This is a genomic window from Streptomyces sp. SX-6 (assembly GCF_059089585.1).
On record NZ_JBTHHU010000003.1, the window covers coordinates 255363 to 310944 of the forward strand.

Below are 55582 nucleotides of genomic sequence, written 5' to 3' on the forward strand. Positions count from 1 at the left end.
GCCTGCGCGGATCGCGTCGAGGAGGGCGGGGCGCGAGAGGTCGTCGGCGAGGGCGACGGTCTGCGGGAGGCCGACGACCTGGGGTTCGCGGTGGGCGTCGCTGTTGCCCATGGCGGGGAGCCAGCGGCGGTCGCCGCGTACCGCCGCGACGAGGGCGTTGTCCCACTCCGAGATCGATATCTCGTCGTCGGGGGTGTAGGGGCCGTTCCAGACCTCGACGGCGTCGGCCTCGTGGAAGCCGAACTTCCAGTTGCAGCCGACGCAGGTGGCGTGCGGGTGGGCGGGGACGACGAGACCGCCCGCGCGGTGGATGCCGCGGGCGAAGCGGGCGAAGACGTGGTCGCGGGCGCGGTAGCGCCAGTCGACGAAGACGCCGGGGTCGGTGCCGAGGGCGAGGACGTGGCCGTTGCGGGTGGTGACCTCCTCGCCGGTGAGGATCAGCAGGTCGTCTCCCCACAGGCCCTGCCAGGCGCCGTGCGAGGAGGTGGTGTTGTGCTCGGTGGTGACGATCCAGTCGAGTCCGGCCGCGCGGGCCGCCGCGGCGATGTCGGCGGGGGTGCGCTTGCCGTCGGAGTAGACGCTGTGGAGGTGGCTGTCGCCGCGGTACCAGGATCTGCCTCGCCCGCGGGCCCGCTGGGGCGGGTGGACCGGGCGGGGCGTGGTGCCCTGGCGGCCGTGGCGCAGGGTGACCGTCACCTCGTACGCCAGGCCCTGCGGGGCCACCGTGTACGGGCCGAGGACGATGTGCCAGGTGCCGGGGCGGACGGGGCCCGCGAGGTAGCCGGGGGTGGCCTGCTCGGCGCTGATCGAGAACTCGGAGCGGGCGCCGCCCGACCAGCCCCGGAAGCCGGCGCCGCCCAGTGCGGTGCCGCGCTCGTCGAAGATGCCGATGTCGCAGGCGTTGCCCTGGGTGCCCGCCGGCACGGCCGGTCTGTCGTAGGTGTACGAGACGCTGATCTCGCGCACGCCGCGCGGCACTTCCACGGGGAGGTAGACGTAGTCGGGGGCACCGGCGGGGAGCCTGCCGGTGACCTTGCGGGTCGCGTCGCCGGAACCGTCGGCACGGGCGAACGTCACGCCTTCGAGCGTAAGCACACTCGCCGCCCCTGCGACAGCCGTGAGTTTCAGGACATGTCGTCGGTCCATGGGTTTGTTGTACGCCCGGGAGGGGGCCAGGGGAACGGTACGGATGTTGACTGTTGTGTGTCGGCTGTTCGACATCCGGGCTCCGACAGCCCATCAGGGCATACCGTGGGTCACACGCGACGGACGGAGGGTGCCCCGCATGCGGATCGCGACCACGGTCTTCCTCACCGAAGACACGATCAGCCCGGTGCGGCTCGCGCGCGAGCTCGAGCAGCGCGGTTTCGCCGGGCTCTACCTGCCCCAGCACACACACATCCCGGTCAGCCGGAGGACCCCGGCGCCGATGGGCGACCCGCTGCCGACGGAGTACGGCCGGGCGTACGACCCGTTCATCGCGCTCGCGCAGGCCGCGGCCGTCACGCACCGGATCACCGTCGGCACCGGGGTCGCGCTCGTCGCCCAGCACGACCCGGTGGTCCTGGCCAAGCAAGTGGCCTCGCTGGACCAGCTCAGCGGCGGCAGGTTCACACTGGGCATCGGCTACGGCTGGAACGTGGAGGAGGCCGCCGACCACGGCGTGGAGTGGGCCACGCGGCGGCAGCTGGTGCGCGACCGGATGGCGCTGATGCGGGCGCTGTGGGCCGAGGAACCCACGGCGTACGACGGCGAGTTCGGGTCGGTGCAGAAGAGCTGGGCGCACCCCAAGCCGATGTATCCGCCGCGCAGGCGCGAGGGCGCCGAGCCGCTGACGGGCCCGCGCACCCTGATCGGCGGGGCGGCCGGGCCCACGCTGTTCGCGCACATCGCCGAGTTCGCGGACGGCTGGATGCCCGTCGGGGGCAGCGGCGTGCGGGAGGCGCTGCCGCAGCTGCGGCAGGCGTGGAAGGACGCGGGGCGGCAGGGGGAGCCGGAGGTCGTGCCGTACGCGGTGCACCCCTCCCAGGGCAAGCTCGCGTACTTCGCCGAGATCGGGATCTCGGAGATCGCCGTGGGGTTGCCGTCGCAGGGTGAGGCCGAGGTGCTGCGGGCGCTGGATGCGCTGGCTGACTTCTTGTGAGGTCCAGGATGCCCCTGGTTTCACTGTCGGTCCTCGCTCGTATGCTCGGGTAATGACTTCGAGCGCGCAGCGACCCGAATCGGCGGCCCCGACGGCGAATTCCATGCGTCGTGCCCTCAAACGGGCCCGCGACGGTGTGGCGCTGGATGTCGGCGAGGCGGCGGTGCTGCTCCAGGCGCGCGGCGACGACCTCGCCGACCTGTGCGCGTCCGCCGCCCGGGTCCGGGATGCCGGCCTGGAGGCCGCCGGGCGGCCCGGCGTCATCACGTACTCCAAGAGCGTCTTCATCCCGCTCACCCGTCTCTGCCGCGATCGGTGCCACTACTGCACCTTCGCCACCGTCCCCGGCAAGCTGCGCCGTGCGGGCCACGGGATGTTCATGTCCCCGGACGAGGTCCTTGCCATCGCCCGCCGCGGAGCCGAACTCGGCTGCAAGGAAGCCCTGATCACCCTCGGCGACAAGCCGGAGGACCGCTGGCCCGAGGCCCGGGAGTGGCTGGAGGCCGAGGGGTACGACGACACCATCGCGTACGTCCGCGCCATCTCCATCCGCATCCTGGAGGAGACCGGCCTGCTGCCCCACCTCAACCCGGGCCTCATGTCCTGGACGGACTTCCAGCGGCTCAAGCCCGTCTCCCCGTCCATGGGCCTGATGCTGGAGACCACGGCCACACGCCTGTGGAGCGAGCCCGGCGGCCCGCACCACGGCTCGCCCGACAAGGAGCCCGCCCTCCGGCTGCGGCACCTGGAGGACGCGGGCCGCAGCTCCGTCCCCCTCACCAGCGGACTGCTGCTCGGCATCGGGGAGACGTACGAGGAGCGGGCGGAGTCGCTGTTCGCGCTGCGCCGCATCTCCCGTGCGTACCACGGCATCCAGGAGCTCATCCTGCAGAACTTCCGCGCCAAGCCGGACACGGCGATGCGCGGCATGCCGGATGCGGAGCTGGACGAGCTGGTGGCCACGGTGGCCGTCGCCCGGCACATCATGGGCCCCTCCGCCTGTCTCCAGGCGCCGCCGAACCTGGTGGACGACGAGTACACGCGGCTCATCGGCGCCGGGATCGACGACTGGGGCGGCGTCTCGCCCGTCACGCCCGACCACGTCAACCCCGAGCGCCCCTGGCCGCAGATCGAGGAGCTGGCCGCGCGCTCGGCCGCCGCGGGCTTCGAGCTGCGCGAACGGCTCTGTGTCTACCCGGAGTTCATCCTGCGCGGCGAGCCCTGGCTCGACCCGCGCCTGCTCCCGCACGTGCAGGCGCTCGCCGACCCGGAGACGGGTCTGGCGAAGGAGGACGCCGCGGTCGTGGGGCGCCCCTGGCAGGAGCCCGAGGAGGTGTTCACGGCCACGGGGCGTACGGATCTGCACCGCTCGATCGACACCGACGGCCGCACCTCCGACCGGCGCGACGACTTCGACGAGGTGTACGGCGACTGGGAGGCGCTGCGCGAGGCCGCGGCGCCCGGCATGGTGCCGGAGCGGATCGACGGCGATGTGCGGAAGGCGCTGGGGCAGGCCGCCGACGACCCGACCCGGCTCACGGACTCCGAGGCGCTCGCCCTGCTGCACGCCGACGGCCCCGCGCTCGACGCGTTGTGCGGGATCGCGGACGACCTGCGGCGGGCGGCAGTCGGCGACGATGTCACCTACATCGTCACGCGGAACATCAACTTCACGAACGTCTGCTACACCGGCTGCCGGTTCTGCGCGTTCGCGCAGCGGCGTACGGACGCCGACGCGTTCACCCTGTCGCTGAACCAGGTCGCCGACCGCGCGCAGCAGGCGTGGGACGTCGGCGCGGTGGAGGTGTGCATGCAGGGCGGCATCCACCCCGACCTGCCGGGCACGGCCTACTTCGACATCGCGCGCGCGGTGAAGGAGCGCGTGCCGGGCATGCACGTGCACGCCTTCTCGCCGATGGAGGTCGTCAACGGCGCGACCCGCACCGGGCTTTCGATCCGGGAGTGGCTCACGGCGGCCAAGGAGGCCGGGCTCGACTCCATCCCGGGCACGGCCGCCGAGATCCTGGACGACGAGGTCCGCTGGGTGCTCACCAAGGGCAAGCTGCCGACGGCGACGTGGGTCGAGGTCATCAAGACCGCGCACGAGCTGGGCATCCGCTCGTCGTCGACGATGATGTACGGCCACGTGGACCAACCGCGGCACTGGCTGGGGCACTTCAGGCAGCTTGCGGAGATTCAGAAGGAGACGGGCGGTTTCACGGAGTTCGTCACTCTTCCATTCATCCACACCAATGCTCCTGTTTATCTCGCCGGGATCGCCCGGCCCGGGCCGACGATGCGCGACAACCGGGCGGTCACGGCGATGGCGCGTGTGCTGCTCCACCCGCATATCACCAACATCCAGACGAGCTGGGTGAAACTGGGTACGGAGGGCGCGGCGGAGATGCTCCGCTCCGGTGCGAACGACCTGGGCGGCACGCTGATGGAGGAGACCATCTCCCGTATGGCGGGCTCCTCTTACGGCTCGTACCGCTCGATCCGCGATCTCGTCGCGATAGCGGATGCCGCGGGCCGTCCGGCCCGGCCGCGGACGACGCTGTACGGGGAGGTGCCGCAGGAGCGGCAGGAGGCCGCACTCGGCTCGGACGGGCATCTGCCGGAGCTGCTGCCGGTGCTGGGCAACGACTGAGACGCGTGTTGCGGATCTGTCACCGGGCCCCGATGGGACGGCGACAGATCACGCATAAGGTTTCCCGCATGTCTTCGCCCCAGAACCCCCCACAGCACCACCAGCCCCACCAGCCGCCGCAGGGCGGCTTCGGTCCCCCGCCCACGTGGGGACCCGAGGGCACGGGGCACGCCCAGCCCACGGTCATCGGCCAGCCGGCGGTTCCGCCGGGGCCTCCGGCTGGGTCGGTTCCGCCTCCGCCCGGGCCGATGGCCGGTGGCGGCTACATGCCCCCGGCCGCTCCGGACGGTGGCGGTGGTGCGCGCAAGAACAAGACAATGCTCGCCGTCGTCGGCGGTGTCGTCGCGCTGGCCGTCATCGGCGGCGGAGCGTTCTTCGCGCTCAAGGGCAGCGGCGGCGACGACAAGAAGGCGGACAACGCGCAGAGCACCGTCGTGCCCAGCGCACCGGCCAAGTCGCCCGGCGCGCAGAGCCCCCTGCCGTACGTCGCGCCGGGGGCGGACTGGCAAACACAGACCAGCACGCAGCACCACTTCCGCTACGACGTGCCCGGCAAGGGCGAGCACTGGAACGTGCTGCAGACGGACACGATGCTCTCCTACACCGACAAGGGGAAGCCGGTCGTCGCGATGCAGGGCACCGCCAACTACCGTGAGGGCGGCTGCGCTTCGAACCCCAACCCCGACACGGTCGGCGAGGCGGGCAAGGGCCAGCTCGCCACCATCGGCACCACCGGCGGTGGCAAGGACGGCACCATCCAGGAGAACGCGCGCAACTGGGCCGGCAACTGGGGCGTCATGGCCTATGGCGGGCTGGGCGCCGACAAGCCCAAGGTCGAGGTGAGCGAGGCCAAGCCATGGAAGAACCGCGGTCTGGAGGGGTACACCGCCACGGCCAAGGTGACCGTCAACCACCGCCCGAGCACGTGCGTGCCCCCCACCGCCATCGTGAAGAGCATCGCCCAGAAGATGCCGGACGGGACGTATCACGGCTGGGTCCTCTACGCGGACCAGGGCGTCCCCAACGCGCTGACCGAAAAGCAGATGGACGAGATCATCAAAACGGTCCGACCTGAGGATCGCTGAGACTCGATCAGGACCGGTCGATTACAGTGCTGAGCCGTCCATGAGCCGAATGCAATCGGAAGCCGGGAGGCCGGAACCGTGACCACGACCGCCGGTGCGGGCACCGCACTCTGGGGCCGGGCCGAACAACAGGAATTCCGTGGCCGCGTACGCGGCTGCCTGCTCGGCGGAGCGATCGGTGACGCGCTCGGCGCGGGCATCGAGTTCGACTCCCTCGAGGCGATCCGCACCGCGCACGGCCCGGAGGGCGTACGGGATTACGTACGCGCCTACGGCCGGCGCGGTGCCGTGACCGACGACACCCAGCTCACGCTCTTCACCGTCGAGGGGCTGATACGGGCCATGGTGCGCCGCGACAGCGGCACCTGGCAGCCGGCGGCCGACGTCCACCGCGCGTACCTCCGCTGGGCGGCGACCCAGCGCGACTGGGGACCCGACGAGCGCGAGCCCGACGCCGGCTGGCTGGCCCGCCAGGAGTGGCTGTACGCACAGCGCGCACCCGGCCAGGCCTGCCTGTCCGGACTGGCCGACACCCGCATGGGTACGCCGGAGGCCCCGAAGAACCCGGAGTCCAAGGGCTGCGGAGCGGTCATGCGCTCCGCGCCCTTCGGGCTGCTGGTGACCTGGGAACCGCAGACGGTCCTCCAACTCGCCGTGGAATGCGCCGTACAGACCCATGGGCACCCCACCGGGGCGCTCGCGGCCGGTGCGTTCGCCGTCATCGTGCACGGCCTCGCGCGCGGCGCGTCCCTGGAGGAGGCGGTGCGGGAGACCCTCCCGCTGCTGGCGGCCCGCCCGGGCCATCAGGAGACCACCGAAGCACTCCGGCAGGCGCTCGCCGCCGTGCGCCAGGGCCTGCCGACGCCCGAGCGTGTCGCATCGCTGGGCCAGGGCTGGGTGGCGGAGGAGGCGCTGGCCATGGGCCTGTACTGCGCCCTCGTCGCCGAGGACGTCCGGCACGGGCTGCTGCTCGCCGTCAATCACGGCGGCGACTCGGACTCCACCGGCTCCATCTGCGGCAACCTGCTGGGCACGCTGCACGGGGAGACCGCGCTGCCCGCGGGGCTGCTCGCCGAACTGGAGGGACGGGCGACGGTCCTCGAACTCGCCGACGACTTCGCGATGGAACTGGCCCAGGGCCCGTCCCTGCACGGCCCGGACGGCTCGTCGGCCGCCTGGCTCGCCCGCTACCCCCGTTCCTGACAGGCCCGCGCTCCTGACGGGTCCGCCGACACGCGTGACAGGGCCCCCTCGGCCGGGAATGGGGGAGGCGGCGAGGGGGCCCTGGGCGGGAGGTGCGTCGGCGGGCAGTTGTCCTGCTATGCCAAAGAAGGGATCAAAGGTCGCGGCCGCCGTCGGTGACGGTCACCACGAACGACGTCCAGGCCTTCGGCGCGAACGCGAGGGCCGGCCGCCGCAGTTCCTTGGAGTCGCGGACCGCGACACTCCCCGGGGCGGGAGACGCGACCTCCACGCAGTCGCCGTGTGCGAGGGAGTAAGAGGACTTGCGCCACGCGGACTTGCCCAGCTGAATCGCCATGGTTGCTCCGATGTATGTGAGTTACTGCCTTCAGGAAGTGAGACCGACGGTACGCGCCAACATCACCTGATGAACTGGCCGTTCACTCGACCGGATGGCGAATTCGGAACGCTCTTCCATGAAGAGCGGCAACAGGTGTACCGTTCCGCCTCGCTCAGGAGCGGTACTCCTCGGCGACACTCAGCATGAACTGCCGTGATTGCTCGGCATTGAGGGCCTGCATTCGCAAATGCTCGTACATCACGCTGTACGCCTGCACATCGTGGGGCTTCTCCAGATACAGGTCACTGGTGATGCCCTCCAGATAGACCGTGCTCGCATCCTGCGGATCCTGGAATTCGAGGATGCAGAACTTGCCGTACATGCCGGGATGCGCGCCCACGTCATAGGGCAGGATCTGCACGGTGATGTGCGGCTGGAGGCTGAACTCCACGATGTGCTCGATCTGTTCGCACATGACGGCCCGGTTCCCGACGACCCTGCGCAGCGCGGACTCGTCGATGACCGCCCACAGGCGCAGCGGGTTGTCCGGGTCGGTGATCCTCTCCTGGCGCCGCATCCGTACCTGGACGCGCCGCTCGACATCCGCTGTCGTGGCCTCCGGCCACGAGCCCTCGGTGACGGCGCTGGCATAGCCCGGCGTCTGGAGCAGGCCGGGCACGAGCGACGCCTCGTAGATCCGCAGGGACGCGGCGTCGGTCTCGAGGCCGATGTAGACGCTGTACGGGATGTCGCCGAAGGCGTGCCACCAGCCCTGCTGGCGCGACTCCTTGGCCATCTGCATCAGGGAGTCGACGATGCGGTGGTCCTCGACGCCGTACACTCCGCACAGATCGCGCACGTCGCGCTGGCTGATGCTGCGGCGGCCGTTCTCCAGCCGACTGATCTTCGACTGGGACACCAGTAGCCGCTCCGCGACCTCCTCGGCGGTCATGCCTTTGAGCTCACGGAGCTTGCGCAGCTCCTGGCCCAATCGGCGCCGCCTTACGGTGGGGTTGACACTGGACGCCACGGGACGCACCTCCGGCTCCGTCATGCTGCTGTCTCCTGCTCCGCAGCCTGCCACCACCAGCCGGGGCGGCGCTGGAAAATGCGCTGGAAAATGCGTACAGAGAGTCCTGCCGCCGTCACCGTCAACGGAGTTGTGCGGCCGGAGCGCCAACTTCCGCACGGCAGCCCGCAGGCCCGGGCGGCGCGGATGCTCCGCGCATCGCCCGGGCCGGTCACCGGCGGCGGCCCTGCGTCACGAGGCGCCGGCGCGGGCCATCACACCCCCGCGGTGCGACGCCGGCTGAGGAACGGTTTCGGCAGATGCAACCGCGCTGCGGACGGCTGTCGTCCGGCGGTTGGAACCGCTGCTGCCTTGGCTACTCGGCACCGCAGCGGCACGCCGGGGCTGGGCGGCGGCACCGTTCTGCACGTCGAGCACGGCGTGCGCCACGAGTCCGCCCATCGGGTCGTGCCGGATCAGGTCCCGCAGCCGGGACCGTGACGAGCGCCCCTCGTTGCCGGGGTAGAGGTGCTTGCCGAGCCCGACCGCGTGGGCCAGGGCGGCGAGTGCCGCGGTCCGCGGGTCCGGCGGTACTCCGGTGCGGATCGCGCTGTCGAGCCGGGCCCTGATCTCCCGGCTGATGGCCGTGTCCGTCGCCTGGTACCGGGTCGTCGGCAGCACCCCGCACATCTGACCCGCCACGGCATGCACCATGCCGCAGCGCTCCAGGTGTGTGAGGTAGGTCTGGCGCAGCCCCAGCCGGGGCCCGCCGATCCAGTGCACGGCGCGAACCGGGCTGCCGCGGCGGCGCAGCAGCTCGAGCGCGCTGTCCAGGGTCGGATCTCCTGTGGGCCGTGGCATCACCACGGCGATACGATCCCCGTCAGGGGCTATCCGTCCGGCCAGAGCGAGCTCTACTAGCTGCGCTCCGGCGAGACCGAGGTCGAGCGACTGCGGCTGCGCCGTGGTACCCGTGGCCGGGTCCAGGGCGAGCAGCAGAAGCTCCTCCGGAATTGTTCTGCGGCTCCTGCCCATCCATGCCTCCCCGCGTGGATGAGTGACAGGGTGACCCCTCTCACATTGGTCTGTCGAGAGTGCGTGGTGGCTTCGTGTGGGAACCGGTAGGTATGTCGCATCGTCTTGCACATGGGTGAAGCCAGGCAAAGCCTCTTACCGTACGGTCGCGCGCTGGCGGGACGACGGCAGAGGACACTGGTAGACGTTGAGAACGTCCGGGCAGCGGGGCGCATGGCGCCCCGTACCGGCGTATGGCGTGGGAATCGAGGAGGCATCGGTGGCGGGCGAGTCCCCCGACATGTCGGAGCAGCGGAAGTCGTCGGGGGAGGCGGCTGGCGCCGAGCGTGACCCGAGGATCGGGGTGCTCACGGAGCGGGACCGCTCCGCGAAGCCCGCCGATGACGCCAAGGGCGCCAAGGGCGCCGATGCGGAGGAGGCTCCGGCCGAGCACTCGGCCGCGGCCGAGGAGCCGGGTGAGGTCCGCCCGGAGGGCAAGAAGACCGATGCGGATGCAAAGCCGGCGAAGCCGGCGGGTGTGCCCGCCGGTGGTGACGCCCGGCTGAAGGCCGCCGTCGCGGCGTGGGTGGCCAGCACGGAGGACGAGGCTCCCGCCGAGGGCGAGAGCGAGGGCGAGAAGGACGAGGACAAGAAGCCCGCGTCCGTCGACCAGCCGACCGCGGTGATCCCCTCGGTGGCGCCGAAGGCCGCCGACAAGGCGGAGAAGGCCGACAAGGCGGAGAAGGCGGAGAAGAAGGCCGCCGGGGGCGCTGACCAGCCCACCGCCGTCTTCGCCAAGCCGGAGGTGAAGTCCGCCGGTGCCGACCAGCCCACGCAGCTGATCAAGGCGCCGGTGGTGAAGCCCGAGCCGGAGCCGGAGCCGGAGAAGCCGAAGAGCCAGTTCGTCCCGCTGAAGACGGACGAGACCGCGCCGAAGAAGCCGGCGAAGTCGGCGAAGCCTGCCGCGCCCACGGCGCCCGCCGTGCCGGTCAAGGTCGCGCCGCCCGCTCCCGCGGCCCCGGCGAAGAAGCCGGTGTCCGAGCCGGCCGGCCCGGAGCGCACCCAGCAGACGCCGCAGCCCGCGAGCCCGGACGGGCAGCCGCAGGCTCCGCTCGATCTGCTGGCCCAGCTGACGAACACCCCGCCGCCGCCGGAGACGGCCAAGCGCACCATCGTGCGGCGTTTCAAGGTCTGGACGCCGATAGCGGCGCTCCTGGTCGTCATCTTCTGCGTGGTGCAGGCCTTCCGGCCGCTGCCCGCGACGAAGCTGGATCTGGACAAGGCGGCCGAGTTCACCTTCGGCGGCGACAAGTTCGGCATGAAGTGGCCCGACCAGGGCCAGTCCGCCGCCAAGGTGATCGGCGTCGGCAGCCTGGGCACCTACGGCGAGCAGAAGCCGCTGCCCACGGGCAGCATGGCCAAGGCGATGACGGCCTATGTGGTGCTCAAGGATCATCCGCTCAAGATGAAGCCGAACGGTCCCGAGAAGGGCGGGATGATCGAGATCGACGCCCAGACCGTGAAGGAGGGCGGCAGCAAGGACGAGTCCCGGGTGGACGGCCTCAAGGTCGGGGACAAGTACTCGCTGTACGACATGCTCCAGATGACGCTGATTCCCTCCGGCAACAACATCGCGCGCCGGCTGGCGCGTTGGGATGCCGGATCGGAGGCGGAGTTCGCCAAGAAGATGAACGCCGCCGCCAAGGAACTGGGCATGAAGCACACCACCTACACCGACCCCAGCGGTCTGGAGTCGTCCACCGTCAGCACTGCCGCGGACCAGGTGCTGCTGGCCGAGAAGATGATCAAGGACCCGGTGATCCGCTCCGTCACCACCAAGGCCCAGACGGAGGTCAGCGGCATTCCCGCCCAGCCCAGCAGCATCGCCGACCTGCTGCTGAAGGCCCAGGGTGTGCTGGGCATCAAGACCGGCTCGACCACGTCCGCCTGGGGCAACTTCATGTGGGCGGCCCGCAAGAAGTTCGGTGACCAGGAGGTGCTGATCGTCGGCACCACCATGAACCAGCGGTACAAGGGCTGGACCCCCGAGCAGCTGAAGCGCGACGACCCCCAGGCCCTGCTCAGCATGAAGTGGGCCACCCAGACCAGCTTCGAGCAGATGCAGGCGGTGCAGAACGCCCTGGAGCAGGCCACCGTGATCAAGAAGGGCCAGGTCGTCGGCTTCGTCGACGACCAGCTCGGAGGCAAGACCCCGGTGGTGGCCACCAAGGAGGTCAAGGCCTTCGGCTGGGGCGGCATGAAGGCCAAGCTCAAGCTGCACAAGCCCAAGGGCAAGGAACTGCCGCACTCGGCCAAGGCCGGTACGGCTGTCGGCGAGCTCACCGTCGGCACCGGCCCGGACGCGGTCACGGTGCCGGTGGCGCTGCAGAAGGATCTCGCCGAGCCGGGCTTCGGTTCGAAGCTGACGCGTCTGGGCTGAGGCTCCGGCTCCCGGCCCGTGCCATTCGTACGGGCCGGGAGCCGTTTCCTTGTCCGTTTCGTGGCCGGGGCCCGCACCGGCCTCGTGTTAGCGTCGCAGGGTTTTGACACGCCCAATGCGTGAAGATGGGGGAGACCTCGGGGGAAGACGGGGAGAGCCAGTGACCACCGTGGGGCCGACACGGGCCGGGAAACCGGAAGAACGGCGAGTGACTGCCGCGCGGGTGCCACACCGCTGGGGACCGTGGGCCCGAAAGGCGCTTCGCGGGCCTGTGCCGGTGACCGTTGCCGTGGCCGCCGTGCTGCATGTGCTGTGGGTGCTCGTGTTCGCCAACAGCGGCGGTGACCTCGCGGCGCAGGACGCCTGGGCGGAGTTCGCGCTCCAGCACCCGGACTCGGCGTACAACCTCGCCTGGTACGGGGGCATGCACCCGGTCTCGTACAGCGTGATCTCGCCGTATCTCATGGCCGAGTTCGGTGTGCGCACCACGATGATGGTCGCGGGCACCGTCTCCGCCGGGCTGATCGCCCTGATCCTTCAGCGCAGCCGCGTGGTCGGCCGGCCCCTGTGGCCCGCGCTCTACGGGGCGTTCGCGCTGACGTGCAACGCGCTCTCGGGCCGGGTGACGTTCGGGCTCGGCTCGATGTTCGGGCTGGCGGCGGTGGCCGTGATCTTCGCCTGGCCCTCGCAGTGGCGGGCCGAGGGCAGGTGGCGCTGGTCCCGGGCGGTGCTGGCGGCCGTGATGGCCGGCCTGGCGACGGCGTCGAGCCCGGTGGCCGGGCTGTTCGTGGGCATCGTGGCGGCGGCCCTGTGGCTGGGCCGGCGCCGGATGGCGTCGTACGCGCTGGGGCTCACCCCGGTCGCGGTGGTGGGGGTCTCGGCATGGCTGTTCCCGTTCTCCGGGCAGCAGCCGATGGGGTTCCTCTCGGCGATACTGCCGCTGCTGAGCGGCGTCTTCGGGTTCCTGTTCACGCCCCGGTCGTGGCGCACGGTGCGGATGGTGTCGGGCCTGTACGTGCTGGGGGTGCTGCTGGTCTGGCTCATCCCCTCGGAGATCGGGACGAACATCTCGCGGCTCGGCATGGTCTTCGGCGGTGTGGTGCTGGTCGCCGCGCTGACGGAGATGAAGGTTCCGCCGCGTGCGGAGCTGCTGCGCAAGGGCCGGGTCTGGACCGCGACGGTGCTGGCGTTGGTGACCATCACGACATGGCAGCTGGTCAACTCGGTCAGCGACATCATTCACACCACCCCCGCCGCCTCCTGGGCGCGTGAGCTGGCGCCGCTGGTCGACCAGCTGCAGCGGGTGGACGCCCGGCGCGGCCGGGTCGAGGTCGTTCCGGCGCGCAGCCATCGCGAGGCGTCGGCGCTGGCGCCGTACGTCAACCTGGCCCGCGGCTGGAACCGGCAGGCCGACCTCAAGCGGAACCCGCTCTTCTACCAGGACGGCCTGCTCACCCCGGACAGCTACCGGGCCTGGCTGAGCCGCTGGGCGGTGCACTACGTCGTGCTGCCCAAGGGGGAGTCGGACCACGCCGCCGTCCAGGAGGGCAAGCTGGTCGCCGCCGGCGTGCCGTATCTGCGCGAGATCTGGTCGGACGCCAACTGGCGGCTGTACGCGGTGAAGGACCCCACCCAGCTGGCCGCGCCCCCGGCCGTGGTGCTGCGCGCGGACGCGGACGAGCTGACGATCGACGTGAAGTCGACGGGCCCGGTGCTGATCCGGATCCCGTACACCCCGTGGCTGGGGCTGCTCGACGAGTCGGGCAAGCCGGTGGCACCGCCGAAGGCCGGGCCGGACGGCGAGCCGCCGGTCAATGTGAACGGCTGCCTGACCAAGGAGGTCACACAGCCGCAGGACGACCAGCCCGAGGACGACTGGACGGTGCTGCACGCCCCGCACCCCGGCAAGTACCGCATCGGCGCCCCGTACAAGCTGCCGCGCGGCACGGGCTGCCCGGACGATCTGGCGCGTTAGGCCATCCCCTTAGGTCACCCGTTCGTCACCGCGTGGCGTGCGGCGGGGCGGGAAGGCGGTTTCGCTCGAAGGAGCGCGGAACCCCCACCTGCTGCGGCACATCGGTGTGCCGCGTCCGCGCGCCACGGAGGAACGAGCATGCGTACTGCACGAGCGCTGACCGGGGCTGCACTGGCCATAGCCGCCTTCGGACTCACCTGCACCCCCGCCTTCGCCGGGGACTTCGACAAGCTGGAGATCGACCCCGGTGCGGCGCAGCCCGGTGGGACGGTCACGGTGAGCACCTCCGCCTGCGGCAAGGAGGGCGTGGGCAACGGTGACGCCAGCGCCGTCGGCGGCCCGGCCTCGTTCGAGCTCAAGTCCGGCGCCCGCAAGGAGATGTCGGTGGGCCGGTTCACGGTGCCCGAGTCGGCCAAGTCCGGCACGTACGGCATCGGCGTCCGGTGCAAGAAGAACGGCAAGGAGGCCACCGGGGACCTGGTGGTCACGACCGGTACGCCCGCGGCGAGTTCGCCGGCCGCGGCCATGCCCTCCATGCCAGCCAAGGCGGCCAGTCCTCCCCAGGGCGGGATGAAGACGGGCGTCGGTGGGACGAACGACGACTCGAGCACGGCCGAGATCGCGGCCGGTGCCGCGGTCCTGGGCACCGCGGTGGTCGGCGGCTTCTGGTTCCTGCGCCGCCGTTCCGGTGGCGGCCGGGTCTGACCGCGAGCCGGCCGGTCGCGCTCCCCGTCCCCCGGTCGCGAGGCCGGGGGACGCCGGGAGGACCCTGATGCCGCAGTTGCCCGGAACCCGCAGGGCCGCGGTGGGCGTGCTCGTCGCCGCCGCCCTGTTCACCGGTACCTGGCTCGTCGACGACGGGTCCAGGTCCCCTGCCGCGCCTCCGCAGCCCTCGCGGGCCGAGGCGTTCCCCGCGGCCGGTGCCGCCGCGTCGCGCCGGCCCGATCCGCTGGTCCGGGCGCTGCCGCCCGCCGAGCCCACCCGGATCCGCATACCCGACATACGGGTCGACGCCCCGATGACGCGGCTCGGGCTGCAGCCCGACGGCAGTCTCGCGAGCCCGCCGGAGGACGACAAGGACCTCGCGGGCTGGTACGCGGCCGGTACCGCGCCGGGTGCGATCGGCACCGCGGTCGTCGCCGGGCACGTCGACCTGGCCAGCGGGCCCGCCGTCTTCTACAGCCTCGGTGCGCTCAAGCGCGGCAGCGGCATAGAGATACAGCGCACCGACGACCGCGCCGCCGTGTTCACCGTCGACGCGATCGAGGTGTACGACCGCAAGGACTTCCCCTCGCGGAAGGTGTACGGGGCCTCCGGGCGGCCGGAGTTGAGGGTGATCACCTGCGGCGGCGGCTTCTCCCAGGAGGCCAACGCCTACCTCGGCAATGTCGTCGTCTACGCCCACCTCGTCGGGACGCGCGAGGAGCGGGTCAGTGGGCCGGAACTCCCTCTGCCGGTGCGGATTCCACTGGGTCCTGTGCTGACGGAGTATCAGATGGGGGCGCGGATTCCGGTCCGCCGCTGAGTCCGCCGCCGATCGCGGCGAGGGCGTCCAGGATCTGCTGCCCGTACTTGGCCAGCTTGTTCTCGCCCACGCCGCCGACCGTGCCCAGGGTCTCGAGGGAGTCGGGCATGGCCGTGGCGATCTCGCGCAGCGTCGCGTCGTGGAAGATCACATACGCGGGGACGCCCTGCTCCTTCGCGGTGGCCGCGCGCCAGGCGCGCAGCTCTTGGAACACCGGCACCGCCGCCTCGGGCAGGTCCGCCGGAGCCGCCTTGCCGCCGCCCTTGGCCGAGCCGCCGCTACCGCCGCTCCTCGCCGCGCGGGCCGGCTTCTCGGGCTCGCGGCGCAGCAGCACCTCGCGCCGTCTGCCGAGGACCTCGGCGCTGGCGTCGGTGAGCACCAGCGTGCCGTACTCGCCCTCCACGGTGAGCAGCCCCTCGGCGAGCAACTGCCGCACCACGGAACGCCATTCGGCGACGCTCAGCTCCGCGCCGATGCCGAAGACCGTCAGGGTGTCGTGGTCGTGCTGGATGACCTTGGCGGTCTTCTTGCCCAGCAGGATGTCGATGATCTGGCCCGCGCCGAACTTCTGCCGCCGCTCACGGGCCAGGCGGAAGACCGCCGACAGGAACTTCTGGGCGGCGATCGTGCCGTCCCAGGTGGCCGGCGGGGCCAGGCAGGTGTCGCAGTTGCCGCACGCGGTGCCCTGCTGGCCGAAGTACGCCAGCAGCCGCACCCGGCGGCACTCGACCGTCTCGCACAGCGCGAGCATCGCCTCGAGGTGGGTGGCCAGCCGGCGCCGGTGCGCGTCGTCGCCCTCGGAGCCGTCGATCATCTTGCGCTGCTGGACGACGTCCTGCAGCCCGTACGCCAGCCATGCGGTGGACGGCTGCCCGTCGCGGCCCGCGCGGCCGGTCTCCTGGTAGTAGCCCTCGACCGACTTGGGCAGGTCGAGGTGGGCGACGAAGCGGACGTCCGGCTTGTCGATGCCCATGCCGAACGCGATCGTGGCCACCATCACCACGCCGTCCTCGCGCAGGAAGCGCGACTGGTTGGCGGCGCGCACACCCGCGTCCAGCCCCGCGTGGTACGGCAGGGCCTCGACGCCGTGGTCCACGAGGAACGACGCGGTGTCCTCGACGCTCTTGCGCGACAGGCAGTAGACGACGCCCGCGTCCCCCGGGTGCTCGGTGTGGATCAGCTCCAGCAGCTGCTTGCGGGGGTCGTTCTTCGGCGCGATGCGGTACTGGATGTTCGGGCGGTCGAAGCTCGCCACGAAGTGCCGGGCCCCGGTGAGCTGGAGCCGCCCGGCGATCTCGGTGCGCGTCGCCGCGGTCGCCGTCGCCGTCAGCGCGATGCGCGGGACGTCCGGCCAGCGCTCGTGCAGCGCGGACAGGGCGAGGTAGTCGGGCCGGAAGTCGTGGCCCCACTGCGCCACGCAGTGCGCCTCGTCGATCGCGAAGACCGAGACCTTGCCCCGGTCGAGCAGGCTCATCGTCGACTCCAGCCGCAGCCGCTCCGGCGCCAGATAGAGCAGGTCCAGCTCACCGGCGAGGAACTCGGCCTCCACCATGCGGCGTTCGTCGAAGTCCTGCGTCGAGTTGAGGAACCCCGCCCGCACGCCGAGTGCGCGCAGCGCGTCCACCTGGTCCTGCATGAGGGCGATCAGCGGGGACACGACCACCCCGACCCCCGGTCTGACCAGGGCCGGAATCTGGTAGCACAGCGACTTGCCGCCACCGGTCGGCATCAGGACGAGCGCATCGCCGCCCGCGACGACGTGCTCGATGATCTCCTGCTGCTCGCCGCGGAACGCGTCGTAACCGAAGACGCGCCGCAGGACGCCCAGCGCCTCGCTGTCGCTGTGCTCGGCGGGGTTCCCGGCGGGGTCGTTCTCGGTGGGGTCGGCCATTCCGAAAGTCTACGAGGAACGGCTGACCCGCATGGGTGACCTGTGGACAGCCGAGGCGATGTGCATAACTCGGACCGCCTCAGGCCACCTCTATTCCATACTCCTGCACCAGGGCCTCCAGGCCTCCCGGGTACCCCTTGCCTCCCACCACAAAGTCCCAGTCGCCGTTGGCCCGCTTGCGGAAGGAGCCCAGGACCAGCGCGGTCTCGCCGGGGCGGCCGTCCGACACCTCCAGCTGTCCCTGCTCGGCCCCCGAGGCGTCCGAGAGCCGGATCCGGGCGTCTGTGAACAGCGACAGATCGGCCTCCGGATTGACCGCCGGGTCGATCGCCGCGGCCAGCACCAGCCGGTCGGCGGCCGCCGGCAGCGCGTCGAAGGCCACCCGGACCGCCGCCTTGTCCCCGCCCGACGGCTCCACGGCCCGTACCGTCCCGTCGGGGGTGCGCGGGTTGTTGTAGAAGACGAAGTGGTCGTCGCTCAGCACCCGTGACCCGGCACACACCAGCGCGCACACGTCCAGCGCCACACCGCCGGACCACGACATGCCCAGCACGCTGTGATCGGCGCCGGTCTCCGGCTCCGCCGTCTTCCGCGGCGCCGCGGCGCCCGGGCCCAGCCGCCCCCGCAGCCCGTGCTGTGCCAGCAGCCCCACCAGTTCCTCGCCCGGCACCAGGGTCAGCGGCTTGCCGTTGGCGAACGCGTACGAGCCCGGGCCGAACCCCGAGGTCGTCACCAGCACGCCCTTGTTCGCCCCGGCGCCCTGCACCGTGCCGAAGAGATCGCGCACGGCGGTCGGCGGCACCGTCTTGCGGTACCGCTTCACCTGCACGATGATCCGGCCGCCGCTGATCGGGTCCGGGTCCAGCGCCTCGACGTCCACGCCGCCGTCGTTCGAGCGGGTCGTCATCACGGCCTGCATGCCGCGGGCCCGGAACAGCTCCGCGACCAGTGCCTCGAACGCGATCGGGTCCATCGTGAACAGATCCGGGTCCTCGTCGTCCCCGGCGCCGTGCGAGACCACGCCCCGCCCGACCTCCTCCGGCACCCGCCCCGGGCGCACCGCCGTCCTCTGGTCGGGACGCGCCGACAGCTGCCCGCCCAGCCCGTCGACCAGACAGTCCGGCGCGCTCACCTCCTCCAGGTGCAGCGCCCCGAACGCCCCGCGGTCCGCCGTGACCGTCGCGAGGACGAGCCGGGCCCGGCGGCCTGTCGCCGGATCGCGGTCGTCCACGAAACCGTTCAGCACCACCGACACCAGCGCCCCGAACTCGTCCGCGGCGAACAGCTCCCGCACCGCCAGCAGCACGCACTGCGCCAGCACGTCGCGGTAGACCGACCGGCGCTGGGTGAGCGGGCGGGCCGTCTCCTTCTCCTGGTCCACGGCCGGCATGTACCGCACGGCCCTGGCCTCCGGCACGATCTCGAAGCCCGGCAGCTCCCAGTCCAGCACCAGCTGCTTCGCCCCCGGGTCGTAGGCCGCGCTCAGCTGGTGCGGGAAGTCCTCCGGCCACACCGTGGACGCGTACAGCGCCGCCGAGAAGTACTCCACCACCGCGTCCGGGTCGCCCTCGCGCAGCGCCGCCACCATCTCGCCGATGCCCGCGTTGTGCTGCCGGACCTGCGCGAGGCGGGCGGCCGCCCACTGGTCGTACTGCCGCCGGTACGCCTCCAGTTGCGTCAGCCGCTGCGCCTCGGCGGCCTGCGCCGCCCGGAGGTCCTGCTCGTACTGCGACCGCTGCCCGAAGCGGTACGCGCCCGGGTCCGGCATCGGCACCGGCTGCCCCAGGTGCCCCGGGCCGAACGGCTCCAGCACCTCCGACTGCGCCAGCCGCGCCGTGGTGAACGCGGCCGCCCGGCACCCGGCTCTCAGCAGTCCCTCCAGCACCGCCACCCGGGCGTCGAGCTCCTCCGTCCGCCGCCGGGCCTCGGCCTCGCGCGCCTGCCGGTACGCGGCCTTCTGCTCACGGTCGAGCCGTGCCACCTCGCGGTCGTACGCCCGCTGCTGCCGCTCCTGCTCGCGCTGCTGCTGCAGCTCGGCCCGCTGCCGCAGCTCCTGTTGCCGGTGCTGCTGCCGCTGTGCCTCGGCCCAGATGCCGATCAGTCCGTTGGAGCGACGAGTCATGGCGGATTCATGCCCTCCCCCCGAGACCGTGGCGTCCCGGAACCGCGTGCTGCACTGGCTCCATGACCAGCGGTGACCCGTCAACTCTACTGACGGGGGAACAGGTCGGCCGCCGAGGGCGAGGAGGCGGGCATCAACCCGGGCTCAGGTCATCAGCGTTGTGCGGCGCCGGGCGTCCCGCTGCCACGCGGCGGCCGTCTCCTGCGGGAAGCGCCGTCCGCCGCGGCCGAGGCGCACCCCGGTGACGAGCTCGATCTCGTCGTCCGCCCGGAAGTCGCGCCACTTGCCCTGCCGCAGATGCCGCCACGCGCCCACCCGCCCGTCGGGCTCGTGGCGGCGGATGCGACTGCCGGCGTCGCTGATGTCGCGCACGGACACCTGGCCGTCCGCGAGCCGTACTTCCAGGTGGCGGCGGCTGAGCCCGGCCTGGAGCCGCTCGGGTATCCGGCGGTGCAGGGCGATGCCCGCGGGCCCGTCGCCGGGGTCGCGGCCGATGACGGCGGTGGCGCCGTCCTCGAGCAGGAAGCGCAGGGCCTTCGGACGGCCGTCCACGAGCAGCTTCAGCTGCGCGGTGACGGTGCGCGGGCCGTCGTCGACGAGGAGGCGGCGGTGCTCCTGGCAGGTCGGCCGGCCGCCGCCGCGGAGCCTGGGCATGCGCACCGTGCCGTCCCGCGTGGCGTCATAGCGGTCACAGCCCGGCTCCGGGCAGCGCCAATTGCGGCTCAGCACCGGCTTGTTGGACCCGCTCAGCCGGCTCGGCGGCGCTGCTGCCGCGAAGACCGGGTCGCGTGCGGCGATCTCCACCGCTCCGGCCGCGGTCGCCCGCGGGGCGAGGAAGCGGGTGGTGTGGTGCGGGGCCCACGGGTGGGTGTGGCGGAACGCGTCGAAGTCGTCCCGCGAGACCACCGGGAGCCCGGTCTCACGCGCGAGTTCGAGGACGCGCGGGTCGGCGTCCGGGAAGTACTCGATCAGATCCTGCTGCCACCAGGCGCGCAGCCGCTCCGCCTCGTTCCGGTCGGCGAACGCCGCGGTGGGACGGGCGAGATTGCGGTCGGCGACGCAGTAGATCCTGACCCCCGCGTCGCCGGTGGCGCGGACGAGCGCGTCGATCACCAGCTTCAGCCGGCGCAGCGAACGGCGCACTCCCTGCGGCCCGATGGTGGTGTCCCGCACCACGCTGGACAGGTCGACGAGACAGTCCGTCTCTGTGACATCGGCGGTCAAGTGCTCTTCCACGTCTGCCTCCCCCGAGTGCGTGCGTGCGCGCTGCGTGTGCGTACGGCCGTGACCGAATCACCCACCGTAGTGGCGGCGCGCGGGCGACTGCTACCTGTTCACTTCGATTCCCAGTCGATTCCCAGCGTGACCGGCAGTGATTCCGTGCTGTTGCTGACGATCGACGGCAGGGGCGTCAGCTCCTCCTCCCGCGCCGCGGGCGCGAGCCGTGGGAAGCGCTCGAACAGGGCGGGCAGTGCGACCTCCGCCTCCTGCCGGGCGAGCGCGGCCCCGATGCAGTAGTGCGGCCCGTGGCCGAACGACAGGTGCCGTACGGCGGGACGCGCGATGTCGAACTCCTCGGCGGCGGGCCCGTGATGCTCGGGGTCGCGCCCCACCGCCGCATACGCGGCGAGGATCGCCTCCCCTCGCGGGATGACCGTACCGGCCAGCGGAATGTCGTCGGTGGCGTACCGCATGGGGAAGTACGCCACGGGGGAGTCCCAGCGCAGCGTCTCCTCGATCACGGTCGACCAGGGCAGGCGGCCCGAGGTGACGAGGGCGAGCTGCCCGGGGTTCGCGAGCAGGGCGCGGACGGCGTTGGTGACGAGATCCAGCGTGGTCTCGTGCCCGGCGCCGAGCAGGAGCAGGAGGGTACCGACGAGTTCGTCCTCGGACAGCCGGTCGCCGTTCTCACGGGCGCCGTCCTCGCGGGCCGCGATGAGTCCGGTGGTGATGTCCTCGCCGGGGTGCTCGCGCTTGTCCGCGACGAGCGCGGCGAGCAGTGCGTACATCCCGCGCCGGGTGGCCATGACCTCCTGCGGTGCGGCGGTGCTGTCGGCCAGTTTGGCCGACAGGGTACGGAAGTTGTCGTAGTCCTGGGCGGGTATGCCGAGCAGGTCGCCTATCGTCCGCATCGCGAGCGGATAGGCGAAGAGCAGACGGAGGTCGACCGGGCCGGGCGACTGTTCCGCGAGCCCGTCGAGGAGCTCCCGCACGGTCGCCTCCGTGCGGGGCCGCATCGCCTTGACCCGCCGGGGGGTGAACGCCTGGCCGACCAGGGCGCGCAGCCGCAGGTGGTTCGCGCCGTCGGCGGTGATCATGCTCGCGTTGGTGACGAACTCGATGAGCGACCAGGCCTCGGGGACGGTGCCGTCGGAGAGCGCCGGCCAGTGCCGGGGGTCCTTGGCCACGCGCGGATCGGTGAGCAACTCCTCGAGGAGCCGGTGCTGCGTGACGATCCAGGCGGGTACGCCGTCCGGGAGCGCGACGCGCACGACCGGCCCGATCGCGCGCAGCCGGCGGATCTCGCCGTGGAGATCGGCGGCGGTCGGGTCGAGGGGGATGGGCGGTGGGATGTCCATGGAGCCCTCCGGAGGGTGTTGCGTGCGTGCATGGACTCTCCATCGTGGGGGAGGGCGGGCTGTCAGGCGAGGTTGCGTGCGCAGGAGGTGAGCGGTCCGGCCAACTGGGCTGTGTCGGAAGGGGAGATGCCGGTTGTCATCTGCTGCTCCACGTATGTCACGAGAGCTTGGCGAGGTCGACACTCTGCCCGGCCGCAGGGGCGGACGCCTTGACGGGCTTCTCCCAGTCCGTGAACGTCGCCGTGACGGACTCCTTGTTCTTCTGGAAGATCCTGACGGCGCGCGGTGCGCCGGAGTCGACCACGCTGACCAGCACGGCCCCGTCCTTGGTGCTGACCGTCTCGGCCTGCCGGCCGTCCACCGCGACCGGTGAGGCCTTGGCGAAGGGGCCGGCGCCTACCTCGTCGACGAGTGTCTTGTGGATGCCCGACAGGTCGCACAGGGGCGCGATGTCGCGCATCTGCGCGTCCTGTGTACTGCCGTGCAGATAACGACCCTTGAGCTCGGCAGGCGCCTCACTGCCACCGCCGAGCTGCGTCTTCCAGAACTTGTCGTCCGGCTTGAGCCAGAGCTCCTTGCCCACCTTGATGACGTCGACGGTGCCGTCCGTGGAGACGACCCGGCCCGCGCACTTGCCGCCGCGGTCCATGGCCAGGTCGATGTCCATCGCCTTGGCGCCGGTCCGTTCCATCCGTACCCGCGCGGAGGATGCGGTCCGGATGCTGTCCACGGCCTTGCGGGACATCTCGGCCGGTGTCGTCTGCCGCTCCGACGGGCCGGCGGCACAGGCCGACGTCCCCAGGAACACTGCCAGGAGCGCTGCGGCACCGCCGTAGGTGCGTGTGTACTTCCGTGCCATCCTCCTCATCCTGCTGGCAGACGCGGGGTGACGGCCGGTGGACGGATGGCACGATGTTGCACGCCGCCGTCCGCTTGCTGACGCGGCCACGGGCCTGGGTCCCGTTCCGCGCTGGCATCGTTTCGTACATGGTGAGCGATACGGACGTGGCGATCGTCGGTACCGGCCCCAACGGCCTGGCCGCCGGGGTGACGATGGCGCGGGCCGGGCTGCGGGTCGCCCTGTACGAGCAGGCGGACGAGATCGGCGGCGGGCTGCGCAGCACGTCGCTGTTCGACGACGACATCACGCACGACATCTGCGCGGCCGTGCACCCCATGGCCGCGGCGTCCCCGTTCTTCCGCGCGTTCGATCTCCCCTCCCACGGCGTCGAGTTGCTGCACCCCGAGGTCGGCTACGCCCACCCGCTGGACCACGGACGCGCCGCGCTGGCCCACCGCGACCTGGAGGAGACGTGCGCCGGTCTCGGCCCCGACGGGCCGCGCTGGCGGAGGTTGATGCGACCGCTGCTGGACAACAGCGCCGGTGTGCTCGACATCTTCCTGTCGGATCAGCGCGCCGTGCCGCGCGACCTCAAGGCCGCTGCGGTCCTCGCCCGGCACGTCCCCGCGCACGGCACCCGGTACGCCGCGAGCGCGTTCCGTACCGAGGAGGCCCGCGCCCTGCTGACCGGCGTGGCGGCGCACGCCGTGGGACGGCTGCCGAGCCTGGCCTCGGGGGCGGTCGCGCTGCTGCTCGGCCACCTCGCCCACGGCAGCGGGTGGCCGCTGCCCCGCGGCGGCAGCGCCGTGATCGCCGAGGCGCTGGCCGCGGACATCCGCGCGCACGGCGGGGTGCTCCACACCGGGCGGCGCATCGACGACCTGCGCGAACTGGCCGGTGCCAGGGCGGTGTTGCTGGACGTGGCGCCGAAGGGCTTCGCGCGCCTCGCGCAGGGCCGGCTGCCGTCCGGGTACGCGCGCGGCCTGGCCCGCTTCCGTTACGGGCCGGGCGCCGCCAAGGCCGACTTCCTCGTCAGCGAGCCCATTCCGTGGGCGAACCCCGGCGTCGGCAGGGCGGGCACCGTGCACCTGGGCGGCACCCAGGTGCAGATGTGGCGGCAGGAGACCCGCACCGCCCAAGGCATCGCCACCGGCGAGCCGTTCGTCCTCGTCGTCGACCCGGCCGTCGCCGACCCCGGCAGGGCCCGGCCCGGCAGACGTCCGGTGTGGGCGTACGCCCATGTGCCCAACGGCGATCCCACCGACCCGGTGGAGCTGGTGCGTTCGCGCATCGAGCAGTACGCGCCCGGCTTCGGCGACACCGTCATCGCGCAACGCGGCATCAGCGCCCGCGATTACGAGCGGTACAACCCCAACTACGTGGGCGGCGACATCGGTGCCGGTGCGATGACGCTGACCCAGAGCGTGCTGCGGCCCGTCCCGCGCCTCGATCCGTACGGCACTCCGCTGAGCGGTGTGTACCTGTGTTCCGCGTCCACGCCGCCCGGGCCCGGTGTGCATGGGATGGCGGGTTATCTGGCGGCGCGCTCCGCGCTGCGGCGCGAGTTCGGTATCCGTATCCCGGCATCACCACCGGCAACTGCCCGCTGACAACTGCCCGGTGAAAAAGTCCGGACCAAAGCGGTGGCATGAAGTGGTCCTCGCCGTTCAACATGCTGCCGCGCTCCGCCCTGGAGTCCGTCCCGTGCCGCTGGCATTGTTCTTTCCACCGGTAACGGTCCGCCGAATCCGGGAGTTGCGAAGAATTTGAAGGCCCTTCAGAGGGTGTGACGCAGCACCACGGTGGCGCAATCGCGTGCCAGCCGGGGCAGCCGTGCCGCCCGCTTCTGGACTTTCCGTCATATGTGTTCAACGGGGGTGCATGAACATGGCGCAGGTTGTTCCGGCCATTTTTCCGGCTGCTCATCGAGAGCGTCGGGAAGTGAACGGCTGGCAGTGAACCGGAACCTGACAACGGAAACAGGAGAAGGAATATGAAGAAGAAGGCCATTGCAGCGGCCGGTCTCGTGCTGGGCGGTGCCGCCATGGTGCTGACCACCCAGGCCTCGGCCCAGGCGTCCGAGCCGGTCGCCAAGCCGGTCACCCCGCAGGTCGCCTCCGCGCAGGGCGTTCAGGCGCAGCCGGCCATGATCGGCGGTCTGGTGAAGGCCGCCAAGGTCGCCACCAAGGTCGGCAAGGCCGCCGAGCGCGGTTACGTCCACGTCAAGGCCGCGGCCGGCACCAAGGCCATCCGTGAGGCCGTGGGCAACATGACCAAGATCTCCAGCCTGGGCAACCTGGCCGAGAACCAGAAGGGCGCTGCCGCGGACGTCGCCTCTGCCGAGACGATCTTCGACAAGTGACGGAACACCGTTTCGCCAGAAGGGCAGTGCTGCTGGTCGGCGCTGCCCTTCTGGGCCTTTACTTCTTCCTGGCCGCCTTCTCCCAGGCCCCGCTCAGCCCGGCCAAGCTCCGGTACGCCGACAAGGTCAACGGTGTTCTCAGCCCGTATCTCTCGCAGGACTGGCAGCTGTTCGCGCCGGACCCGCTGGCCGATGACCGAGGCATTCTCGCCCGGGCTTCCTGTGTCGGCGGAAAGACCACCGGTTTCTACGACGTGACCACTCCCTTCATCCGGCGTACGCAGCGCGATCGTTTCTTTCCCTCGCGCATGTCCCGGCTCGTCTCCACCGGACTCCAGTCCCTCACCAACGCGGACCCGGTGCTGAACAGAGTGCGCGAGGAGGAAATCGAGCACAAGAAGCCCGTGCTCCCTCCGCTGCCCTTCGAGGAGCGCAGCCGCAAGGACACCATCCGCCTTCTTTCCCGTTACTCGCTCACGCAGATGCAGGACGCGTGCGACGGAAATCCGGAGAAGATCCAGGTGCGGGTGTACATACACGAACTCCGTCCGTGGTCGAAGCGGCACGACCCCGAGGCGAAGGCGAAGGAACCGGTCCGTGTCGAGGACCTGGATTGGCTGAAGGTGGGTGAACTGCGGTGAGGATGGTGAGGAAGAAGCTCCGTGAATTCGGCGCGCTGCTGGACCGGCTGAGCGAATCACCGGCCGCCGTGACCGGCGTCTCCGGCACCCGGGCGCTGCTCGGTTTCATCGGCTTCATGTTCTACGCGAGCCAATACGGCGAGCGGAGTTACATGTTCGGCCCGGACGGCGTGTACCCGTGGCAGGACTTCATCGGCGGAGTCCGCGACAACGGTACGTTCAGCCTCTACACGTTCAGCACGTCCGGGACCTGGTTCGAGCTCGTCTTCCATCTGGGGATGATCGCGGCGCTGGCGGTCACCTTCGGCGTCGGCGGCCGGCTGGTGCTCGCCCTGCACTGGGTGCTGCTGTGGTCGCTGTACCAGCGCAATCCGCTGATCCTCGACGGCGGCGACAACCTCGCCTACCTCGTCCTGCCGATGCTGCTGCTGACGCAGTGCTACGACCGGTTCTGCTTCTCCTTCGGTCTCGTACGCCGCCTGGCCGGACGCATACCCGGCGTGGTCCGCGCGGTGTCGCCCGCGCTGCACAACCTGGGCGTCGCGGCCATCGGCGCGCAGATCTGCCTGGTGTACGTCGTCAGCGGGCTCTGCAAGGTCCAGGGCAAGATGTGGCAGGACGGGACCGCGCTCTTCTACGTGATGCGCATCCCCGAGTTCGAATGGCCAGGCTTCTCAAGGATGTTGTACGAGAACGACACGCTGGTCGTCCTCGGCACCTACTCCGCCACGCTGTTCATGGTGTACTTCCCGCTCGGCGTCCTCGTGCCGCGCCTGCGGCCGTTGGCCGCGCTGGGTTCCATCGGACTGCACATCTCCATCGCCCTGTTCATGGGCCTGACCGGCTTCGCGCTGACCATGGTGGCCTGCGATCTGATCTTCCTCGGCAGGGGGATCGAGGAAGCGCTGCGCCTCGCCCGCCGCGCCGGACAACGGATCCGTGGCGTGGTGAACACTGGGGAGCGTACGCACGATGACAAGCAGAGGGATTCGACCAGTGACAGCAGCGAACAACCCGAGCGCACACCGGTCCCGGCAGCCTGAGGAGCCGTCGGACGAGGGCGCGATGGTCGGCCTCTTCTGGGCCGGCCGGGACGGGTGCTGGCTCGGTGCCCCGCGCGCCGAGGGGACCGAGGGGGTCGAGGGGATACGGCTGACCGACAACGGGCCGGAGGCGGTAGGGGAGTCGGCCGCCGTCCGGACCTGGGGCGAGGTGGAGCGGGTCGCCGTGGTCGGCGCCCCCGTCTCCCGGTCGGCGTTCCGGCGCGGCCTGAGCACGGCGTTCGGTGTCGCGCTCGCCATGACGGGCTTCGACGGCCCCGGGGACGCGCCGCTGATGACAGTGTGCGTCGCGCACTCCGGCGGCGAGAGCGAATATCTCGTCCGCTCGGCCGCGGCTCCGGCCTACACGGAGCGTGAAGTGGAGCTCTCCCACCGCCTGTTGGAGCGTTTCACGGCAGGCGAGCTGAGCCCGTCGCTGATCGACGAATGGTGGCGGTCCGCCGGCCGCACCGACACCCCGAAGCCGGCGGAGCGCGAGGCGCTGCTGGAACAGTGGTGCGGCCGGTGAGTCGCGCCGTCCCGTTGTGCGTGCTCCGCCCGGGGCGGGAACCCCTGGTCGAACACGGCCATGCGACAGACCTGTTCGTGGAGATCGGGTCGCTCACCAAGGTGCTCACCGGTACGGCCCTGGTCCGCATGGCCGCGGCGGACCTGCTGGACCTCGACGACCCGGTGGAGCGCTGGCTGCCGGCCGCGGCCCCGACCGGCATCACCCTGCGGCACCTGATGGAACACACCTCCGGCCTGCCCCGGCTGCCTCCCGGACTCTCGGGGCCGCGCCGCGACCCGTACGTGTCCTTCACCCCGCAGGCGCTCGAGCAACTGCTCAGCCGCCTCGACCGGGTCGCGGTGCGGCCCGCGGGGCAGCAGGAGGAGTACTCCAACTTCGGCTACGCGGTGCTCGGCGCGGCCCTCGCCGCTGCCGCACGGCAGCCGTACGCCGAGCTGTTGCGCGACCGGGTCCTCGAACCGCTGGGCGTGGCCGACGAGGTGACCGAGGCCCCGCCCGCCGACCGCACCCTGCGCGCGAGGGGGCGCTTCGGGCGCGAACGCGCCCCGTGGACCATGGACGGGGCGATCCTTCCCGCCGGCGGCATGTGGGCGACGCCCCGCGCCCTGGCCGCCGTGGTCACCGGCCTGCTCGTGGACCGCGGGCTCGGCGCCCCGGCGTCGGCCTGGCGGACGGCGGGCCGCCTGCGGTGGCACAACGGCGCGACGCGGGACGCCTCCGCCTTCGCCGGGGCGTTCCCCGAGACCGGGGACTGGGTGGTGATCCACCGCCTCGGCGGCTCGCCGGATGACACGGATCAGCTCGGTGTCGAACTGCTCAAAGAGGCGCGGGAGCAGAGCGAGGGACAGGCCGGCTGACCCGGTTCAGATCCAGCCCCGCTCGCGCGCGATCAGCGCCGCGTGGGCCCGGTTGGCGGCGCCGAGCGACGTCAGCAGGTCCGCGATGTGCCTGCGGTACGTCCGTACCGAGACCCCCAGACTCCGTGCGCCGACCTCGTCCTTGCTGACCTGGCACATCAGCTCCAGGACCCGTTTCTCGCCCGGCGTGGGCTCCGGGGCCGCGGTGGGCTCGTCGTCGTCCGGGAGGTCCTCGGCGTTGTCCCAGATCTTCTCGAACAGGGCGAGAACGGGCGCGATCAGCCCGCTGTCGTGCAACACCAGTGCGCCACGCGACGAGTCCGCGGTGTCCGCCGGCACCAGAGCGACATTGCCGTCGTACACGAGGATGCGCTCCTCGAAGCGTTCCGCGACCCGAATGCGGGCGCCCTGTTTCGCCAGGCCCTTCAAATAGGCCAGCGTCGGCGGGTGTTGCAGTGCTTCCTTCCGTACGACATTGCGGATCCGCACCCCGCGGCGCAGCGCACGCAGGTCGAGCGGATGCGCGTGGGCGATGTTCTCCGCGGCGAGGGCGGTGTACGGCTCCACGGACAGGATTTCCCTGCGGGCGAAGAAGGCAAGGCTGTCGATGCGGTTGCGTACGTCCGAGACGTCCCGCAGCCGTTCGATGCCCTGCGCCGTATGGCCGGCACGCCCCGCGCGCAGTTCACTGACCAGGCGGCGGGACTGAGTTATGCCCTGCAGCTCCTGATGCAGTTCCTGAAGACGGAGATCGGCGAGCCTGTCGATGGCAGCCTCGGGCTCGACCGCGAACAGTTCGCCCCGGTCGGTCGCACTCAGGATGCCGAGCGCGCACAGGCGCTCCACTGCGGTGTCCGCCTCTTCACGGGAAACTCCCGGGCAGGCGTCGAAGGCGAATCCGGAAGCTCCGGAAGCTCCGGGATTGCGCAGGAAATACTGGTAAACGTCACTCTCGCACGCCGAAAGGCCGAGAATGGACATGTCAACTTTGAACATGTTCCCCCGAGTCGACACGTAGTTGTACAAGTTGTGTTGTCTGCAGGTCGGGCAGACGTGGCGACGAGGCGTGACCTTATCAGACGTCATGCGGATTTTTTACGGGGACATGACCAACAGATGTGTGTGACCGGAGCCCCTGGGGAGAGGCGTCAACTCGCCCCGGACGTAGAGTCGGTGGCGACCGGATCGCTTCACGACTCTTGGAGGAAACGGGATGAAACGGGTCCCATTCGGCACCCTGGCCACCGGGCTCGCGGTGGTCGGAACTGCGTTGGTTTTCCTCGCGTTCCAGTTGCGTGCGGAAGGCGAGGAACTGTACGTCGAGTCCGTGACCTATCTGGCTGCCACGGCGTACTTCTCCGCGATCATGACTGTGGTGACGTGGGTCCGTGCCCGCCGGACACCCTCGGACTGACGGGCGACTGCCGTAGCCTGTGGCGGTCTTCGAAGCGTGATCGTTCGTGGGGGAAAGTAGTCGTGAGTACCATTCAGCCTGTTCGTGAGTCCTTCGGGATACTGCGGCACAACCCTCGCCTGGTGATGTTCCCCCTGCTGAGCGCGGCCGCGCTGGTGCTGATCGGCGGTGGCGTGGCAGGGCCGGTGTTCCTTCTGGGCCAGATCGAACCGTCACCCTCCGCCTTCGCCGTGGCCGCCCTGGTCGTCGGCTATCTCCTGCTGGGGTTCGTCTTCACCTTCTTCGGCGCCGCGATGATCTGTGCGGTCGACGACGTGCTGCGGGGCAAGCCCGCCCGGATCGGCGCGAGTTGCCGGCGGGCCGCGCGGCACTGGCGGCGGCTGCTGGCATGGAGCCTGCTCAACACGACGGTTCTGCAGCTCACCCGGCAGCTGGAGCGGGTCCCGGTCGTCGGCTGGATCCTGGAGGCGCTGATCAACGCCGGCTGGGCCATCGCCACCTACCTGGCGCTGCCCGCCATGGTGCTCGACGACCTCGGGGTGCGGGAGAGCACCCGCCGGTCGGCGCAGATGCTGCGCGAGACCTTCTCCCGGCGGGTGTACGGATCGCTGTGGCTCGCGCTGCCCATGATCCTGTCGGTGGTCATCGGTGTCGCGGCCCTCATCCTCGGGGCCGAGTCGAGGAACGCGGTGCCCGCCATCGCGGCCGGAGCGTTCGCCGCACTGCTCCTGGCATCCACGATTCTGGTGGGCAACACGGTCTCCGGAATCTTCCGCACCATGCTCTACCGGGATGCTTCGGCCGCGGCCTGAGCCGGAACCCGATGTCAAAGGCCCCCAGCCGATCTCGGCTGGGGGCCTTTGCGCTGGTGCCCCCGGGCAGATTCGAACTGCCGACACCCGCTTTAGGAGCGAGGTGGGGCGGGAGTGCGGGTGACCTCGCGCTTCCTGACCTCTCCTGGGGCCTGTCGGCTGCCTGCTATGCACCGTGGTTCCCCGCGACTTCCCACCCGTCATGGCACGCGAGTGGCACGGGCGCCCGAGATCGGTAGGTCCTGTGCCGACACAGCTGGGTGGCCCGGCGACGCCGTGTTCTTACGAGCGGAGCCCGTACGGCCTGGTGGTGCCCACGCGGGCGGCAGAGCGGCTTTGGCCGGTGTCCTGCCCGGACTGGGGTCGAGCATGACCAGGGGGCCGTACGCTGGCTGGCAACTCGGGCAGGCTTGCCCCCTGCCCGCAATGTGTCCGAGTGGCCCCCTGGTCTTGCTCGACGCGGGTCCCGGTCCGGGGAGGTGGGTAAAGCCGCGGAGTCGTCCGCCCCCGCCACGGACTAGCATTTCGCCCCCCTGCGGGCGCGGTCGGCGACGACGCGGCCCCCGGCGGCGAAGACGAGGAGGGGAGCCGTGGCGGCGTCGACCGGCGCCGCCGCGCTGCGCGCGGCACTTGATGAAGTAGGGAAACTCTTACCGCGCCTTGGCACGGGTCGCTGATCGTCCGTCCACTGGCACTTTTTCTGACAGCGGCTCCTCAGGGCGCGGGTACCTTCGTTCTGTCGAAGGGAGTTCGTGATGGGGGCCGATCTGAGCACAGGGCAGAGGGTGGCACGGGCGCGCCGCCGACTTGGCTGGGACCAAGCACAGTTGGCAGCAGCTGTAGATCGCTCGGTCAGCTGGGTCTCGAAGGTGGAGACTGGACGACTGCCGCTTGACCGAATGAGCGTTCTCGGGCAGCTCGCTGAAACCCTCGGCGTAGAGGTTATCGAGTTGACGGGTCAGCCCTACCGCCACGATTCTTCTGAACTCGATTCGGGTCACGCCGCGATTCCCGGCCTCCGTCTTGCCCTCCAGCAAGCCACCATGCCCGGCGGTGCGATCTTGCTGAGTGGGGTTGAGCCCTCATCCCTGGTTGACATTTCAGCCCGTGTCGTGGCGGCGGAGAAGCTGCGCCAGGAGGCGAAGTTCACGGCTCTCGGCGACGTCCTCCCGCAGATTCTGCGTGACCTCATCGTTGTGTGTGACGCCACAGAGGGAGAGGATCTTCGCCAGGCTGAGGGGCTGATGCTCCGGGCGAGCCACATGGCTCGGGTTACCTCGAACCTCCTCGGTCATCACGATCTCGGTTGGAGTGCCGTTCAGCGCGAGCTGGTTGCGGCTGAGCGCGCCGAGTCTCCTGCCCTCCGTGCGGCTGCTCGCTGGGACCTCTGCGGCGTCTGGCTCCATGAAGGGGAGGTCTCTGCCGCGAGGGACATGGCATTGAGGGCCCTTGACGACCTAGAGCCTGACCTCTCCTCCGCTGACGCGAGCATTCGATCTCTCTGGGGTGCGATGCACCTTCGGGCCGCTGTCGCATGGTCACGCCTCTGGGACCGGACGGAAGCTGAGTCCCACATGGAGGAAGCTCGTCGGATAGCCGCTGATCTGCCTGCTGACGGGAACGTTTTCCAGACTCAGTTCAACGCGGTCAATGCTGAGATCCACAGCGTTGAGGTCAGCTTGGAGCTAGGGCGTCCGCGCGATGTGCTCTCGCGCTCGGCACTCGTGGACATCATGAACATTGCGTCGGGCGAGCGGAAGTCGCATTTCTGGGTCTGCACGGCGGCCGGTCAGATGATGAACGGTAAGACTGAGGCGGCGGCGGAGTCGATCCTTCGTGCCGACGCGGTGGCTCCTCAGCACGTACGCAACCGGCCTGTAGCTCGGAACTTGGTGGATGATCTGCGGTCCACTAAACGCAACTCGCGCACGGAGGAGATCCGGCGACTGGCCGGACACATGAAGCTCGGCTGATCTGGCCACGCGGAGAGGGGGCGTAGTCGTGAGGGTGGCAGAGAAGGCGCGGTTACTCGTGGAGCTGCACGAGATCCGAAGGAAGCTGGCCGAGGCAGGAAGGCGAGTCGACAGGCTTTCGGCTGTCGTTAAGGCTGATCGGCAACCCCCGCTTCGAGACGATCAAGCCGCGAGTTGATCAAGGTCAACGCGGCCTTGATCTCGGCAAGCTCCACACTCATCGTCGTGCCCTGCTCGTCTGTGACGCCGGGCGGGTCGCTGGCCACGAATGTCCCGCGCCCCTGCTGGCTCACGATCAACCCCTCGCCTCGGAGGATTCCAAGCGCGTGCCGAACGGTCATGGCTGCTACGCCGTATCGTTCGGCCAATTTGGCGTTCCCGTCCAGACGTTGGCCAGCCGCTAGTGCGCCACTCGCGATCTGCCTCCGAAGGTCGTCGGCAACCTGCATGTAGGCGGTGCGGGGATCATCTGGAGTCACGGTCACATCCCCAGGTTACCTAAGTGATCTAAAGAAAACTGCCCCAGGGGCTTGCGTTCTTCGCTACATCTACTAATCTAGGTAACACAAGAGAAGTTAGAGAGGTTCAGTCGGGAGCGGCGCCCTACCGCCAAGCAGACGCGCCGCTCTCCCGAACTCGAAGGGAGATCGCAATGGGGATTCGCAGGAACAACGGCACCCCGAGCGGACGGCAGCTCGATGACGAGCTGGACCTGACGTTGATGGCGCATCGCGATGCACACGACCATGCGCACGGTTACGACTCGGCGGAGTTCGTTGAGGTGATCTCTTCCGCGCTTGGGGCTGCGATGGAGGCGAAGGTTCGGGGCGACTATCCGCCGAAGGGGCACAGCTACCCGACGAGCTGATCCGTCCGCACCGCACAGTTCAACTGCGCAGTCCGTAATCCAGTGTCGGGGGCGGCCCCTACCGCCAAGCAGACGGCCGCCCCCTCGTCCCTCGAAGGGAACTTCCATCATGCGTCAGATTCCTGTCGATACCTCTGCCGCCACGGTGATGGTGGCCAAGGCTCCGCAGCCCAAGGTCAAGGACCGCCGCTCCGGCGACCGTGCAATGGACAACGAGACCGGCGCCCCGCTGTCGACCGTGGACGTGATGTTCGCGACCAACGACCTGGTAGAGATCCTGTCCGTGACCGTGCCCGAGACGGGTATCTCGGGTGAGCTGGTGATGGGCACCCCGGTCGCGCTGACCGGTCTGGTGGCCCGCCCGTGGGAGAACGAGTTCAACGGACAGCGCCGTCACGGGATCAGCTTCCGGGCTGTCGCCGTCACCTCGCTCGCGCCCGACACCTCGAAGCCCAAGGCGGCGTGACCATGGGCCGGTTAGCGGTTCTGCTGCTGGTGGTCGTTGCTATCGCGGGTCTTCTGCGGTGGTGGCGCCCGGCCTGGTACTGGCTGGCCTTCGGCGGAGCTTTCGCCGTCCTGCGGGTGACGGTCCGGTACGCCTCGGTCATGGATGCGTGTGGCCTGACCGTAGGGCCGTCCCGGTTGCGGATGAGCTTCGCCCGGATGACCAAGGGCACCATGCCCCGGCCACGACCGCCGCGCGTCCTGTGCCTTCGTCCGACTCGGACTGGGCTGGTGATGCAACTCAAGCTCCGTCCAGGGCAAGACGCCTTCGACGTGGTAGCGGCCTCTGATCGGCTGCGGCACTCGTTCGCGATGTACGGCGTCACCGTCCGCGAAGTGCGCTCCAGTGTCGTCGAAGTGCGCATGACCGGCTACGACGTGCTGCGACGCGTGCAGTTACCCGCCAAGGCGCCACGTTCCCCGGTGCGGGTCCCGGTCGCTCTGCGAGAAGACGGCGGCATCCACTACCGCGACTACCGGGACGTGCCACACGGGCTGACGCTCGGCGCCACGAAATCCGGCAAGTCCGTCTACCAGCGCATTCTTGTCGCCGAACTGGCTCCGTATGACGTCGCGTTGGTCGGCGTCGACTGCAAGGAAGGAGTTGAGCTCTACCCGCTCGCCCGGCGGTTCTCCGCACTGGCCGACAACCCCGACACTGCCACTGATCTCCTTGAGGCCCTGGTGTCTCACATGCAGGACGTCTACCAGCGCATCCGTGCCGAGCAACGCATCAGCATCGACATCCCGGACGCGGAGATCGCCGCCGACATCTGGGACCTGCCCGAGCATCTGCGACCCGTGCCGGTAGTGGTTTTGGTCGACGAAGTCGCTGAGCTGGCCTTGTGCGCCTCGAAAGACGAAGAGAAGCGCCGGGCCCGGACGATTACCGCCCTGGTCCGACTGGCACAGCTGGGACGCGCAGCCGGAATCTACCTGGAGATTTGCGGGCAGCGCTTCGGCTCCGAACTCGGCAAGGGCATCACCACACTCCGCGCTCAGTTGACCGGCCGTACCGCGCACCGGGTCAATGATGAGTCCAGCGCCAACATGGCCTTCGGCGACATCGCACCGGATGCCGTGCTCGCCGCGATCCAGATTCCCCCGGACCGTCCCGGCCTTGCGGTTGCCGGTGATTCCTCCGGCGGCTGGACCCGCATCCGCACGCCCCACATCACGCTGCGGCAGGCCGTGAACATCTGCAACCGCCACGCAGACCGCACTCCACGTCTGCCCGCACTCGATCTCTTCCGGCCGGACCTGCAACATCCGCTCCCGACCCCCGCTGCGGCGGTCGAGGACGCCCGAGTCACGGCCTGATCCACCCCCTGCTCCACCGGTCGGCGTGACCGCTTCGCGCCACGCCCCTACCCCACCCATGCCCGAAACCGGGCCCACAACAAAGGAGACCCACCCCATGTCCCGACGCAACGACGACGACCACGACCGCAGCATCCGTATCGCACAGGATGCCTGCGACTACTCCGAACGCCCGGGCAATGACGCTGAGTTCATCGACGTCATCCTCGGTGCGGCGATCGAGCAGAAGCGTCGCGAGCACCGAGGCGACTACCCGCCCGAGGGGCACGGCTACCCCCGCCGGGACCGGTGAGCGCCATGACTCGTCACAAGGAAACCCAGTACGACGACGAGGCCCGCACCGCCTGGATGACCTGTGCCCTGGACGACTACGCCCGCAACAGTGCCCACGACGCCCGGTTCACGGACGTGGTCGAGAAGGGTCTGACCGACTCCTACGAGGCACCGTCGTACCCGCCCGCCGGCCACAGCTACCCCACCTTGGAGCGGTGAGCGCCATGCGTCACGACCACGAAGCCCAGATCGCCGACGACCAGCTCCAACATCAGCTGGCCGCCCACATGGGCAGCTACCTCACCGACCCGAACCACGATCCGGAGTTCGGCGCGGTCCTCTACGCCGCCATGTGCTCCGAGTTCGAGGCCAAGGACTTCGACGAGTACCCGCCTGCTGGCCACAGCTACCCCCGCCGGGAGCGGTGATCTCCATGGCGACACGGAGGACCACCGGGCAGCGCACCGCCAGCAGCAAGAAGACGGCAAGGAAGAAGTGCGCGACGTGCAAGGGCTCCGGCGAAGTGATCCGCGCCCACAAGGCAGGCAAGGGCAGGGGCGGTGACTTCGTCCAGCAGGTGGCCATCTGCATGGACTGCATGGGCACCGGTCTCTGCGACACCTGATCCGTCTCAGGCCGGGCGGGCCAACCACCGTCGCCCGCCCGGCACCCCGCTGACCGCCTCACCGGAAGGGAGGACCGCGCGATGAACCGACTGCCCCACCGTGACCTGGTGCTCGTACAAGCAGTGATCGCCGGTGCCCTGTCCTTCGCCCACCTCCACGACATCGCCACTGCGGCCGGTCAGGACGGCTGGAAGGCATGGGCCTACCCGGTCAGTGTCGACCTGCTCCTGGTCGCCGCCTGGCGACGGCTGCGCAACAACGGCCCGTCCCGCCTGGCCTGGTGCTGGTTCCTGATCGCCCTCGTCGCCTCACTCGGCGCCAACGTCGCCACCGCCGGATTCCTCGACCTCCAACACCCACCAGCCTGGCTGCGGTTCGGCATCGCGGGATGGCCCGCCCTCGCCTTCCTCGGCGGCACCCTCCTCGCCCACACACCTGGAGCGCGGGTGCCGGATCCGCCGGCACCCGAACCCGACCCAACCCCCACCGCAGCACCCGACGCCCTCGAGCCCGATCCCACACCGGAGGTGACCGAGCTCCCCGCTGCCGACGCCCGCGCTCTGCCCGCCGTCGAGACGGGTCCGCCGGTTCCGGCCGCACTGGTCGCCCATGCCCGCAAGCTCGCCGACGACCACCACGCCCGCACCGGTACCCCCATCGACGCCGACACCCTGCGCGCCCGCCTCGGCGTCCCCGCCCCGATGGCAGACGCCATCACCGCCCAACTCCACTGAAAGGACGCACCAATATGACTGACCACTGGCCCAGCCAATCCGAATACCTCGACGCCGCCCGCGAGATGGCCGACACCGGTCACCCCACACTGGCCCGCCTGCTCGCCGAGGAAGCCATCGACCGCTACTGCGCCGACGACCCGGCCGAAGCGGCCCACATCCTGCGCGACTTCCCCGGCCACAGCCTCCGAGAGGAGCACTGATCACCGTGTCCGTTCGCGACGTCTTCCGCGCCCTGCTCCGGATCGGCCCGGTGCAAATTGGCACCCACCAGGACCACCGCAGCCGGACCATGCACACGGCCGCATGCACCGCCGACGGGTGCGGCTGGTCCGCCGACTACTCCAGCCAGACCGCCGCCCAACTCGCCGCACAGTCCCACCGATGCAAGGAGAGGTGACAACCACCGTGCTTCAGCCGAAGGTTCCGACCAACCCCACAGCCATCGTGCCGCCTCCGGAAAGCGAGTCGACTGCACCCAAGCACCACAGCCAGCCCATCGCGACCCCGGTTCCCGGTTCGTCCCGCCCGGTGGTGCAGCTCAGCTCCAGGGCCGTTGTGGCCGTGGCTGCCGGGGGAGCGGGCGCCGTTCTCGTCGTCGGCGCGGTCCTGGTGTCCATGTTCCTCGCGGTCGCCATCACCGCCGTCTCCGTGGCGGTGTGTGCGCTCGTCATCCGCACGCTGCTGGGCGCCTCGCCCAAGCAGCGCTAACCGGCCCCCGGGGCGGCCTCGGTCGCCAAACTTCCGCCGCCCCGGGCGCCTTGCAACCCCTTCCAGACCCTCAACGGACCCGAAAGGCAGATCCCATCATGCCCGAGCACAACCCTGCCCGCGTACGCGTCTGCCCCAACTGCGACGGCTTCGCGACCGCCGCCGTCGACAGCGGCATACGCCACACTGACGGCACCCGCCTGATCGTCTATGTCGACTGCTTCGCCTGCCGAGGCGGGGGAGACATCCCCGTCCGCCGTCACCTCCACCACGCCGTTCCGGCCGGGAGGTGAGTGTCGTGGCCTTACTCGACTGGCGTTCCCCCGAGCACTTCGACCACTCCGGCGACAAGCCCTGTGTGATCTGCAGCAAGCCCACCCCCATGCGCTCGGACCGAGGCAAGCCCGTCCACAAGGTGTGCGCCGAAGCCTGGATCGACGCCCACACCCGCAAGGAGGAGGGCTGATGAGCATGCGCAAGCCTTCCCGCGACAACCCGGGCCTGTACATCTACGCCCCAGCCGGAGACGAACGAGCACCCGGCTACCCCAACACACCCAGCGGGCTGGAAGTCTCCAACAAGGTGCCCACAGATCAAGGCGACACCCCCAGGGCCGAGTACGCCTGCCGCTGCGGCAAGACCGCCAAAGCCACCGGCACAGGGCAAGTCCAGGGACTGGTCAAGAGTTGGAACAGCCACGGCAAGACCTGCCCGGACAAGACCGGCCGCCCCTGGGAACGTCACGGCCAGCCGCTGTCTCGCCGCGAACGCCGGAGGCGCTCATGACCCAACCCGCGAATGTCGCGGGCCTCGATCCGGTCACCCTTGGCGATCTGCTGAGGGTGGCCTCGGCCCCCGACTACCACCGCTGGCACGAACAGGTCCGCCGAACCGGCGGCTGCGCCAACCCCGTCCACCTCACCGGCTGGACGCTCACCAAAGACAAGGGCACCGGTGAAGTCCTGCACCGCTACACCACCGAGAGCGAACCCGGCGGGCGGCTGCGCATCGCTTGCGGCAACCGCCGGGCCTCCCGCTGCCCCTCCTGCGCCTGGACCTACGCCGGAGACACCTACCACCTCATCCGCGCCGGACTCGCCGGAGACGACCGCCGCGACATCCCTCCGGCCGTCCGTGACCACCCCCGCCATTTCGTCACCCTCACCGCCCCGTCCTTCGGTTCCGTCCACAACCAACCCGACCGCGGCACCTGCCGCTGCGGCACCCGCCACCCCGACAACGATCCCGCCCTCGGCACCCCCCTTGACCCTGCCACCTACGACTACCGGGCCGCTGTCCTCTTCAACAACCATGCGGGCGAACTGTGGGCCCGCTTCACCAACCGCCTGCGCCGTGAAATCGCCGCCCGCGCCGGACTCACGCAACGCGAACTCCGGTCAGTGCTGCGCTTGTCGTACGGCAAGGTCGCCGAGTTCCAGCGCCGGGGTGCCATCCACTTCCACGCCGTCATCCGCCTCGACGGACCCGACGGACCCCACACCCCACCGCCATCATGGGCGACCGCCGCCCTGCTCACCGAAGCCATTCGCGCCGCCGTCGCCCACCGCTACACCACTGTGACCGTCCCGCCGAACGAGGAAAAGGGCTACATGAACGGCTGGTTGCTCCGCTGGGGCGCTCAGCTCGACATCCGGCCCATCCGCGCCTTCGGCGACGGCAGCGACATCACCGAACAGGCCGTCGCCTCCTACGTCGCCAAGTACGCGACCAAAGCCGCCGAGACCACAGGCACCCTCGACCGCCGCATCGGCAATCGCGAAGCCCTCCTGCTTCTCGGTGTCCCTGAGCACACCCGCCGCCTCGTCGAAGCCTGCTGGGACCTCGACGCGGTCTACCCCGGGCGACGGCTCTGGGCCTGGGCCCACATGCTCGGCTTCCGTGGCCACTTCTCCACCAAGTCCCGCCACTACTCCACCACCCTTGGCACGCTCCGGCAGGCCCGCGCCGACTACCGCGCCGAGCAAGAACACCAAACCCTGGGCCTGCCCAACGCCGAACCAGACACCGTCCTCGTCCTCGCCGACTGGCAATACGCCGGCCACGGCCACACCCCCGGTGAATCCCTCCTCGCTGCCTCGATCGCCGCCGACATCCGCACCAACCGCGACACCACCCGCGAAGCCTTAGCCGATCTCGCCGCCGCCGACGCAAGGGAGAACGAGTGACCATGGACCGACTTCTCACCGTGCGGGAAGCCGCTGAACTCCTCGGCACGTGGAAGACGAGCGGCGAGCGCTTCCCGCGTCGGCTCATCGAAGAACGCCGGATCACTTACGTGAAGGTCGGCCGACACGTCCGTATCCCGGAGAACGCACTGACGGCCTTCATCGAGGTGAACACCGTGCAGCCGGTTCGACCGCGCCGGGCAGACTATGGCAGGGCTGCCTGATGGCGAACAGTAGAGGCAAACGGCGCCGGTTCGGTGCGGTTCGTCAGCTGAAGTCCGCGCGCTGGCAGGCTCGTTATCGTGATCCGGGCACCGGGCAACTCCGGCCGCTGGCTGAGACCTATGCCAGCAAGACGGATGCTGAAGTGGCCCTATCGCACGTCGAGACCGACATCACGCGCGGACAGTGGGCCGATCCTGACGCGGGCAAGGTGCTCTTTGGCGGCTACGCGGAAGCGTGGCTGAAGGATCGCAAGCTCGCGGCTCGTTCGAGAGAGCGCCACGAGTCAGTGATCCGGCTGCACGTCCTGCCGACCTTCGAAGCCCGCCCATTGGCGTCGATCACCACCGCGCAGGTGCGGGCGTGGCGCACTGCTCGCCTCGAGACGACCGGGGAGCCGACCGTCGTCAAGGCGTACCAGATCCTTCGCGCGATCCTGAATACGGCCGTCGACGACGAGTTGATCCGCCGCAACCCATGCCGCATCACAGGAGCTGACACGTACGACGTCCCTGAGCGGCCTGTCCTCACTGCGGCTGAAGTCTTCACCCTTGCTGGCGCGATCACTTCCCGCTACCGGCTGCTCGTCCTCCTCGCGGCCTTCACGGGGCTGCGCTTCGGGGAATTGGCGGCCCTGCGTCGGCGGGATGTCGACACTGATCACGCCATGCTCATGGTCCGCCGCTCGCAGGCCGAGATGCAGACGGGCGCTCTCTTCGACAAGGCGCCGAAGTCCGCTGCGGGTGTCCGGCCCGTGGCCTTCCCGACCGAGCTTCTGCCGGATGTCCGACTGCATCTCGAGCGCTTCGCGGGCAAGGGGCAGGACGGGCACGTCTTTCTCGGCCCCCGGGGCGGGCAGCTTCGCCGGAGCAACTTCCGGGACGACTGGATCAAGGCCAGGAAAGAGGCTGGCGTCAGTGCGAGCGTCCACTTTCACGATCTGCGGCACACGGGCAACACCCTCGCCGCCTCCGGAGCGAGCCTGCGTGAGCTAATGACCAGGATGGGGCACAGCACTCCCCGGGCCGCGCTGATCTATCAGCACATGGCCAACGGCCGGGACCGTGAGATCGCTGATCGGCTTGGCTCGATGATCCGCAAGGTGCGGGGTGATGCCGACACGTAGCGGGCGTTATGGCACGTGCGTGGCACGGGTCTGATCATGCAAGAGGGCCAGTTCGAGAGGTTCACGCCTCCGAACTGGCCCTTCGCTTGGTGCCCCCGGGCAGATTCGAACTGCCGACACCCGCTTTAGGAGAGCGGTGCTCTATCCCCTGAGCTACGGAGGCGGGGCTCTGCCGGAGAATGCACCCGAAATCCGGACGAAAGGCGCGACCGGTCCCGGGCGGGTCACCGACAGGGGTGCGGTGGTTCGGCCTGCGAAGGCTGAGCCACCCCGGACATTGTAGCGGGTGATGCCCGACAGGCATCCGGATCGGGCCCCGGTCGGGTGATCGTGGGTGGGCCGGCGGTGGGGGCGGTCGGTGATGTCATTGCCCCTCTATGTCACTTGTTCGCCAAGCCCGGTGTGTTTTTTGGCCAGATATGGCCTGCCTGGAGCGGTCCCCGGGTCCGAAAGGCCGGAGTTCGGGGCGAACGCATCCGGAATATGCGTATACATCTTCCCGCTCGGGGCCGGGGCGGTGTCGTCGCGTCGCCTGTCCGGATTGGCGGTATCCAACACATGGCACACGGGTGGGAGTTGAGGGGGCGGGGTGGCCTCCGGCTGCTCTGGGGCGGTGCGGGGCGCATGGCCGGGATGCTGGGTGAATGGAGCGTTCCGGTTGTTTGTCCGGTGAGGGGGTCGTGACGGTCGGTGCCCGTAATTCCGTGGCCGCTTCCAGTCCGGTGGTGCGTGGCCGAGGTTGAAGCTCGACGGGGCCGCACATAGCTTCAAGATCGCGCCACACCATGACACAACGGAATTCCCCGGTGCGGGTGTTCGCTTTTTCGGACTTCGGAGCAAGGAAGAGGGAGGCGTCGTGTACGACGTGATCGTGGTGGGAGCGCGCTGCGCGGGGGCACCGACGGCCATGCTCATGGCCCGTGCCGGTTATCGTGTGCTGCTTCTGGAGAAGGCGCGCTTTCCTCAGGACAAGCTCTCCTCCCACTACCTCCACCAGACCGGCGTCGCGATGCTCGGCCGCTGGGACGTGCTGGACAAGGTGCGCTCCACCGACATCACGCCCATCACCCGGGCCGCGTACGAGAGTTCCGGCATCCGGCTCGTGGGCTCCCTGCTGCCGGCCGACGGGCACAGCACGACGTACGCGCCCAGGCGGTTCGTGCTCGACCCGATCCTCGCCGACGCCGCGGTCGCGGCCGGTGCCGACTTCCGCGAGGGGTGCTCGGTCACCGGTCTGCTCCACGAGGACGGCAGGGTCGCCGGAGTGAGCTACCGGACGTCCGACGGGGGCGAGTTCACCGAGCGCGCGCATCTGGTCGTCGGCGCGGACGGCATGCGGTCGGTGGTCGCGCGGCACGCCGAGGCGCCGATGATCAGCGAGCACCCGGCCATGACCTGCGTCTACTACAGCTACTGGGAAGGGCTGTCCACGGACTTCGAGGTGTACGACGCACCCGGCCGGGGGTTCGGCGTCGTGCCGACGAACGACGGGCGCACGCTCGTGATGACGTACTTCCCCCAGTCGGAGTTCCGGCAGGTGCGCACCGACGCCCAGGCCGCGTACCTGGAATCGATCCGCACCACGGTTCCGGAGCTGAGCGAGCGGATGGCCTCCGCCCGGCAGGTCGAGCGGCTCTACGGCACGGGGGAGCAGCTCAACTTCATCCGGCAGGCGTCCGGGCCGGGTTGGGCCCTGGTCGGGGACGCGGCGCACACCAAGGACTCCATCGCCGCCCGGGGAATCACCGACGCCTTCCTCCAGGCGCAGATGCTCGTCGATCACATCGGTGAGGACCTGCACGACCCGGCGGCGGTCGACGCGGCGGTCGGACGCTACGCGCGGGAGCTGCGGGAGAAGGCCGAGCCGTTCTTCCACCGGACCCTCGAGCTGGCCGAGCTCAACGCGCCGGCGGACCGGGTGGCGCTCCTCAAGGCCATATCCGGCAACCAGCGGCTGGTGGACCGTTACTTCGCCCTGCTGTCCGGAGTCGTCACCATGGAGGAGTTCTCCACGGACCAGGAGTTGCTCGAGGTGCTGGGCTGACCGTCAGCGGTGGGGGGAGCGGTTCGCGCGGCGGGTGACCTTGACCCGCCAGTTGCCGTGGGCGTCGGCGCCGACGACATCCACGGTGACGCCCTCCACCGCGCAGCGCTGGCCGGCCTGGTACGCGGCGTCGCTCAGGCCCGCGGTGACATTGGGGTCCGTGGTGTAGCAGCCGGGGCTGCCCGGGGTGGAGTCGAGGGCGCGGACCGGGCCGGCACCGGACGGGAGGTCGGTTGTGATCGTGGTCGCCAGGACGCCCGGGCGGCAGACGGCGTGGTCGAGACTGCCGGGCGTACGGGCCTCGAGGGTCAGGGCGCGGGTGCGGGAGAGGGGCACGACGATCAGCTTCGGGCCGCCCTTGACCGAGGTGGGGGAGAGGGTGAAGGTGCGCGTGCCGGCCAGGGTGACGCAGTGGACCTGGCTCGGAGCGAGCCAGCCGAGCTTCCACTTGTGCCAGGCGAGGAAGTCGTTGGACGGGCCCCAGTCCTCGTCCATGGGGTCCCAGTGCCCCACCGGCGTCCGCCCCCGGACGCCGGCGCCGGTGTAGTAGAGGTCCGGCAGGCCGAAGCTGTGGGCGTTCTCGTGGGTGAGGACGCGGTACGGGCTGTCGCCGGTCTGGCGGCTCCAGATGAAGGAGACGTTCTTCAGCGGTGCGCCGCGGCGCGTCCGCAGGCCGGTGGGTGCGCCCGCGAAGGTGACCGAGCGGACGTCGTCGGTGGCGGGCGGCCCGGCGTTGGGGGTGGCCAGCACGTTGACGATGTCGTAGCGCCGCAGGTCCACCGAGCCCTCGACCGCGGCGAGGATCTCCCGCGAGATCGCGTGATAGCCGTCGTGGCTGCGGGTGTCGAAGGGCGTGCCGCGCTCGATGTTGTACGCGGTGTACGGGCGTGACATGTGAATCCAGCGCAGCACGGGTGTGGAGCGGTAGTCGAGGCGCCCGTACGAGCTGGCGCGGTAGTAGTCGGAGACGGCCGGGAAGAACTCGGCGTAGCGGTCCTGCGGGCTGCCCTGGGCCGGGGCGTCGGGGAAGTCGATGAAGAACGTGACGGCCCGGACCGTGCCGCTGGATCTGGCGTAGCCGCGCGGGGTGCGGGCGCCCTCGGAGACGCCGGCGGCGGCCCCGTGCAGGGCACAGGGACCGGAGGGCGGACGTCCGGTGGGGTCGGGCTTGGCGGGTCCGCGGGCCGCCGGGGCGGCGGGCCGGGACGCCTGGGCCGGCGCCGGTGCGGTGAGGGCGAACAGCGTGGCCGCCATGACCGGGATGACCAGGGTTTTCATGGCCGTCACCTCCTGCCTCGCTGCCTTCACTGTGTGTCGCGGCGGCGGGGTCCGCCCCCCGGCTGCGGCAGACGGGTGGATTTCACGCCAACTGGCGTGATGCGCATCACAGGCGGAACGGGAAATTTCCGGGGAGCTTCTCCCCGTTTAGACAGACGTTCCAGCGAAACGGGGAGTCCTTCCCCGCTTCAAGATCGACCGTTGAGAGGAGAGGCGTCCGTGTCCACTGCACAGCAGCCCGCGCAGCCACGTCTCCGCGCGGACGCCCGGCGCAACCGCGAGCGGATCGTCGCCGCGGCCCGTGAGGTGCTCGTCGAGCAGGGTGCCGAGTTCTCCTACGACAAAATCGCTCGACGCGTCGGCATCGGCAATGCCACGCTGTATCGGCACTTCGCGGACCGCCGCGAGCTGATCCATCACGTCACCCTTTCCGTCATGGCCCGTATCACGGACCGGGCCATGACCGCCCGAGCTGAGGAGCCCGATGCCTTCGAGGCGCTGAGGAGCTTTGTCCACGCCGCCGCGGACGAGCGGGTGGGTGCTCTGTGCTCGTTGCTCGAGAGCGACGTGGACCACGGCCACCCCGAGATCGTCGAGGCGCGGGACCAGCTCGGCCGTGCGGTCGAGGAGCTGATGGCCGCCGCCCGGGCGGCGGGTCAGTTGCGCTCCGACATCGAGGTCGGCGACCTGATGGTGGCGATCACCCAGCTCACCAGGCCTCTTCCGGGCCAGGGTTGTATGAACTTCGACCTGTTCGTGCGCCGTCACCTCCAGCTCTTCCTGGACGGACTGAAGACGCCGGCGCGCTCGGAACTGCCAGGAACCGCCGCGACCTTGGACGACCTTCGCCGCAAGTGACCGGGCGCCACGGCCCGTTGTCAGACCCCTCTGTCATAGTCCGTCACAGACTTCCGCACGACTTCTGCACGACTTCCGCCCCGCACCAGTAAGTAGGCCCTTCCCATGTCAGACAGCATCAACGCCCCCGACCCGAGGCGCTGGAAAGCGCTGATCTTCATCGCCCTCGCGCAGCTGATGGTCGTCCTCGACGCGACGATCGTGAACATCGCGCTGCCCTCCGCCCAGACCGCCCTGCACATCTCCGACGGCAACAAGCAGTGGGTGGTCACCGCCTACGCCCTGGCCTTCGGCGGACTGCTGCTCTTCGGCGGCCGTATATCGGACCTCTGGGGCCGCAAGCGGACGTTCGTCACCGGCCTCATCGGTTTCGCCGCCGCCTCCGTGTTCGGTGGCGCCGCGATGAACATGGGGATGCTGCTGGCCGCCCGCGCTCTCCAGGGTGTCTTCGGCGCGCTGCTCGCCCCGGCCGCGCTGTCGCTGCTCGCGGTGATGTTCACCGAGGCCAAGGAGCGGGCCAAGGCGTTCGGCGTCTTCGGTGCCATCGCCGGTGCCGGTGGTGGTGTCGGCCTCATCTTCGGCGGCGTCTTCACCGAGTACCTCAACTGGCGCTGGACGTTCTTCGTGAACGTGCCCTTCGCCGCCGTCGCCGCCGCCGGTGCGATCGCCGTCATCCGTGAGCCGGCCGGTGCCCGCAACACCGCCAAGCTCGACATACCCGGTGTCGTCCTGGCCACCCTCGGCCTGGTCTCGCTGGTGTACGCCTTCACCCGTGCCGAGTCCGACGGCTGGAAGGCCGGCGTCACCATCGGCCTGTTCGTCACGGCCGCGGTGCTGCTCGTCGCCTTCGTGCTCGTCGAGTCCAAGGTGAAGGCGCCCCTGCTGCCGCTGCGTGTGATCGCCGACCGCAACCGCGGTGGTGTCTATGGCGCGATGGGGCTCGCCGCCATCGCGATGTTCGGCCTGTTCCTGTTCCTGACCTACTACCTCCAGGTCACCCGGCAGTACAGCCCGGTCAAGACCGGCCTGGCCTTCCTGCCGATGATCGCGATGATGATCACCGGGTCGACGCAGATCGGTGCCCGGCTGATGAACAGGGTCCCGCCGCGCGCGCTGATGGGCCCGGGCTTCGCGCTCGCCGCCATCGGCATGGCGCTGCTGACCCGGATCGACCTCGACACCTCGTACACCACGGGCATCCTGCCGTCCCTGCTGCTGCTGGGCCTCGGCATGGGCACGGCCTTCATGCCCGCCATGAGCCTGGCGACGCACGGCGTGCAGGCGCGTGACGCCGGTGTCGCCTCCGCGATGGTCAACACCTCGCAGCAGGTGGGCGGTGCGATCGGCACGGCGCTGCTCAACACCATCGCCGCCAGCGCCACCACGTCGTACTTCAAGTCCCACGCGGCCGAGGCGACGTCGCAGCAGGCGGGCAAGCTGCTCATGTTCCGCTCCGCGGTGCATGGTTACGCCGCCGCCATCTGGTGGGCCGTGGGCATCCTCGCCCTGGCGTCGCTCATCTCCATCGTGTTCGTCAACGCCCGCCCGCAGAGCGGCCCGGCGGCCGGTTCCGGCGAGGGCGACGGCGCCGCAGAGGCCGAGGACTTCGTCCCGGCCATGGCGCACTGACGACGTCCCGTCGACGGTGCGGGCTCCTGCCTCGGCGGGTGCGCGCCGCAGTGTGAAGCCCCGCATGGACTCGGTCCATGCGGGGCTTCACACTGCCCGTACGACGCTCAGCGCAGCCACGGCAGATCCGCGCCGGCCGGCTGCAAACCCGCCGCGATCATTCCGCAGACCCTGCCGAACAGGGCGGCCTCCTCGGGCGTGAGCCGGTCGAAGACGGCCGCGCGCACGGCCGCGACATGGCCGGGCGCGGATTTCTCCAGCATCTCGAACCCCTCCTCCGTGAGCACGGCCAGCTGGCCGCGCTTGTCGGACGGGCAGTCCTCGCGGCGCACCCAGCCGTTCTTCTCCAGCCGGGCGATCGCATGGGAGAGCCGGGAACGCGTGATCTTGGCGTTCTGGGCGAGTTCGGTCATCCGCATGCGGCGCCGAGGCGCCTCCGACAGCGTGACGAGCAGGCTGTAGTAGACGTGCGGCATACCGGCGTCGCGCTGGAGCTGGCGGTCGAGGTGGTCTTCCAGGAGCGTGGCGGCATGGAGGTACGCCCGCCAGGCCGCCTGCTCCTCGTCGCTGAGCCAGCGGGCCTCCGCCGTCTCCGGTGCGGGTCGGTTCGTCATGACGTCCACTGTGACACTCGCTGATCCATCCGGGCTCCTTACTTGAAGCTTAAAGGAGATACCAGTTAGCCTGGGTAACCTCTAGTTGAGAGTTCAAGTAAATCTGTCCGCCCGGAGGTCACCGTGCGCATGCCAGCCCTCTATCTCTCCCACGGCGCCCCGCCGCTCGCCGACGACGAGCTGTGGCCGGGCCAGCTCGCCGCCTGGTCGGCCGAACTGCCCCGGCCTCGCGCCATCTTGATCGTTTCGGCGCACTGGGAGGAGGCGCCCCTCGCCCTGGGAGCCACCGGGACCGTGCCCCTGGTGTACGACTTCTGGGGTTTCCCCGAGCGCTACTACGAGGCCTCCTACGCCGCCCCGGGCGCCCCCGAGCTGGCCGAACGGGTGTGCAGGACGCTGTGCGGCGCCGGTACGCCTGTACAGGACATGCCCGACCGGGGGTTGGATCACGGTGCCTACGTGCCGCTCGTCGAGATGTACCCGGACGCGGACATACCCGTGCTCCAGGTCTCCCTGCCCACGCTCGACCCGCGCCGGCTGATGGAGACCGGCCGCAAGCTCGCGCCGCTGCGCGACGAGGGCGTACTGATCGTCGGCAGCGGCTTCTTCACCCACAACCTCGCGGCCCTGCGGCACAGCGGAACCCCGCAGTGGTCGGCGGAGTTCGATCACTGGGGCCGGGAGGCGCTCGAGGCGCAGGACGTCGACGCGCTCCTGGACTTCGCGCACAAGTCCCCGGCGGCGCACCTGGCGCATCCGCGCACCGAGCATTTCGCCCCGCTGTTCGTCACGTTGGGTGCCGCCGAAGGCGAACTGGGCAGTGCGCGCAGCGTCATTGACGGTTTCTGGATGGGGCTGGCGAAGCGCTCGGTGCAGTTCGGGTGAAGGTGAAAGGGTGGCTCCCGGCGTGCGGCGCGCTCAGTGCTCGTGCGCGTAGAAGACGTAGTACGCCACCACTGCCACGCCGATCCCGAAGGTGAGCCCGATCCCCGTGGAGCGGAGCACCGAGCCGCCGGCGAGGACGTGCAGGAAGCCGATGGTGCCGCCCGCGAGCGCGCCGAAAGTGGCCGCGCGCCACTCGGTGTTCATCGCGTTCCGTTCCCGTACCAGGGCGTAGCCGACGGCGAACGAGATCACCGCGGCGGCGAGCCCGAGCAGCCAGCCGCCGCCCTGGGAGTAGCCGTTGTCGTGGGAGATGAAGACGGTGTACAGGAAGAGGACGAAGCTCAGGGCGGCGGGCACGGCCCAGGTGTAGCGGCTCCGGTCGGGCACGGGCCCGGTGCGGGTCACCCGCGCCGGGAGGTGTGTGCCCCGGGCCACCGGTCCGGGAACGTCGTGCGCGTGGTGCGGCAGGATCGAGGACATCTCGGGGCTCCTCTCGCTCGTCCCTGTTCACCAGCGCACACCCGTCACCCTTGCCCGGGCAACTCGATCAAAGGCTGACCAAGGGCTGATCAAAAGCGACGTTCCGGACCTCCCGCGCAACCGACGGGCGGTACGCCGCGTCTTGAGGGGTGGAGTTCAGCCACCGCCGCTGGTGTGACGGCCGTCTCATCCGTGCAGTGGCGGGGTCTCCGTGAGGGCTGCGAGGCCCTCCCCGGTACCCGGTCTGACCTGTATGTCCGTGGGCTTCGGCGGCACGCCGCCCGCGCTGCGGCCGACAGGGTACTGCATGATCAGAAAAAAGAAGACGTCCCATGGGAATTCTGTCCGGATTCCAGTCGTTCTTTCCTTCGGACGGACCCGCAGAACAGCGAGTCCTTTCCATCCCGCGACCGTCTCATCGCAAGGGAGCACGCATGGCAACCCGTGCCGTCGCCAGCCGTCGGACCGCCACCACCAGGCGCGCCGGCGGGGCAAGCAGCGCTCGCGCCTCGGCCGGGGAGATCGCCGACCGCGACCTGGTCGGCATGTACCTCGACGAGATAGCGCGCACACCTCTGCTCGACGCCGCCAAGGAGGTCGAGCTGTCCCAGACCATCGAGGCGGGCGTCTACGCCCAGCAGATCCTCGATGGGCTCGAGGGCGGCGAGGCCGGGGGTGCCTCCCGCGAGGAGCTGGAGGCGATAGCGGCCGAAGGCGCCCACGCGAAGGACGTCTTCATCAAGTCGAACCTGCGCCTCGTGGTGGCCGTCGCCCGGCGCTATCCCCGCAGTGGCCTGCCGCTCCTCGACCTGATCCAGGAGGGCAACGCGGGCCTGGTCCGCGCCGTGGAGAAGTTCGACTACACCAAGGGCTTCAAGTTCTCCACCTATGCCACGTGGTGGATCCGCCAGGCCATCACCCGCTCCATAGCCGACCAGTCGCGCACCATCCGGCTCCCCGTCCACCTCGTCGAGGAGCTGGGCCGCATCCGGCGGGTGCAGCGCGAGTTCAACCGCGAGCACGGCCGCGAGCCCGAGCACGAGGAGATCGCCGCCGAGCTCGGCGCCACCCCCGAGCGCGTCGGTGATGTGCTCGACTGGGCCCGCGACCCGGTCAGCCTGAACATGTCGGTGGACGACGAGGGCGAGACCCAGTTCGGCGATCTGCTGGAGGACACCTCCGCCATCTCGCCCGAGCAGGCCGTGGTCGCCCTGCTGCGCACCGAGGAGCTGGAGAGCCTGATCGGCCGGCTCGACGAGCGCACCGCCTCGATCATCCGGGCCCGGTACGGCATCGAGGACGGGCGCGAGCGCACGCTCACCGAGGTCGGCAAGCAGCACGGCCTCACGCGCGAGCGCATCCGGCAGATCGAGAAGCACGCTCTGCTCGAGCTCAAGAAGATGGCGCACGACACCGGGTTCGACGCGGCGGCCTAACAGGGCATACCCTCATACACCGGACCCCGGCGCCACCCCCCCTGCGCCGGGGTCCTTCTGCTACCCCGAAGCGTCGCCCCGGTCACCCCGCCGCCGCGGCGCGGGAGATCCGGGCGCCCAGTTCCCGCAGGTGTGCCACCAGCTCCGGCGGCTCGCTGACCGCGAACTCGCAGTCCACCAGCGCCAGCCGGAAGGCCACCCACTCGATCGCGTCGGCGGTCCGGACGTCCAGCCGGCAGGTGTGGTCGTCGATCCGCTCGGGGGTCCCGAGCGCGTTCGACAGCCGTGCGGCCACGTACTCGGCGGGCGCCCGCAGCGTCGCCACCACCCGGTAGGTCGGCTGGTTGCGGGCCATCGACCCGCTGACGAACTCGGCGGCGTCCTGGGCCGGCAGCTCGCGCGGCTCGAAGCGCGCCCCGGTCGCGAAGGGCTCGCTGACCCGGTCCACCCGGAAGGTGCGCCAGTCGTCGCGGTCGAGGTCGTACGCGACCAGGTACCAGCGCCGCCCGGTGCTGACCAGGCTGTGCGGCTCCACCAGGCGCCGGGTCCCGGTGCCGTCCCCCTTGCGGTAGGCGAACCGCAGCCGCTCGTGGCCGGTCGCGGCCGAGGCCATGACGGTGAGCGTCCGGGGATCCACCGTTGCCCCGTCGCCCCAGGTCAGCGGAACCGTCGCCGCTTGCAGCGCGGTCACGCGATGCCGCAGTCTGGAGGGCAGCACCTGCTCCAGCTTGGCCAGCGCCCGTACCGACGCCTCCTCGATGCCGTCAACGGCATGGCCCGCCCCCGCCCGCAGGCCCACCGCGATGGCGACCGCCTCCTCGTCGTCCAGGACGAGCGGCGGCATGGCCGCCCCGGCGGCCAGCCGGTATCCGCCGACGGCCCCCATCGTCGCCTGCACGGGATAGCCGAGGTCGCGGAGCCGCTCGACATCCCGCCGGATGGTGCGCGTACTCACGCCGAGCCGGTCGGCGAGTTCGCTGCCCGGCCACTCGCGGGGGGTCTGGAGGAGCGAGAGCAGGTTCAGGAGCCGTACGGGTGTGTCGGTCATGACATCAGCGTGGCACCGATCTAGGACACGACCTGACCTACACGAGGGTTAGGTTGCTTGTACCCCGGAAAATTCCGGATCCCCCGGAGCATCCTGATATCTCCTACCTCCGAAATATCTCCTATCTCCGAAACCGATGTGGAAGGCAGTACCCGCTTGAGCTCCCTGACCGATTCGCCCCTCGACCGCCGTCGCTGGGTGGCACTCGCCGTCGTGCTGACCGCGTCCTTCATGGACCTGGTCGACGTGACGATCGTCAACATCGCGATGCCCAGCATCAGCAAGGACCTCGGCGCCTCGTTCAGCGTCCTCCAGTGGATCACCGAGGGCTATGCGCTCGCCTTCGCCGCCGGCCTGATCACGGGCGGCCGCCTCGGCGACATCTACGGACGCCGCCGCGTCTTCCTGCTCGGCATGTCCGGCTTCACCGTCGCCTCCATGCTCTGTGGCATAGCCGGTGACCCGCACCTGCTGGTCGCCGCCCGAGTCCTGCAGGGCGGCACGGCCGCGCTGATGGTTCCGCAGGTGCTGTCCATCGTCCACGCCACCTTCCCCGCGCACGAACGCGGCAAGGTCTTCGGCATGTTCGGCGCGATCGTCGGCCTCGGCGCCGTCTCCGGCCCGATCCTCGGCGCACTGCTCACCGAGTGGAACCTCTTCGGCCTCGAGTGGCGCCCGATCTTCCTCGTCAATCTGCCCGTCGGTATCGCCGGCCTGATCCTCGGCCGCCGCTTCATCTCCGAGTCCAAGGCGCCCAAGGCGCTCAAGCTCGACCTCGTCGGCGTGGCCCTGGTGACCCTCGGCCTCGTGATGTTCCTCTACCCGCTCACCCAGGGCCGCGAGCTCGGCTGGCCGCTGTGGGGCTTCCTGTCGATGGCGGGCAGCGCGCTGGTCTTCGGCCTGTTCGTGGCCTACGAGCGCCACAAGACGCGCAAGGACGGCTCGCCGCTGGTGGAGCTGTCGCTGTTCAAGGTCAAGAGCTTCGCGGCGGGCATCGGCCTCCAGACCGCCTTCGGCGTCGCCTGCGGCATCTTCTTCCTGGTCTGGACCCTCTACATGCAGCTCGGCCTGGGCTGGTCCCCGCTGCGCGCCGGCCTGACCGGCATCCCGTTCTCGCTGGCCGTCTCCGCCGCCGCCGGAATGTCCGTGCAGAAGCTCGTGCCGCGGTTCGGGCGCAAGGTCCTCCAGGCCGGTGCGCTGACGATGATGACCGGTGTCCTGACCTACATCTGGGAGGCCGGCCGCTACGGCGCCGACATCCAGCCCTGGCAGATGGCCCTGCCGCTGGTGATCATGGGTGCGGGCATGGGCCTCATCGTCTCCCCGCTGACCGAGGCCGTGATCTCCGAAGTGCCGCGCGAGCACTCCGGATCCGCGTCCGGCCTCATCAACACGACCCAGCAGCTGGGCAACGCGGTGGGCCTCGGGCTCGTCTCGGTTGTCTTCTTCAGCGCACTGGACGAGGGCGCGGTGGCCCGCGGCCACGCCGCCACGGCGTTCGCGGACGCGTTCACGCACGCGATGTGGTGGGTCGTCGGTGTGCTGTGCGTCGTGCTCGCGCTGATGTGGGCCCTGCCGAAGCGGAACGCGTCGGAGACCGTCGAGGACAGCGTGCCCGCGGAGGCGGTCGCGGCGTAACCGCCGCTGCGCATCAGCCCCGTTCGGGTATCTCCCGGGCGGGGCTGAGTCGTTCCATCAGCCGTTCCGTCAGCCGCGCCTTCGCCGTCGGCCACTCGTCCCGCAGCATCGCGAACTGCACGCTGTGCCGCCACGTCCCGTCGTGACGCCGCCGGTGGCGCCGGAACGTGCCTTCGTACGCCGCACCGAGCCGCCGGATCGCCTTCTGCGAGCGCTCGTTGCGATGGTCGGTGCGCCACATCACGCGCCCCATGCCGAGTTCCTCGAAGGCGTGGGTCAGCAGCAACAGCTTGGACTCCGTGTTGACGGCGGTGCGCCAGACCGCGCGGCCGTAGAAGGTGCCGCCGATCTCCAACAGCTCGTGTGTCGCGCTCGGTTCGCAGTAGCACGTGCTGCCCACGGCCCGCCCGGTGTCCGACAGGACGACCGCGAACGGGAACAGGTCCGGGCTCGATATCCGTGCGTCCACGACCGCGCGGAGCTCGTCCTCGGTGCGCGGCGTCGGGGACGACAGCCACCGCCACACCTCCTCGTCCCCGCCCACGGCCTCTAACAGATCGGGCACATGGGCGCGGCTCAGAGGCTCCAGCCGGACGTGGCGGCCGGTCAGGACGGTCGAGGTCGAGGGCAGCGTTGCGATCATGCCGCGAAGGTAAGCCCTCAAATGCACTAGCCGCAAGGAATTTATGAACTAGTGCGAAAATGTTCGGCAATGTCGTCGCTGGTCGTCAGCCAGACCCCGGGATGGTTCGCCACGTACTCGAGGGCCTGGTCGAGGTACTTGCTCCGGAACGCCTGGCCGGTGACGAACGGGTGCAGGGCCAGGGCCATCACCCGGCCGCTGTCCGCCGAGTCGGCGTACAGCTGGTCGAGTTGGTCCTTCACGATCTGGACGAAGTCCGGCCCGGTGAGGCCCTTGCTGACGAACAGGCCGATGTCGTTGAGCTCGACCGAGTACGGCACGCTCAGCATGCCCGGCACGTTCAGCCGGTACGGCTGGTCGTCGTTGGTCCAGTCGAGCACGTAGTCCAGGCCGAGTTCGGCGGCCAGTTCCGGCGTGCGGAAGGTCTCGGTCAGGGCCGGGCCCATCCAGCCGCGCGGCCGCCGGCCCGTCGTCTTCTCGATCGAGGTGACGACGTCCGTGAGGTAGGCGCGCTCCTCCTCGACGGTCATGTCGGCCTGGAATGTGGAGTTGTTCTTGCCGTGCGCGAGCCAGACCCAGTCACGCTCCCGGCCCGCCTGGACGATCTGCGGATAGCGTTCGCCGGCCTCGGAGTTGAGGAGCACGCTCGCGCGCATCCCGTGCCGGTCGAGGGCCTCGAGGATCCGCCAGAAGCCCACGCGGGGCCCGTAGTCGCGCCAGCCGTAGTTCAGCGGGTCGGGCGCGAGGTGCGCGGTGCCCTGGAAGGTGCTGGTCGAGGGGCGGTCGACGGCGTAGTGCTCGATGTTCAGGCCGACGTAGAAGGCGACCCGGGCGCCGCCCGGCCACTGGATCGGCGCGCGCTCGGTGATCGGGCTGTAGTCGTAGAGCTCGTTGTCCATGCCATGCATGTTCTGGCCCTCACATCAGTGTGAAGGTCAAGTCCCGCCGAGCTCATGCCCGAATGCGTTTACTTTTCGCCATTTCCGGCTTAGGCTCGCGCCGAAGTCACAGATTCGGGCATGGAACGGACTCAAATCAACATGTACGCACCAGAGCGCCAGCAGGAGATCCTGCGGCTCGCCCGGGAGAGCGGGCGGGTGGAGGTCCTCTCCCTCGCGGACCTGTTCCAGGTCACCGCCGAGACCGTGCGGCGCGACCTCAAGGCCCTGGACCGGGCCGGTCTGGTGCGGCGCGTGCACGGAGGGGCGATCCCGGCCGGGCGGCTGGACTTCGAGCCGGACCTCGCCGAGCGGGAGACGACGGCGGCGGACGAGAAGGACGCCATCGCGCGTGCCGCGCTCGCCGAACTGCCCGCCGGCGGCAGCGTGATCATCGACGCGGGGTCGACGGCCGCCCGGCTCGCGGACCTCATCCCGCTGGACTCCGGCCTCACCGTCGTCACACACGCCCTGCCGGTCGCCGCCCGGCTCGCGGACCACCCGGGCATCGCGCTCCACCTCGTCGGCGGGCGCGTACGGCACCGCACCCGCGCGGCCGTCGACGCCTGGGCGCTGCGGGCGTACGGGGAGATCACGGCCGACGTCGCCTTCGTCGCCACCAACGGCTTCTCGCTCGACGGCGGGCTCACCACGCCCGACCTCGCCGAGGCCGCGGTCAAGCGGGCGGCCGTCGCCGCCGCGCGGCGGGTCGTACTGATCGCGGATTCGGGCAAGTTCGGGCAGCAGCACTTCGCGCGCTTCGGCGATCTGACGGACGTCGACGTGCTGATCACCGACGCGGGCCTGAGCGCCGAGGACGCGCGGGACATCGAGCGGGCCGGTACGGCCGTGGTGCGCGCATGATCCTCACCGTCACCCCCAACCCGAGCCTCGACCGCACGTACGAGGTCCCGTCGCTGGAGCGCGGTGCCGTGCTGCGGGCCGCCGCCGACCGCGTGGATCCCGGAGGCAAGGGCGTCAACGTCTCGCGCGCCGTGGCCGCCGCGGGCCGGCGGACCGTGGCCGTACTGCCGCTCGGCGGTCCGGAAGGCGCGCAACTGGCGCGGCTGCTGGACGAGCAGGGCATCGAGGTC

59 protein-coding genes and 1 tRNA gene (2 of these 60 only partly in view) are annotated in these 55582 nt (G+C 70.2%); 42 read left to right on the top strand and 18 right to left on the bottom strand.

The window, feature by feature from the left end; translation table 11 throughout:
* Positions 1 to 1146: the 5' portion of a CehA/McbA family metallohydrolase gene (locus ACV530_RS05330; protein WP_494331051.1), read on the bottom strand. Its footprint begins 345 nt before the window's first position; the window shows 1146 of its 1491 coding nt (coding positions 1–1146); the start codon lies at positions 1144 to 1146; its stop codon lies off the left edge, out of view.
* 139 nt (positions 1147 to 1285) lie between these two features.
* Here ACV530_RS05330 and ACV530_RS05335 point away from each other — a divergent pair, with 139 nt between their 5' ends.
* The 4 genes from ACV530_RS05335 (at position 1286) to ACV530_RS05350 (ending at position 7081) form a co-directional block, all read left to right on the top strand.
* Positions 1286 to 2143 (top strand): TIGR03619 family F420-dependent LLM class oxidoreductase, encoded by an 858-nt coding sequence (locus ACV530_RS05335; RefSeq protein WP_494331052.1) that lies wholly within the window; start codon positions 1286 to 1288, stop codon positions 2141 to 2143.
* 52 nt (positions 2144 to 2195) lie between these two features.
* Positions 2196 to 4793, top strand: coding sequence for a bifunctional FO biosynthesis protein CofGH (locus tag ACV530_RS05340; protein WP_494331053.1), 2598 nt, complete (start codon positions 2196 to 2198; stop codon positions 4791 to 4793).
* Between the two features lie 68 nt (positions 4794 to 4861).
* Complete coding sequence (locus ACV530_RS05345; RefSeq protein ID WP_494331054.1) at positions 4862 to 5878, top strand: DUF8017 domain-containing protein; 1017 nt, start codon at positions 4862 to 4864, stop codon at positions 5876 to 5878.
* 78 nt (positions 5879 to 5956) lie between these two features.
* Positions 5957 to 7081 carry an ADP-ribosylglycohydrolase family protein gene (locus ACV530_RS05350; RefSeq protein ID WP_494331055.1) on the top strand — a complete coding sequence of 375 codons (1125 nt, stop codon included), beginning with the start codon at positions 5957 to 5959 and terminating at the stop codon, positions 7079 to 7081.
* 133 nt (positions 7082 to 7214) lie between these two features.
* Here ACV530_RS05350 and ACV530_RS05355 read toward each other — a convergent pair whose 3' ends face one another.
* The 3 genes from ACV530_RS05355 to ACV530_RS05365 form a co-directional block, all read right to left on the bottom strand.
* Positions 7215 to 7418 carry a DUF397 domain-containing protein gene (locus tag ACV530_RS05355; RefSeq protein WP_494331056.1) on the bottom strand — a complete coding sequence of 68 codons (204 nt, stop codon included), beginning with the start codon at positions 7416 to 7418 and terminating at the stop codon, positions 7215 to 7217.
* A 154-nt stretch (positions 7419 to 7572) separates the two neighbouring features.
* Positions 7573 to 8430, bottom strand: a complete 858-nt coding sequence (locus tag ACV530_RS05360) for a helix-turn-helix domain-containing protein (protein WP_494331160.1) — start codon at positions 8428 to 8430, stop codon at positions 7573 to 7575.
* Positions 8431 to 8661: 231 nt separating this feature from the next.
* Positions 8662 to 9444 carry a GOLPH3/VPS74 family protein gene (locus ACV530_RS05365; RefSeq protein WP_494331057.1) on the bottom strand — a complete coding sequence of 261 codons (783 nt, stop codon included), beginning with the start codon at positions 9442 to 9444 and terminating at the stop codon, positions 8662 to 8664.
* A gap of 259 nt (positions 9445 to 9703) precedes the next feature.
* On the opposite strand from ACV530_RS05365, the gene ACV530_RS05370 reads away from it, so the two are divergent.
* From ACV530_RS05370 to ACV530_RS05385, 4 genes are all read left to right on the top strand, one after another.
* Positions 9704 to 11863 carry a D-alanyl-D-alanine carboxypeptidase family protein gene (locus tag ACV530_RS05370; RefSeq protein WP_494331058.1) on the top strand — a complete coding sequence of 720 codons (2160 nt, stop codon included), beginning with the start codon at positions 9704 to 9706 and terminating at the stop codon, positions 11861 to 11863.
* 115 nt (positions 11864 to 11978) lie between these two features.
* Positions 11979 to 13838, top strand: coding sequence for a DUF8823 domain-containing protein (locus ACV530_RS05375; protein WP_494331059.1), 1860 nt, complete (start codon positions 11979 to 11981; stop codon positions 13836 to 13838).
* 138 nt (positions 13839 to 13976) lie between these two features.
* The gene (locus tag ACV530_RS05380) at positions 13977 to 14543 is read left to right on the top strand and encodes a GVDTG sorting domain-containing protein (protein WP_494331060.1); all 567 of its coding nucleotides are present in this window, start codon (positions 13977 to 13979) and stop codon (positions 14541 to 14543) included.
* 67 nt (positions 14544 to 14610) lie between these two features.
* Positions 14611 to 15363: a class F sortase gene (locus ACV530_RS05385; protein ID WP_494331061.1), complete on the top strand. Its 753-nt coding sequence runs from the start codon at positions 14611 to 14613 to the stop codon at positions 15361 to 15363.
* Here the strand turns inward: ACV530_RS05385 and recQ are convergent.
* The 5 genes from recQ to ACV530_RS05410 form a co-directional block, all read right to left on the bottom strand.
* Positions 15269 to 17254: a DNA helicase RecQ gene (gene recQ, locus ACV530_RS05390; protein WP_494331062.1), complete on the bottom strand. Its 1986-nt coding sequence runs from the start codon at positions 17252 to 17254 to the stop codon at positions 15269 to 15271. The two genes, ACV530_RS05385 and recQ, sit on opposite strands and share 95 nt — an antisense overlap.
* A gap of 79 nt (positions 17255 to 17333) precedes the next feature.
* Entirely contained in the window at positions 17334 to 19376 is a 2043-nt protein-coding gene (locus tag ACV530_RS05395; RefSeq protein ID WP_494331063.1) for a restriction endonuclease, read from the bottom strand.
* A gap of 144 nt (positions 19377 to 19520) precedes the next feature.
* Positions 19521 to 20612: an FHA domain-containing protein gene (locus ACV530_RS05400; RefSeq protein ID WP_494331064.1), complete on the bottom strand. Its 1092-nt coding sequence runs from the start codon at positions 20610 to 20612 to the stop codon at positions 19521 to 19523.
* A 98-nt stretch (positions 20613 to 20710) separates the two neighbouring features.
* Positions 20711 to 21955 carry a cytochrome P450 family protein gene (locus ACV530_RS05405; RefSeq protein WP_494331065.1) on the bottom strand — a complete coding sequence of 415 codons (1245 nt, stop codon included), beginning with the start codon at positions 21953 to 21955 and terminating at the stop codon, positions 20711 to 20713.
* Positions 21956 to 22112: 157 nt separating this feature from the next.
* Entirely contained in the window at positions 22113 to 22814 is a 702-nt protein-coding gene (locus ACV530_RS05410) for a hypothetical protein (RefSeq protein WP_494331066.1), read from the bottom strand.
* A gap of 128 nt (positions 22815 to 22942) precedes the next feature.
* On the opposite strand from ACV530_RS05410, the gene ACV530_RS05415 reads away from it, so the two are divergent.
* From ACV530_RS05415 to ACV530_RS05440, 6 genes are all read left to right on the top strand, one after another.
* Positions 22943 to 24406, top strand: a complete 1464-nt coding sequence (locus tag ACV530_RS05415; RefSeq protein ID WP_494331067.1) for a phytoene desaturase family protein — start codon at positions 22943 to 22945, stop codon at positions 24404 to 24406.
* Between the two features lie 383 nt (positions 24407 to 24789).
* Entirely contained in the window at positions 24790 to 25158 is a 369-nt protein-coding gene (locus tag ACV530_RS05420; RefSeq protein WP_494331068.1) for a hypothetical protein, read from the top strand.
* The gene (locus tag ACV530_RS05425) at positions 25155 to 25799 is read left to right on the top strand and encodes a DUF5819 family protein (RefSeq protein ID WP_494331069.1); all 645 of its coding nucleotides are present in this window, start codon (positions 25155 to 25157) and stop codon (positions 25797 to 25799) included. The genes ACV530_RS05420 and ACV530_RS05425 overlap by 4 nt, the downstream gene beginning before the upstream one ends.
* Before the next feature lie 2 nt (positions 25800 to 25801).
* Positions 25802 to 26842, top strand: coding sequence for an HTTM domain-containing protein (locus ACV530_RS05430; protein WP_494331161.1), 1041 nt, complete (start codon positions 25802 to 25804; stop codon positions 26840 to 26842).
* Positions 26796 to 27368, top strand: a complete 573-nt coding sequence (locus tag ACV530_RS05435) for a hypothetical protein (protein ID WP_494331070.1) — start codon at positions 26796 to 26798, stop codon at positions 27366 to 27368. The genes ACV530_RS05430 and ACV530_RS05435 overlap by 47 nt, the downstream gene beginning before the upstream one ends.
* Positions 27365 to 28228: a serine hydrolase domain-containing protein gene (locus ACV530_RS05440; RefSeq protein WP_494331071.1), complete on the top strand. Its 864-nt coding sequence runs from the start codon at positions 27365 to 27367 to the stop codon at positions 28226 to 28228. Before ACV530_RS05435 ends, ACV530_RS05440 begins: the two co-directional genes overlap by 4 nt.
* 6 nt (positions 28229 to 28234) lie before the next feature.
* Here the strand turns inward: ACV530_RS05440 and ACV530_RS05445 are convergent, their stop codons facing one another.
* Positions 28235 to 29209 (bottom strand): helix-turn-helix transcriptional regulator, encoded by a 975-nt coding sequence (locus ACV530_RS05445; RefSeq protein ID WP_494331072.1) that lies wholly within the window; start codon positions 29207 to 29209, stop codon positions 28235 to 28237.
* 232 nt (positions 29210 to 29441) lie between these two features.
* On the opposite strand from ACV530_RS05445, the gene ACV530_RS05450 reads away from it, so the two are divergent.
* From ACV530_RS05450 to ACV530_RS05460, 3 genes are all read left to right on the top strand, one after another.
* The gene (locus tag ACV530_RS05450; RefSeq protein WP_494331073.1) at positions 29442 to 29642 is read left to right on the top strand and encodes an SCO3870 family protein; all 201 of its coding nucleotides are present in this window, start codon (positions 29442 to 29444) and stop codon (positions 29640 to 29642) included.
* 62 nt (positions 29643 to 29704) lie between these two features.
* Complete coding sequence (locus ACV530_RS05455; protein WP_494331074.1) at positions 29705 to 30454, top strand: DUF6159 family protein; 750 nt, start codon at positions 29705 to 29707, stop codon at positions 30452 to 30454.
* A 755-nt stretch (positions 30455 to 31209) separates the two neighbouring features.
* Positions 31210 to 32427, top strand: a complete 1218-nt coding sequence (locus ACV530_RS05460; protein WP_494331075.1) for a helix-turn-helix domain-containing protein — start codon at positions 31210 to 31212, stop codon at positions 32425 to 32427.
* A 128-nt stretch (positions 32428 to 32555) separates the two neighbouring features.
* Here ACV530_RS05460 and ACV530_RS05465 read toward each other — a convergent pair whose 3' ends face one another.
* The gene (locus tag ACV530_RS05465) at positions 32556 to 32912 is read right to left on the bottom strand and encodes a GntR family transcriptional regulator (RefSeq protein ID WP_494331076.1); all 357 of its coding nucleotides are present in this window, start codon (positions 32910 to 32912) and stop codon (positions 32556 to 32558) included.
* A gap of 167 nt (positions 32913 to 33079) precedes the next feature.
* Here ACV530_RS05465 and ACV530_RS05470 point away from each other — a divergent pair, with 167 nt between their 5' ends.
* The 17 genes from ACV530_RS05470 to ACV530_RS05550 all read left to right on the top strand — a co-directional run bounded on the left by ACV530_RS05470 (position 33080) and on the right by ACV530_RS05550 (position 40997).
* The gene (locus ACV530_RS05470) at positions 33080 to 33295 is read left to right on the top strand and encodes a hypothetical protein (RefSeq protein WP_494331077.1); all 216 of its coding nucleotides are present in this window, start codon (positions 33080 to 33082) and stop codon (positions 33293 to 33295) included.
* A gap of 109 nt (positions 33296 to 33404) precedes the next feature.
* Positions 33405 to 33761, top strand: a complete 357-nt coding sequence (locus tag ACV530_RS05475; RefSeq protein WP_494331078.1) for an SCO3933 family regulatory protein — start codon at positions 33405 to 33407, stop codon at positions 33759 to 33761.
* Between the two features lie 2 nt (positions 33762 to 33763).
* Complete coding sequence (locus ACV530_RS05480) at positions 33764 to 35119, top strand: FtsK/SpoIIIE domain-containing protein (RefSeq protein WP_494331162.1); 1356 nt, start codon at positions 33764 to 33766, stop codon at positions 35117 to 35119.
* Between the two features lie 97 nt (positions 35120 to 35216).
* A complete protein-coding gene (locus ACV530_RS05485; protein WP_494331079.1) occupies positions 35217 to 35411 on the top strand; it encodes a hypothetical protein in 195 nt (64 codons plus the stop codon).
* A 5-nt stretch (positions 35412 to 35416) separates the two neighbouring features.
* Positions 35417 to 35611: a hypothetical protein gene (locus ACV530_RS05490; RefSeq protein ID WP_494331080.1), complete on the top strand. Its 195-nt coding sequence runs from the start codon at positions 35417 to 35419 to the stop codon at positions 35609 to 35611.
* Positions 35608 to 35820, top strand: coding sequence for a hypothetical protein (locus ACV530_RS05495; RefSeq protein WP_494331081.1), 213 nt, complete (start codon positions 35608 to 35610; stop codon positions 35818 to 35820). Before ACV530_RS05490 ends, ACV530_RS05495 begins: the two co-directional genes overlap by 4 nt.
* 5 nt (positions 35821 to 35825) lie before the next feature.
* Entirely contained in the window at positions 35826 to 36017 is a 192-nt protein-coding gene (locus tag ACV530_RS05500) for a hypothetical protein (RefSeq protein WP_494331082.1), read from the top strand.
* Positions 36018 to 36098: 81 nt separating this feature from the next.
* A complete protein-coding gene (locus tag ACV530_RS05505) occupies positions 36099 to 36752 on the top strand; it encodes a DUF2637 domain-containing protein (protein WP_494331083.1) in 654 nt (217 codons plus the stop codon).
* A gap of 14 nt (positions 36753 to 36766) precedes the next feature.
* The gene (locus ACV530_RS05510) at positions 36767 to 36955 is read left to right on the top strand and encodes a hypothetical protein (protein ID WP_494331084.1); all 189 of its coding nucleotides are present in this window, start codon (positions 36767 to 36769) and stop codon (positions 36953 to 36955) included.
* A gap of 5 nt (positions 36956 to 36960) precedes the next feature.
* Positions 36961 to 37152 carry a mobile element transfer protein gene (locus ACV530_RS05515; protein ID WP_494331085.1) on the top strand — a complete coding sequence of 64 codons (192 nt, stop codon included), beginning with the start codon at positions 36961 to 36963 and terminating at the stop codon, positions 37150 to 37152.
* On the top strand, positions 37149 to 37463 hold the full coding sequence (locus ACV530_RS05520; RefSeq protein ID WP_494331086.1) for a SpdD-like protein: 315 nt from the start codon (positions 37149 to 37151) through the stop codon (positions 37461 to 37463). Before ACV530_RS05515 ends, ACV530_RS05520 begins: the two co-directional genes overlap by 4 nt.
* Positions 37464 to 37561: 98 nt before the next feature.
* Complete coding sequence (locus tag ACV530_RS05525; RefSeq protein ID WP_494331087.1) at positions 37562 to 37756, top strand: hypothetical protein; 195 nt, start codon at positions 37562 to 37564, stop codon at positions 37754 to 37756.
* A gap of 5 nt (positions 37757 to 37761) precedes the next feature.
* Complete coding sequence (locus ACV530_RS05530; protein WP_494331088.1) at positions 37762 to 37929, top strand: hypothetical protein; 168 nt, start codon at positions 37762 to 37764, stop codon at positions 37927 to 37929.
* Complete coding sequence (locus ACV530_RS05535) at positions 37929 to 38249, top strand: hypothetical protein (protein WP_494331089.1); 321 nt, start codon at positions 37929 to 37931, stop codon at positions 38247 to 38249. The genes ACV530_RS05530 and ACV530_RS05535 overlap by 1 nt, the downstream gene beginning before the upstream one ends.
* Positions 38246 to 39649: a replication initiator protein RepSA gene (gene repSA, locus ACV530_RS05540; protein ID WP_494331090.1), complete on the top strand. Its 1404-nt coding sequence runs from the start codon at positions 38246 to 38248 to the stop codon at positions 39647 to 39649. Before ACV530_RS05535 ends, repSA begins: the two co-directional genes overlap by 4 nt.
* Positions 39650 to 39651: 2 nt before the next feature.
* Complete coding sequence (locus ACV530_RS05545) at positions 39652 to 39873, top strand: excisionase family DNA-binding protein (protein WP_494331163.1); 222 nt, start codon at positions 39652 to 39654, stop codon at positions 39871 to 39873.
* Entirely contained in the window at positions 39873 to 40997 is a 1125-nt protein-coding gene (locus ACV530_RS05550) for a tyrosine-type recombinase/integrase (protein ID WP_494331091.1), read from the top strand. The genes ACV530_RS05545 and ACV530_RS05550 overlap by 1 nt, the downstream gene beginning before the upstream one ends.
* 87 nt (positions 40998 to 41084) lie before the next feature.
* Here ACV530_RS05550 and ACV530_RS05555 read toward each other — a convergent pair.
* Positions 41085 to 41160: transfer RNA gene (locus tag ACV530_RS05555), tRNA-Arg, on the bottom strand.
* A 693-nt stretch (positions 41161 to 41853) separates the two neighbouring features.
* Between ACV530_RS05555 and ACV530_RS05560 the strand changes: the two genes are divergently transcribed.
* Entirely contained in the window at positions 41854 to 43041 is a 1188-nt protein-coding gene (locus ACV530_RS05560; RefSeq protein WP_494331092.1) for an NAD(P)/FAD-dependent oxidoreductase, read from the top strand.
* Between the two features lie 3 nt (positions 43042 to 43044).
* Here the strand turns inward: ACV530_RS05560 and ACV530_RS05565 are convergent, their stop codons facing one another.
* Positions 43045 to 44319, bottom strand: coding sequence for a M6 family metalloprotease domain-containing protein (locus ACV530_RS05565; protein ID WP_494331093.1), 1275 nt, complete (start codon positions 44317 to 44319; stop codon positions 43045 to 43047).
* 219 nt (positions 44320 to 44538) lie between these two features.
* On the opposite strand from ACV530_RS05565, the gene ACV530_RS05570 reads away from it, so the two are divergent.
* Both ACV530_RS05570 and ACV530_RS05575 read left to right on the top strand, forming a co-directional pair.
* On the top strand, positions 44539 to 45177 hold the full coding sequence (locus ACV530_RS05570; RefSeq protein ID WP_494331094.1) for a TetR/AcrR family transcriptional regulator: 639 nt from the start codon (positions 44539 to 44541) through the stop codon (positions 45175 to 45177).
* Between the two features lie 105 nt (positions 45178 to 45282).
* Complete coding sequence (locus ACV530_RS05575; protein WP_494331095.1) at positions 45283 to 46806, top strand: MFS transporter; 1524 nt, start codon at positions 45283 to 45285, stop codon at positions 46804 to 46806.
* Positions 46807 to 46913: 107 nt separating this feature from the next.
* Here ACV530_RS05575 and ACV530_RS05580 read toward each other — a convergent pair whose 3' ends face one another.
* Positions 46914 to 47420 carry a MarR family winged helix-turn-helix transcriptional regulator gene (locus ACV530_RS05580; RefSeq protein ID WP_494331096.1) on the bottom strand — a complete coding sequence of 169 codons (507 nt, stop codon included), beginning with the start codon at positions 47418 to 47420 and terminating at the stop codon, positions 46914 to 46916.
* A 129-nt stretch (positions 47421 to 47549) separates the two neighbouring features.
* Between ACV530_RS05580 and ACV530_RS05585 the strand changes: the two genes are divergently transcribed.
* Positions 47550 to 48305: a dioxygenase family protein gene (locus ACV530_RS05585; RefSeq protein WP_494331164.1), complete on the top strand. Its 756-nt coding sequence runs from the start codon at positions 47550 to 47552 to the stop codon at positions 48303 to 48305.
* 33 nt (positions 48306 to 48338) lie between these two features.
* Here ACV530_RS05585 and ACV530_RS05590 read toward each other — a convergent pair whose 3' ends face one another.
* Positions 48339 to 48785 carry a hypothetical protein gene (locus ACV530_RS05590; RefSeq protein ID WP_494331097.1) on the bottom strand — a complete coding sequence of 149 codons (447 nt, stop codon included), beginning with the start codon at positions 48783 to 48785 and terminating at the stop codon, positions 48339 to 48341.
* A 434-nt stretch (positions 48786 to 49219) separates the two neighbouring features.
* On the opposite strand from ACV530_RS05590, the gene ACV530_RS05595 reads away from it, so the two are divergent.
* Positions 49220 to 50221, top strand: coding sequence for a sigma-70 family RNA polymerase sigma factor (locus ACV530_RS05595; protein WP_494331098.1), 1002 nt, complete (start codon positions 49220 to 49222; stop codon positions 50219 to 50221).
* An 82-nt stretch (positions 50222 to 50303) separates the two neighbouring features.
* Here ACV530_RS05595 and ACV530_RS05600 read toward each other — a convergent pair whose 3' ends face one another.
* Complete coding sequence (locus ACV530_RS05600) at positions 50304 to 51269, bottom strand: helix-turn-helix transcriptional regulator (RefSeq protein WP_494331099.1); 966 nt, start codon at positions 51267 to 51269, stop codon at positions 50304 to 50306.
* Between the two features lie 156 nt (positions 51270 to 51425).
* Between ACV530_RS05600 and ACV530_RS05605 the strand changes: the two genes are divergently transcribed.
* Positions 51426 to 52907 (top strand): MFS transporter, encoded by a 1482-nt coding sequence (locus ACV530_RS05605; protein WP_494331100.1) that lies wholly within the window; start codon positions 51426 to 51428, stop codon positions 52905 to 52907.
* Positions 52908 to 52920: 13 nt separating this feature from the next.
* On the opposite strand, the gene ACV530_RS05610 is transcribed toward ACV530_RS05605, so the two are convergent.
* Together ACV530_RS05610 and ACV530_RS05615 are read right to left on the bottom strand one after the other, a co-directional pair.
* Positions 52921 to 53550, bottom strand: coding sequence for a GNAT family N-acetyltransferase (locus ACV530_RS05610; RefSeq protein WP_494331101.1), 630 nt, complete (start codon positions 53548 to 53550; stop codon positions 52921 to 52923).
* 41 nt (positions 53551 to 53591) lie between these two features.
* Positions 53592 to 54449 (bottom strand): polysaccharide deacetylase family protein, encoded by an 858-nt coding sequence (locus ACV530_RS05615; RefSeq protein ID WP_494331102.1) that lies wholly within the window; start codon positions 54447 to 54449, stop codon positions 53592 to 53594.
* A gap of 141 nt (positions 54450 to 54590) precedes the next feature.
* Between ACV530_RS05615 and ACV530_RS05620 the strand changes: the two genes are divergently transcribed.
* Entirely contained in the window at positions 54591 to 55352 is a 762-nt protein-coding gene (locus ACV530_RS05620) for a DeoR/GlpR family DNA-binding transcription regulator (RefSeq protein ID WP_494331165.1), read from the top strand.
* Positions 55349 to 55582, top strand: partial view of a 1-phosphofructokinase gene (gene pfkB / locus ACV530_RS05625; protein WP_494331103.1) — the start only. The gene runs 723 nt beyond the window's last position; the window shows 234 of its 957 coding nt (coding positions 1–234); its start codon is at positions 55349 to 55351; the stop codon falls past the right edge of the window. Before ACV530_RS05620 ends, pfkB begins: the two co-directional genes overlap by 4 nt.

Bases quoted from the DNA above. Each gene is read 5' to 3' on its own strand.
- ACV530_RS05615 (WP_494331102.1), bottom strand. From the start codon at position 54,449: ATGGACAACGAGCTCTACGACTACAGCCCGATCACCGAGCGCGCGCCG.
- ACV530_RS05395 (WP_494331063.1), bottom strand. From the start codon at position 19,376: ATGACTCGTCGCTCCAACGGACTGATCGGCATCTGGGCCGAGGCACAG.
- ACV530_RS05485 (WP_494331079.1), top strand. From the start codon at position 35,217: ATGTCCCGACGCAACGACGACGACCACGACCGCAGCATCCGTATCGCA.
- ACV530_RS05510 (WP_494331084.1), top strand. From the start codon at position 36,767: ATGACTGACCACTGGCCCAGCCAATCCGAATACCTCGACGCCGCCCGC.
- repSA (WP_494331090.1), top strand. From the start codon at position 38,246: ATGACCCAACCCGCGAATGTCGCGGGCCTCGATCCGGTCACCCTTGGC.
- ACV530_RS05585 (WP_494331164.1), top strand. From the start codon at position 47,550: ATGCCAGCCCTCTATCTCTCCCACGGCGCCCCGCCGCTCGCCGACGAC.
- recQ (WP_494331062.1), bottom strand. From the start codon at position 17,254: ATGGCCGACCCCACCGAGAACGACCCCGCCGGGAACCCCGCCGAGCAC.
- ACV530_RS05355 (WP_494331056.1), bottom strand. From the start codon at position 7,418: ATGGCGATTCAGCTGGGCAAGTCCGCGTGGCGCAAGTCCTCTTACTCC.
- ACV530_RS05600 (WP_494331099.1), bottom strand. From the start codon at position 51,269: ATGACCGACACACCCGTACGGCTCCTGAACCTGCTCTCGCTCCTCCAG.
- ACV530_RS05470 (WP_494331077.1), top strand. From the start codon at position 33,080: ATGGGGATTCGCAGGAACAACGGCACCCCGAGCGGACGGCAGCTCGAT.
- ACV530_RS05375 (WP_494331059.1), top strand. From the start codon at position 11,979: ATGCGTGAAGATGGGGGAGACCTCGGGGGAAGACGGGGAGAGCCAGTG.
- ACV530_RS05595 (WP_494331098.1), top strand. From the start codon at position 49,220: ATGGCAACCCGTGCCGTCGCCAGCCGTCGGACCGCCACCACCAGGCGC.
- ACV530_RS05620 (WP_494331165.1), top strand. From the start codon at position 54,591: ATGTACGCACCAGAGCGCCAGCAGGAGATCCTGCGGCTCGCCCGGGAG.
- ACV530_RS05365 (WP_494331057.1), bottom strand. From the start codon at position 9,444: ATGGGCAGGAGCCGCAGAACAATTCCGGAGGAGCTTCTGCTGCTCGCC.
- ACV530_RS05500 (WP_494331082.1), top strand. From the start codon at position 35,826: ATGGCGACACGGAGGACCACCGGGCAGCGCACCGCCAGCAGCAAGAAG.
- ACV530_RS05610 (WP_494331101.1), bottom strand. From the start codon at position 53,550: ATGATCGCAACGCTGCCCTCGACCTCGACCGTCCTGACCGGCCGCCAC.
- ACV530_RS05335 (WP_494331052.1), top strand. From the start codon at position 1,286: ATGCGGATCGCGACCACGGTCTTCCTCACCGAAGACACGATCAGCCCG.
- ACV530_RS05445 (WP_494331072.1), bottom strand. From the start codon at position 29,209: ATGTCCATTCTCGGCCTTTCGGCGTGCGAGAGTGACGTTTACCAGTAT.
- ACV530_RS05565 (WP_494331093.1), bottom strand. From the start codon at position 44,319: ATGAAAACCCTGGTCATCCCGGTCATGGCGGCCACGCTGTTCGCCCTC.
- ACV530_RS05410 (WP_494331066.1), bottom strand. From the start codon at position 22,814: ATGGCACGGAAGTACACACGCACCTACGGCGGTGCCGCAGCGCTCCTG.
- ACV530_RS05505 (WP_494331083.1), top strand. From the start codon at position 36,099: ATGAACCGACTGCCCCACCGTGACCTGGTGCTCGTACAAGCAGTGATC.
- ACV530_RS05580 (WP_494331096.1), bottom strand. From the start codon at position 47,420: ATGACGAACCGACCCGCACCGGAGACGGCGGAGGCCCGCTGGCTCAGC.
- ACV530_RS05550 (WP_494331091.1), top strand. From the start codon at position 39,873: ATGGCGAACAGTAGAGGCAAACGGCGCCGGTTCGGTGCGGTTCGTCAG.
- ACV530_RS05450 (WP_494331073.1), top strand. From the start codon at position 29,442: ATGAAACGGGTCCCATTCGGCACCCTGGCCACCGGGCTCGCGGTGGTC.
- ACV530_RS05545 (WP_494331163.1), top strand. From the start codon at position 39,652: ATGGACCGACTTCTCACCGTGCGGGAAGCCGCTGAACTCCTCGGCACG.
- ACV530_RS05575 (WP_494331095.1), top strand. From the start codon at position 45,283: ATGTCAGACAGCATCAACGCCCCCGACCCGAGGCGCTGGAAAGCGCTG.
- ACV530_RS05420 (WP_494331068.1), top strand. From the start codon at position 24,790: ATGAAGAAGAAGGCCATTGCAGCGGCCGGTCTCGTGCTGGGCGGTGCC.
- ACV530_RS05385 (WP_494331061.1), top strand. From the start codon at position 14,611: ATGCCGCAGTTGCCCGGAACCCGCAGGGCCGCGGTGGGCGTGCTCGTC.
- ACV530_RS05590 (WP_494331097.1), bottom strand. From the start codon at position 48,785: ATGTCCTCGATCCTGCCGCACCACGCGCACGACGTTCCCGGACCGGTG.
- ACV530_RS05345 (WP_494331054.1), top strand. From the start codon at position 4,862: ATGTCTTCGCCCCAGAACCCCCCACAGCACCACCAGCCCCACCAGCCG.
- ACV530_RS05460 (WP_494331075.1), top strand. From the start codon at position 31,210: ATGGGGGCCGATCTGAGCACAGGGCAGAGGGTGGCACGGGCGCGCCGC.
- ACV530_RS05535 (WP_494331089.1), top strand. From the start codon at position 37,929: ATGAGCATGCGCAAGCCTTCCCGCGACAACCCGGGCCTGTACATCTAC.
- ACV530_RS05380 (WP_494331060.1), top strand. From the start codon at position 13,977: ATGCGTACTGCACGAGCGCTGACCGGGGCTGCACTGGCCATAGCCGCC.
- ACV530_RS05525 (WP_494331087.1), top strand. From the start codon at position 37,562: ATGCCCGAGCACAACCCTGCCCGCGTACGCGTCTGCCCCAACTGCGAC.
- ACV530_RS05490 (WP_494331080.1), top strand. From the start codon at position 35,417: ATGACTCGTCACAAGGAAACCCAGTACGACGACGAGGCCCGCACCGCC.
- ACV530_RS05430 (WP_494331161.1), top strand. From the start codon at position 25,802: ATGGTGAGGAAGAAGCTCCGTGAATTCGGCGCGCTGCTGGACCGGCTG.
- ACV530_RS05340 (WP_494331053.1), top strand. From the start codon at position 2,196: ATGACTTCGAGCGCGCAGCGACCCGAATCGGCGGCCCCGACGGCGAAT.
- ACV530_RS05480 (WP_494331162.1), top strand. From the start codon at position 33,764: ATGGGCCGGTTAGCGGTTCTGCTGCTGGTGGTCGTTGCTATCGCGGGT.
- ACV530_RS05405 (WP_494331065.1), bottom strand. From the start codon at position 21,955: ATGGACATCCCACCGCCCATCCCCCTCGACCCGACCGCCGCCGATCTC.
- ACV530_RS05475 (WP_494331078.1), top strand. From the start codon at position 33,405: ATGCGTCAGATTCCTGTCGATACCTCTGCCGCCACGGTGATGGTGGCC.
- ACV530_RS05415 (WP_494331067.1), top strand. From the start codon at position 22,943: ATGGTGAGCGATACGGACGTGGCGATCGTCGGTACCGGCCCCAACGGC.